This window comes from Pseudomonas sp. GM50, from assembly GCF_000282375.1.
Classification (GTDB): domain Bacteria; phylum Pseudomonadota; class Gammaproteobacteria; order Pseudomonadales; family Pseudomonadaceae; genus Aquipseudomonas.
Map to the genome: position 1 here is coordinate 1 of NZ_AKJK01000053.1, position 55,703 is coordinate 55,703.

Below are 55,703 nucleotides of genomic sequence, written 5' to 3' on the forward strand. Positions count from 1 at the left end.
CGTTGCAGGCCTTGGAAAGGGAGCTACCATTCCCAGCGGCCTGCGCCTTGCCTGGCCCGCTTTAAGGCGACAACGCGGCAGGGAAACTAATTGAGAACGCCCCCTAAGAGGACCGTCGCCATGGCTTATGACTCGATTTACAAACCCGACCTGTTCGCTGGCCAAAACATCATCGTCACCGGTGGCGGCAGCGGTATCGGCCGTTGCACCGCCCACGAGCTCGCAGCCCTCGGAGCGCAGGTGCTGCTGGTGGGGCGTAATGTCGAAAAACTGAAAAAGGTCGCCGCTGAAATCACCGAAGACGGTGGTAAAGCCAGTTGGCAGGTCTGCGATATCCGCGACGAAGACGCCGTCACGCAATTGGTCAGCGAACTGATCCGCAAACACGGGCCGATTCATGGGCTGGTCAACAATGCCGGCGGGCAGTACCCCTCGCCCTTGGCGTCGATCAATCAGAAAGGGTTCGAAACCATTCTGCGCACCAACCTGGTGGGTGGTTTTCTGATGGCCCGCGAGGTGTTCAATCAGTCGATGAGCAAGCACGGCGGCGCCATCGTCAACATGCTCGCCGACATGTGGGGCGGCATGCCCGGCATGGGTCACTCGGGCGCGGCGCGCTCGGGCATGGACAACTTCACCAAGACCGCCGCGTTTGAATGGGGCTATGCCGGCGTGCGGGTCAACGCCGTCGCGCCGGGCTGGGTCGCCTCAAGCGGCATGGACACCTACGAAGGTGCGTTCCGGGCCGTGATCCCGACCCTGTGCGAACACGTGCCGCTCAAGCGCATCGGCACCGAATCGGAAATCAGCGCGGCGATTGTTTTCCTGCTCAGCCCGGCAGCCGCGTTTGTCAGCGGCAGCACGTTGCGCATCGACGGTGCCGCCAGCCTCGGTGGGCGGGCCTGGCCGATGCACAAGGCGCAGAACAGTCATTCGTACAATGGTTTCCATCGCGCCTATTTACCCGAAGTACTCAGACCCGACGCGTCCAAACCAGACGTCTCCAAGCCAGACGAGCTCAAGGACAAGGAATAACCATGCCGGTCATCCAGTCCCAGATAGATCCGTTCAGCGAACCGTTCGCCCGTAACCGCACGGCCATGCTGGCCGGCATCGAGCAGGTCCGCCAGCTTGAACAGAACCTGCTGAGCAAGGCCGCCGAAGCCAAGCCCAGGTTCGACAAGCGCGGGCAACTGCTGCCCCGGGAGCGGCTTAACCTGCTGCTTGACCCCGGCGCGCCGTTCCTCGAACTGGCGAGCCTCGCCGGCTACAAGCTGCACGATGACAAGGACGGCAGCTCGGCCGGCGGCGGTTTGATCGCCGGGATCGGCTACGTGTCCGGCGCGCGGGTATTGGTGGTGGCGAACAACAGCGCGATCAAGGGTGGAACCATTTCCCCCAGTGGTTTGAAAAAATCCCTGCGCCTGCAACAGATCGCCATGGAAAACAAACTGCCGGTGATTACCCTCGCGGAGAGCGGGGGCGCCAACCTCAATTACGCGGCGGAGATTTTCGTCGAAGGCGCGCGCAGCTTTGCCAATCAGGCGCGGATGTCGGCCATGGGCTTGCCGCAAATCACCGTGGTCCATGGCTCGGCCACGGCGGGCGGTGCTTATCAGCCGGGGTTGTCGGATTACGTGGTGGTGGTGCGCGGCAAGGCCAAGCTGTTTCTTGCCGGGCCGCCGCTGCTCAAGGCCGCCACCGGAGAAGTCGCCACCGATGAAGAACTGGGCGGCGCCCAGATGCACGCGCAAACCGCCGGCACCGCCGAATACCTGGCCGAAAACGATGCCGATGGCGTGCGCCAGGTGCGCGAGATCATGAGCCTGTTGCCGTGGAACGATCAGCTGCCATGGTTACCCGAACGTCAGTGGGAAGAACCGCTCTACCCCATCGACGAACTGCTGGGCCTGATCCCGGATGACCCGAAAAAACCCTACGACGTGCGCGAAATCATCGCCCGGATTGCCGACGCGTCGAACTTCCTCGAATTCAAGGGCGAGTTCGACCCGCAAACAATCTGCGGGCACTTGCAGATTCAGGGTCGAGCCTGCGGCTTCATCGGCAACAACGGGCCGATTACGCCCAAAGGTGCGAGCAAGGCCGCGCAGTTCATTCAACTCTGCGACCAGAGCCAGACGCCCCTGCTGTTTTTCCACAACACCACCGGTTTCATGGTCGGCACCGAGTCGGAACAACAAGGGGTGATCAAGCACGGCGCGAAAATGATTCAAGCGGTGGCCAATGCCCGAGTGCCCAAACTGACGATCGTCGTCGGCGGCTCCTACGGCGCTGGCAACTACGCGATGTGCGGCCGTGGCCTAGACCCGCGCTTCATCTTCGCCTGGCCCAACAGCCGCACCGCGGTGATGGGCGGCGCCCAGGCCGGCAAAGTGCTGCGGATCGTCACCGAAGCCAAACAGCTCAAGGACGGGTTGGTGCCCGATCCGAAAATGCTCGACATGCTGGAACAGGCCACCGCGCAGAAACTCGACAGCCAGTCCACCGCGCTGTATGGCAGCGCCAATCTGTGGGACGACGGGCTGATCGATCCACGGGACACCCGCACGTTGCTCGGGTATTTGCTGGATATCTGCCATGAGGCCGAGGTTCGTTCGCTGCAATCCAACAGTTTCGGCGTAGCCCGTTTTTGATGACGCGGAGCGTCTAAGGCTGCATTCCCACGCAGAGCGTGGGAACGATCACAGGAGAACAATAAAAAATGATCTTTACCCAGGAACACGAAGCACTGCGCCGCACCGTCCGCCAATTCGTCGATCACGAGATCAATCCTCATGTCGAGGAATGGGAAAAGGCCGGGCGTTTTCCGATCCATGAGATCTTCCGCAAGGCCGGCGACCTCGGTCTGCTGGGGATTTCCAAACCGGAAAAATTCGGCGGCATGGGGCTCGATTACAGCTATTCGATTGTGGCCGCCGAAGAGTTCGGCACCATTCATTGCGGCGGCATTCCGATGTCCATCGGCGTGCAGACCGACATGTGCACCCCGGCCCTGGCGCGTTTCGGCTCCGATGAACTGCGCGAAGAATTCCTGCGGCCGGCGATCACCGGTGAACAGGTCGGCTGTATCGGCGTCTCCGAAGTCGGCGCCGGCTCCGATGTAGCAGGTTTGAAAACCAGCGCCCGCAAGGACGGCGACGACTACGTGATCAACGGCAGCAAGATGTGGATCACCAACTCGCCGAGCGCCGACTTCATCTGCCTGTTGGCCAACACCTCGGATGACAAGCCGCACATCAACAAGTCACTGATCATGGTGCCGATGAACAGCCCTGGCATAAGCCTCAGCTCGCACCTGGACAAGCTCGGCATGCGCAGCTCGGAAACCGCCCAGGTGTTTTTCGACAACGTGCGTGTGCCGCAACGCAACCGCATCGGCCACGAAGGCGCGGGGTTCATGATGCAGATGCTGCAGTTCCAGGAAGAACGGCTGTTCGGCGCCGCGAACATGATCAAAGGCCTGGAGTACTGCGTCGACAGCACCATCGAGTACTGCAAGGAGCGCAAAACCTTCGGCAATGCGCTGATCGACAACCAAGTCATCCATTTCCGTCTGGCCGAATTGCAAACCGAAATCGAATGCCTGCGGGCGCTGGTCTACCAGGCCACCGAGCAATACATCAAAGGCCAGGACGTCACCCGTCTGGCGTCCATGGCCAAACTCAAGGCCGGGCGCCTCGGTCGGGAAGTCAGCGACAGTTGCCTGCAATATTGGGGCGGCATGGGCTTCATGTGGGACAACCCGGTGGCGCGGGCTTACCGCGACGTGAGGCTCGTGTCGATCGGCGGCGGTGCCGACGAAATCATGCTGGGGATCATCTGCAAACTCATGGGCATCCTGCCGGGAAAAAAGAAATGAGCACCCTCCCCATTTGTCAGACCCTGTTGCTCGAACGGCATAACGGTGTCCTGCACATCACCCTCAATCGCCCCGACAGTCGCAACGCCATGAGCTTGCAAATGGTCGCCGAGCTGCGCGCGGTGCTGGCTGCGGTGCGCGATGACCGGCAGGTTCGCGCGTTGGTGATCGGCGGTGCCGGCGGGCATTTTTGTGCCGGTGCCGACATCAAGGACATGGCCAATGCCCGCGCTCAAGGCGCGACCGCCTACCGCGAATTGAACCGTGCGTTCGGCGCCCTGCTGGAAGAAACCCAGCACGCGCCGCAAGTGGTCATCACGGTGCTGCAAGGCGCGGTGCTTGGCGGCGGCTTCGGCCTGGCCTGCGTCAGCGATATCGCGATGGCCGATCATCAGGCGCAATTCGGCCTGCCGGAAACCAGCCTCGGCCTGTTGCCGGCGCAGATCGCACCGTTCGTGGTGCAGCGCATCGGCCTGACCCAGGCCCGCCGACTGGCCCTGACCGCCGCACGGTTCGATGGCACCCAGGCGCGACGCATGGGGCTGGTGCATTTTGTCGAGCATGACCCCCAAGCCTTGGCCGAGCGCCTCGATGAAGTGCTGGCCCATGTGTTGTGTTGCGCACCGGGGGCGAATGCGGCGACCAAAAAGCTCTTGCTGGCAAGTGCCGGGCAACTCTCGGATGGCCTGCTGGATCAGGCCGCCGAGTGGTTCAGTGAAGCAGTGACCGGGGATGAAGGGGTCGAGGGGACCATGGCTTTTGTGCAGAAGCGAAAACCGGGTTGGGCCATTTAAGAGCTTCGCGGGCAAGCCTCGCTCCTACAGGGGTATCACGCAGTCCGTAGGAGCGAGGCTTGCTCGCGAAGAGGCCCTTACATTCACCGCAAAAACCAAGGGAACAACCCATGCCCGCCTTCAGCAAAATCCTGATCGCCAACCGCGGTGAAATCGCCTGCCGCATCCAGCGCACCGCGCAAGCGCTGGGCTACCGCACCGTCGCCGTGTTCAGCGATGCCGACACCGATGCCTTGCATGTGCAGATCGCCGACGAAGCCGTGAACATCGGCCCGGCCCCGGTGCAGCAGTCTTACCTGAACATCCCGGCAATCATCGACGCCGCCCGGCGCACCGGTGCCGATGCGATCCACCCCGGTTACGGCTTCCTCTCGGAAAACGCAGAATTCGCCCGCGCCTGCCAACAGGCCGGCATCATTTTCATCGGCCCCAGCCCCGAGGCCATTGAACTGATGGGCAGCAAACGTCTGTCGAAACTCGCCATGATCAAAGCGGGCGTGCCCTGCATCAAAGGCTATCAGGGCAGCGAACAGGACGACGCGACCCTGAGTCGCGAAGCCGAACGCATCGGCTACCCGCTGATGATCAAGGCCAGTGCCGGCGGTGGCGGTCGTGGCATGCGCCTGGTGCACAGCGCTGGAGAGTTGCTGGAGCAGATTCGCACCGCACGCTCCGAGGCGCGGCATGGGTTTGGCAGCGACGAACTGATCCTCGAGCAAGCCTTGATCGACCCGCGTCACGTCGAAGTACAGGTGTTCGGCGATCAGCACGGCAACCTGATCTACCTCGGTGAGCGCGATTGTTCGATCCAGCGCCGCCACCAGAAAATCATCGAAGAAGCGCCCTGCCCGGTAATGACCGCCGAGTTACGCCAAGCCATGGGCGAAGCGGCGCTCAAGGCGGGGCGCGCGGTGAATTATGTCGGCGCTGGCACTGTGGAATTCCTGCTGGATACTCGCGGGCAGTTTTACTTTCTGGAGATGAACACCCGGCTGCAAGTGGAACATCCCGTGACAGAGCAGATCACCGGCCTTGACCTGGTGGCCTGGCAGTTACATGTCGCCGAAGGATTGCCACTGCCGTTGCGACAGGAGCAGGTGCAGCTCAACGGCCATGCCATGGAAGTGCGCCTGTACGCCGAAGACCCAGCCCAGGGATTTCTGCCGCAAACCGGGCGAATCGCAGCCTGGGAACCTGTGTTGCAGGGCAGCGTGCGGATCGACCATGGCCTGATCGAAGGCCAGTCTGTCAGTCCGTTTTATGACCCGATGCTGGGCAAGCTCATCGCCCACGGTGCCACCCGCGAAGAAGCCCGGCGCAAGTTGCTGCGGGCGGTGCAGGACAGCGTGCTGCTGGGCGTGCAAAGCAATCAGCGCTTGCTCGTCTGTCTGCTGGAACATCCGCAGTTCATCAGCGGCGAGTTCAGCACCGGGTTCATCCCCACGCACTTCGCCGATCATCCTTGCCTGCATCCCCATTTGCCGAGCGCCGAAGAACTGGCCATCGCTGTTGCGCTGTTTTATCAGGCTTCAGCGCAAGCTCACCGCGCCCCGCTGGCCGGTTGGCGCAACAACGCCAGCGTGCCTTTACACTACCGAATCGGCCTGGAGGATCAGGATTGGCCGGTAGAATTGAACGCTGAACCTGGCAAACCCTACCGTACTCAGATCGGCGCTCGTGCCCTCGAACTGAAGGTCATCCAGTGCGACGGACGCTGGGCCACGCTGGAAATCGACGGCATCCGCCAACGCCATGCCTACCGCCTCGAGGCCGGGCAACTGTGGTTGTTCACGCGCCCCGGCAGCCTGCGGCTGGTCGATCGAACCCAGGCACTGGTCTGCAGCCAGGCCAGTGTCAGTTCCGGCACGCTCAAGGCGCCGATGGACGGGGCGATCGTCGATGTACTGGTCAGTGAGGGCAGCCCGGTCAGCAAAGGTCAGCTACTGGTGGTGCTTGAAGCAATGAAAATGGAGCATCCGCTCAAATCGGGTATCGACGGAGTCCTCACACGGTTGCAGATCAAGGTAGGCGATCAGGTCAAAAATCGTCAGATTTTGTTAGAGGTCGAATAAGCCGCTAGGCGGATCCGCCGGGTTTGGCTACGCTCAAGCCCTATCAGGACGCGGATACCAGGAACCCTGCGATGCCTCACTGGTTGGTCATTGATCTGGAAGCCACCACCGATGAGGGTGGCTGGCCAGTAACGGAAATGGAAATCATCGAAATCGGTGCCACCCTCGTGGACCGCAAAGGCCAGGAACTGGATCACTTCCAGTGCTTCGTGCGCCCGTTGCGCCGGCCCTTGCTGACACCGTTTTGCCGGGAACTGACCCACATCACCCAGGCCAATATCGATGCCTCACAACCGCTCACCGACATCTGGCCGTTGTTCGAACGCTGGCTCGGCCAACATCACGCGAGCCTGGAAGGCTGGGCCAGTTGGGGCGATTACGACCGTAAACAACTGCTGCAGGACTGGCAGCGCCTGCAACTCGACAGCGCCCTGAGCCGGGTGCCGCACATGAACCTCAAGCAACGCTTCGCCAAGGCTCGTCGGCTGGAGCGCCCGCTGGGGCTTAATGGAGCCTTGCAGCTGGCGGGCCTGCAGTTCAACGGTCAGCAGCATCGGGCGTTGGAAGACGCGCGCAATACTGCGCGTTTGTTACCGCTGGTTTTCCCCGCTAATCCTTGAGTGCAGGAGGTGACGCCTATCGACACCTTGTGCATACTGGCCGGCCCTTTTTAGCCCTTTTCGAGGAACCGCCCATGTTTAAAGTCAACGAGTACTTCGACGGCACCGTCAAGTCGATCGCCTTTGGCACCGCTGAAGGTCCAGCGACCATCGGCGTCATGGCACCGGGCGAATACGAATTCGGCACCAGCCAGCGTGAAATCATGCACGTGGTGTCCGGCGCCCTGACCGTCAAACTGCCTGACAGCGATGCTTGGGAAACCTTCGCCGCCGGCAGCCAGTTCAACGTGCCAGCCAACAGCAAGTTCCAGCTGAAAGTGGCTGTCGACACCGCTTACCTGTGCGAATACCGCGGCTAAACCCCGGGTTTTCACAGCGACAAAAAAATGCCCGTGTCCTTGGACGCGGGCATTTTTTATTTGAAGGGCTTTTATTCGAGGATCGTCACGGGCATGCCGACTTCGAGCCGGCCATTACCGTCATTGACCAGGTTCTGGCCGAACATCGCGCCGTCTTCCTCGGCCCGGTACTTTTGTAAAGTCGCCAGCGGTTCACGATCGTCGCTGCGTTCGCCAGTCTGCGGGTCGATGGTGGTCAGAATGCAGCGTGAACAGGACTTGACCACGCGAAACTCGACATCACCAATGCGGATACGCTTCCAGCTATCTTCGGCATATGCCTCGCTGCCCTCGATCACCAGATTGGGCCTGAAACGCAACATCTCCAGCGGCCGCCCGACCTTGCTCGACAAATCTTCCAGCGACGCCTGACCAATCAGCAACAACGGAAAGCCATCGGCAAAAGCCACCTGATCATCATCCTTGCCATAACCGGCCTGGGTGGTCCGCGCGCGATCAAGCGGCACTTGCACCAGACGCGTCGGCTTGCCGATAAACTCACTGACCCAGGCGCCCGCCACATCGCCAGCATCGGGAACGCGCAAAGTGTCGCGCCAGATGGTCACCCCACGCAGATCCGCATTACCATCAGGCAACGCAATATCGATCGGTGAATGGTCCGGGGCACTGAGGGTCAAGCCGCCATCGGCATTCCACAACGCCGACAGCTGACTCATTTTCGCGACCGCGCGCTGGGTCAGAAAGCGCCCACTGGCCTCGTCCACCAGCATCCAGCGTCGATCACCGTTCAGCCCCAGCTTGTCCAGGCTGACCTGATTCAGGGTCTCGCCCTTGCCGGATTTCAACGGATAACGATAAAGCGCGCTCAGACGCAGCATGGCCAGCTCCCTGGTAGGTAAAAACGTCACCCTATACGAGCTTGATTGCCGAATCAAAGGCCTATTGAGAGCGCTTGCCCGCTTTTCGTAGGAGCCAGGCTTGCCGGCGAAAGCGCTCTTAAGGACGCCTTCGCCGGCAAGCCTGGCTCCTACGTTCCGTTTCAGGCAGGCACTGCGTCGAGCATCAGGCGCTGGCGCACCACGTCGACGAGTTTGTCGGGCTGGAACTTGGAGAGGAAGTTGTCGCAGCCGACCTTCTTGACCATCGAGTCGTTGAAGCTGCCCGACAGCGAGGTGTGCAAGACCACATAAAGGCTGCGCAAACGGGGGTCGTTACGTATTTCGGTGGTAAGGCGATAGCCGTCCATTTCCGGCATTTCCGCATCGGTGAAGATCATCAGCAGCTTGTCAGTCATGACTTCGCCCGTATCGGCCCAGGCCTTGAGCATGTTCAGCGCCTTCAAGCCATCGCTGGCGATGTGCATCTTCACGCCCAACTGACCCAAGGTGTCGCGCAATTGCGACAGGGCCACGTTCGAGTCATCCACCAACAGCACTTCACGGCCACGGGCGCGCTCCAGAACCGGGTCGTCGAGTTTTTCGCGCGATACCTTGGCGTTGTACGGAACGATTTCGGCCAGGACTTTTTCAACATCGATGATTTCCACCAACTGATCATCGACCTTGCTGATGGCCGTCAGGTAATGCTGGCGACCGGCGCTGGTCGGCGGCGGCAAAATGGCTTCCCAGTTCATGTTGACGATGCGGTCCACGCCACCGACCAGGAACGCCTGCACCGAACGGTTGTATTCGGTGACGATGATGGTACTGGTGGGGCTTGGCACCAGCGGACGCATGCCGATGGCTTGGGACAGGTCGATCACCGGCAGCGTCTGGCCACGCAGGTTGACCACGCCGCAGACAAAGGGATGACGTTGCGGCATCAGGGTCAGCTTCGGCAGCTGCAGCACTTCCTGGACCTTGAAGACGTTGATCGCAAACAATTGCCGTCCGGCCAGCCGAAACATGAGAATTTCCAGGCGATTCTCACCCACTAGTTGCGTGCGTTGGTCTACCGTGTCGAGAATGCCGGCCATTAATGACTCCTGGGCTTGTTCTGATGAATTCACTAAAGGGAGTTATCGGCTGTTTTTGCCGGACCTTGACCCCCAGACAAAATGCCACGATCAAGCATTGATGTCACATTAACATCATGCTTTACTGGCTCCGTGATTTTCATCTGCTTCATTCCCTGCGGCGCGACCTCGGTTTGCACGTTAGGTTCCCCTGCGTAAGGGATTCCCCTAGTAACAATCAGGCCCAACCTGATATTCGCAATATCCAATAGCCATTAATGTGACGCCATTCTCATTGCATGAACGGAGTCAGGCTTTTGTGTGCGATCGCAGGTCAGTGGCCATCCACCCTCTCGAGTTCCCCAGCCGGCGCTCAAACCTGCCGGAGCACGATCTCACGAAGGCTTGGCAGCGCCGGGACGCGTATGGTTCCCGTCGGCACACACGACATTCCCTCATCTGACATGACGTTGTGGAGATAAGCATGCCGAACGACACCAAAGAGTGGGCTCAACGATTTCCAGAATTTCTCGTCGAGGCCGAAACACTCTTGGCCAAATCCGAGGAATGCCTGAGTCATTTGCAACTGATCAGCAATGACAAGGACGCCATCGATTGCATGCTCAGCACCCTTCTCAAGCTGTCCAGCAAGGCTGATGCCTTGGCCCTGGCGGCGGTGTCGGAGTTCTCGCTGCATATTCATGGATTGCTGAGCCACGCGCAGAACCACATGGACCTGCACGATCAAGCCCTGGACGCGCTCAAGGACTGCTTCACATTAATGGCCTGGCAACTCGAACTCATCGATCAGACTACCGGCCAGCTCGGTCTGGATGACAGTGAACAGACCTCACTGATTGAAGCGTTTGCGTTTCAAGTGGGACATAGTCAGTTTCAACCGCCCAGCCACTCCAGACCGTTCAGGCTCGTTTCGTTCGCGGAACGGCAAGCCTGAAATCGCCTTGCCTCTGGCGTGTTGCGCTTTTTATGGTCATGACGTTGCCATATAACTGGGTGCGCTCATGTCGCAATTGAATATTTCTGACCAATCGACGACAGCTCAAAACAAATAGTTATCCCTGTCTTGACTTCAGATAGTGCCTGTCCAATAAAAACAAAATGCCGGGCAATCGATATCTTCCCACGATAAAACTCGACAGTTTTTCCATTATGGAACCATCGTCCAAAAACTATATTTCCTGACGGATAGAGTTATATACCGAACGCGACCAACGGTATCTTAAGTGTTATTATGCCGACCATTAGTTGACGTCAATTAATGACAGAGTGTCTCCAGACGAGCACATTGAAGTCTGTATTTCCAGCACTGCACCGCAGCCATTGAAGCCGACTTCACACAACGATTTCCACACACAGACCCGCCAGCCCTTACGGCTAGTCTGCCCGCAGCGAACATCCATTGGCTCCATCCGCTATGTACGCCAGCCTCAAGTCAATTACCCTGTGGCCACCTTCCCGAAAAAACGCGCGCCGGTTTACGCTTTTGCTGTGTATCTGCTCGGCGCTTGGCAGCCTGCTGGTCTATAGCTTGTCCATACCTCTGCCGGTGACTCTGCTGGTGCTCAATGGCGCGGCGCTGACCTGTGTCTGGGTGGGACATTGTCTCTCGCGCAAGTCGATAAAGTTTCAACCTCAAGAACTGGCTGACCGCCTGCTGCAAGTGCAGGAAAACGAACGCCACCGGCTCAGTCGGGAGCTGCATGATGACATCGGTCAATTGCTGACCGCCGCAAAACTTCAAAGTGAATGGCTCAAACGTCGATTGCCCGAAGAACTACAGGGTCAGTGTTCGGTACTCAGCGATACGCTAGACGAAACCCTGACCAAGGTTCGTGACGTCTCGGCCATCCTCAATCCGCGGCAACTGGCCAGCCTCGGACTGGAAGCCAGTCTGCGTGCGCATTTACTCAGGACCCTGGCCAATACCTCCGTGCACTGGAGCCTGGAATGCCATCAGCGCTTGACGGGCATACCGGAGGAAATGGCGGTGGCAGCTTTTCGAATCACTCAAGAAGCAATTACCAATATACTGCGTCACGCCGAGGCCAGTAATCTGTTGGTCCGCCTGCAACGCCTGCCTCAGGGCCTGACGCTGTTGATCAGCGACGATGGCCAGGGTTTCGCACCTGCGGCAGATCCCGCTCGCGAGGGGCAACGGGGAATGGCCGGGATGTCGGAACGGATCGATCAGTTAGGTGGCACACTGACCGTGAGCAGCGAACCAGGCAAAGGCACTCAAATAGAAGCACTCTTCCCCTGGGCGCCCCGTGCGCTAGAACGGGCCAGTACGAATAAGGTTATGCATTGACTTGTAACTTACTTCTGGTGGACGACCACTCGCTGATCAGGGCTGGCGTGCGCGCCCTGGTGCTGGATATTCCCGGCTATGCGGTAATCGGGGAGGCCAATGACGGCTCGCAGTTGGTCGAGATGGTCGAGCAGCTATCCCCTGACATCATTCTGCTGGATATTTCCATGAAGGAAACCGGTGGCCTTGAAGCCTTGCAACGACTCAAACGAGTGCGCCCGCAGTGCAAAGTGCTCATCCTGTCGATGCACACCGACCCGGCGCTCATCATGCAGGCACTGGAGTCTGGGGCTCATGGCTACCTGCTCAAGGACACCACGGCCACCGAACTCGAACATGCCCTGGATGCCTTGCGCAATAACGAACGCTACCTGAGTCCGGCCATTGCCCATACCGTCATCAACCAGGCGCTGACCCGAACCCAGAAAAATCAGACGCAAACCCAGGACTCGCACAATCTGACGGCACGTCAGCTGGAAATCCTGCGACTGATTGTTCGCGGCAAATCCACCCGGGAAATCGCCAATGGCCTGGGTCTGAGCATCAAGACTGTCGAAACCCACCGCTCGCAGATCATGAAACGCTTGCAGATCTACGATGTGGCCGGCCTGGTGCTGTTCGCCGTGCGCGAGCAAATTATCAGTCTGGACGATTAGCTGGATTCGAGACGCTCAATAGCGGCGAGCCCTTGGGCAAATGCACCCGCAATGCTGCCGGGCGCACCGAGAAACGCAGACTATCGCCCTCCAGAGGTTCACCATCAAGGTTGATATAAAGGCCCTCCGAGACTTTGATCTCGACCCATGGCAAGCGAGCTCGCACAAACATGTTGTCAATGCCGAAACCATCGGCCAGCAAATCTTTCAAGGTACCGACCACTTCCTGTGGCGCGGGCAAAATGCTGATATCCAGCAGACCATCGTCGGCCAGCGCCTGCGGGCACAACACATGACCACCGCCAGCCTGTCGACCATTGCCAATGCCCAATGCCAGCAATTCGCCGCTCCAGTGAAAATCCGGCCCCTGCAACTCGCCATAGGCCGCATGCAACTCACTGAAGCGCGATAAACCCGTGAAGAGATAAGCGGCGCCTCCAAGGATTTTTTTCAGATCCTCGGAGGTATTGGCCGTGACCTGACTGCCAAAGCCGCCGGTGGCCATGTTCAGGAAAACCTGACCGCCGACTTCTCCCAGATCAATGGTTCGCGGGGCAGCCTCCAGAAGATCCAACGCCTGAGCGGGCTCCAGAGGCACACCGGCAGCGCGAGCAAAATCGTTGGCGGTGCCCAAGGGCAAAAGTACCAGACTGGCCTGCGTCGAATGCGCCGCCATGGCTTCGGCGATATCACGCAAGGTACCGTCGCCGCCGCCGGCAATCAGTTGCGTATAGCCTGCCGTCAGCGCTTCTTCCACCAATCGCTGCGCATCACCGGCCTCCCAGGTCAGCCGAACAGCCAGTTTCCAGCCCTGCTGGCGTTTGCCTTCGACGGCTGCACGGACCTCCTCATTGAGTGCCTGCTTGCCATGCAGAATCAACAGTGCCTTGCGCTCGCTCATTTTTGCCACTCCCATATCCGCAATTCCATGGGATATGTTGACCTCGCGGCGCCTCATAAAAGTCGCAGGAATTTGAATTATTTCCAGGGAAAGGAAAGGTGAGTCCTACAGAGCGGTATTTTTTCTTACAAAACGTGAGGAATCGGCTCAATTGACCCAGCAGGGCAATTGGTACACCGTTGTGTCTCGATTATCAGTCATCACCCGTTAATTTACACAGGGACGTGAAAAACAATGAATGGAACCCCCTTAAGGGCCTCAAAAAGCGCAGGCAATAACGGCATCGGCCACTTGAATGGTTTTAATGCAAGGAGCCAGTTACTCCATGCAAAGCCATGACCTCAGACTACCGGTAACTCCGGTGGCGCCGTTCGCAGAAAATCGCGCCAATCATCAGGCTGAACTCAAAAACAGCGCAAAGCCCGCCGGAGAAGTTGATATGGAACCTCGCGTCATTGAACTGGAGACACACCTCAAATACATCCGAAGAGACATGGATGAAGTCCGGGGTGACGTCAAATCCATCAAACACAGACTTGCCTATTCAGCTGGCGGAACAGCCGTGATCCTGGGACTTCTGACCTGGATCGCCAACAGTCGCTTCGACCAGGTCGTGACACTTCTGGCGCATTAAGGAATGGTCATGCACGCAAGCCCAATGCGATCAACCGGGCTTGCGTGACAAAACCAGCGCCTGTATCAGCTCAAGACTTCACTCAGCGGGATGAAGCTCACACAATCACCCTCGATCAGCGTACGGTCCTCCAGCACTTCAACCAGACCGTCAGCCCAGGCAGCACTGCGCAGTACGCCAGAGCTCTGATTCCTGTAGATGATTGCCCGGCCATTCTCCAGACGTCCGCGCAAGTACTCACGTCGGTTACCAGCCTTTGGCCAGACAAACCCTGCCGGCACCTGAAACTTCAAGGGCTCGACCTCTTTTACGCCTTGGCGGCGCAAGAGGTAGGGCCTTGCCAACAAAGCAAACGTCACCAGGGTCGATGCCGGATTGCCGGGTAAACCAATCACAGGCACGCCGCGAAAATGCCCGAACGTCAGTGGTTTGCCTGGTTTGATGGCAAGCTTCCACAGAGTCAATTCGCCCTCTTCCCGCAAGGCAATGCCCAGAAAGTCAGCCTCTCCCACCGATACGCCACCGGTCGAGAGAATCAGGTCGACATCCTTCAACTCACCGAGGCGGGCACGAGTGGTCGCTAAATCATCGGGAAGAATACCGGCATCGATCACCTCACAACCCAAGCGCTGCAACCAGCTGCAGAGCAATACCCGATTGCTGTTGTAGATCTGTCCCGGCCCAAGGGCCTGACCGGGCTCAATCAACTCATCACCGGTAGACAAGACCGCAACACGAGTTTTGCGAACCACGTCCAGCTCAGCGCATCCCAGCGATGCCGCCAGCCCCTGCTCGATAGGCCCCAGACGTGTTCCGGCGGGCAAGATCAGCTCACCGACGGTGGCTTCCTGACCTTGTGGACGGATGTTCTGTCCCGGAGTCATGGTCTCGGTGAAACGTACCCGCTCATCTGCCTGAACCTCGGCGTTCTCCTGCATCTCGACACAGTCGGCACCTGCGGGCACAGGCGCGCCGGTGAAGATCCGCGCACAGGTACCCGGCTTCAAGGGCTCCGGGGCCTGGCCTGCAAAAATCTTCTGACTGACCACCAACGGCTCTCCCGTCCAGTCGGCCAGATGCAAGGCGTAACCGTCCATGGCACTGTTGGGCCAAGGCGGCAAATCAAGTGTCGAGACCAGGTCAGTGGCCAGTACACGCCCCTGAACCTGCGCCAACGGCAAGCGTTCGTGCTCACGAATCTTCGTGGCGTCGGCCATTTCCAGTAAACGCGCCAGTGCCACTTCGACAGCCATCAGACTGCCAGTCTTGCCTGGCTTACCCGCGCGATTCACAGGGTGCCGCCTGTTTCAGGTGGGCCACGAAATTGCACGGACGGTGGCGCGAATCCAGTTGCTCGGCAAGAATGCCGTCCCAACCGGTGCGCACCGCGTTGGTCGAGCCCGGCAAGCAGCACACCAGCGTGCCATTGGCCAGACCGGCCAAGGCCCGGGACTGCACTGTCGAGGTGCCGATATCCGCTACCGATATCTGCCGGAACAACTCACCAAAACCATCGACCTGTTTATCTAGCAGGCAACTCACGGCTTCGGGCGTGCTGTCGCGACCGGTAAACCCGGTACCGCCGGTGATCAGCACCACTTGCACGACCTCATCGGCAATCCAGTTGGCGACTTGCGCGCGAATTTTGTAGAGGTCATCTTTAAGCAGTACACGGGCCGCCAGGTTATGACCGGCAGCGCTCAAACGGTCGACGAAGACCTGGCCTGAGGTATCGGTTTCCAGGGTACGGGTATCGCTGACAGTCAGCACCGCGATGTTGAGCGGTGCGAAAGGTACATCAGCCTTGGCTTTCATAGGCTCGTCCAGTTGTAGGAGAAACAGCCCGGTGTTATATCACAGCGCCTCATTTTTTCGCCGCCCCCATGGAGAAGTGCGATGACCTCGAATACACCTCTGGCGCCCTGCTCCATTCTGCTCCTGGCCGGCGGTCGCGGCCAACGCATGGGCGGTCAGGACAAGGGTTTGCTGGATTGGCACGGCGAGCCACTGATCGCGCATCTGCACCGTAAGACGCGCCCACTGAGTGATGACCTGATCATCTCCTGCAACAGAAACCTGGAAAAATATGCGCCTTATGCGGATCAGTTGGTCCATGACGACGAAGGCGACTTTCCGGGGCCGTTGGCGGGTATTCGCGCAGGCCTGAAGGCGGCCCGTCATGCCTGCTTGCTTGTGCTGCCTTGCGATGTGCCACGCATCGATGCCGCGCTGCTCCAGAACATGCGTGAAACTGCCGGGCAGCATCCGGACAAACCGCTGATGCTGCGCCATGGCGAACACTGGGAACCCTTGCTGTGCATGATTCCTGTCGCCCTTTCAGCGGCTTTCGAGACTGCCTGGAACGAAGGTGAGCGCAGCCCGGGTCGCCTTATGCGCAAACTGGGCGCCACTGCCCTGCAATGCCCGGATAACGACCCTCGCCTGGCCAATCTCAATACGCCGGAACTGTTAAGCACACATCACACTGTGTCAGACTGACACGCGAAGGAACTTGCGCGCGTTGTATACGTCTCAAGCTCAGCAATCAAAAGAATTTCCATTCGGAGACACACCCATGACCCAACGGACCCTCGCCACTTTCATGCTCGCACTGGGCCTTGCGACCCTCGCCGGTTGCGCATCGCCTACAGTGATCACCTTGAATGACGGTCGAGAAATCCAGGCCGTCGACGCGCCTAAGTACGATGAAGAATCGGGCTTTTACGAGTTCGAACAACTGGATGGAAAACACACCCGCGTCAACAAGGATCAGGTTCGCACCGTTAAAGAGCTGTAATCTTTGCGGCGACACCAGATACAGAAAAGCCCGCTTTAAAAGCGGGCTTTTTCGTGGGTGAAGAAAAGCAGAGTCGTTAGCCCTGTGATCACCACTGCAAGGTGATAGTGCTTTCGAATTCTCTGTCCTGCCCCGTGACCGGATCGACAAATCGCAACCCTTGAGCCAACAGCTTCAAGGGGTTGGCATAGTCATCTTCTACGTCCTTGAGCACCTGCGGATAGAACGGATCATTGCAGATGCTGGCCCCCAGGGCCGTCATGTGAACTCGCAACTGATGTTTCTTACCCGTCACCGGGTACAGCGCATAACGCCAGAGTTCACCGTTTTTTTCCCTGACCTCGACAGCCGTCTCGGTATTGCTGATGCCTGGACCTTCTTGCATGCGAAAAAACGGCTCGCCATCGATAAGTCGACTTTTATGGACCAGCGGGAAGGAGTGTTCAGGCAATGCCCGGGCGATTGCTTCATAGCGCTTTTCGATCTGGCGTTTAGGAAACAATGACTGATACGCCGACCGACTCTGAGGGTTGGCTGAAAACAGCACCAGCCCCGCCGTATGCCGATCGATGCGATGCAACGGTACCAAGTGCGGGTTATCCAGGCGTCGGATCAGCCTCCGTAGCAATGTTTGCTCAACGTATTCACCCGCCGGAGTCACAGGCAGAAAGTGCGGCTTGTCCGCCACCACCAGATGCTCGTCGGCATAGAGGATCGACTCCACTACCGGGATCGGTTTTTCGTCCGGCACCTCACGAAAATAATGAATCCGCAGGCCTTCCTTGTAAGGCAGGTCCAGGGCGATCGGCAGCCCTTGCCCATCGAGGACACGACCGCGAGCAATTCTGTCCAGCCATTGTTCACGACCGATGGCGCTGAAGTGTTCGCACAGGCAATCGAGTACGGTCTGCCACGGCCCCGGCGGCAGATAGAGTGTGCTGGCCTGGTTATGTGCAGCAGAAAAAGATGAAGTGGACATACGAAAAGCTCTGACCCTCAATGCAGGGCGGCATTATCCAACAGTGGCCGGAACGAACCTAGAAGAGAATCCTCAGGCCGGTATCGACTGTGTTCGAGCGGCCGCTTCGGTGAACTCCTTGAGCCAGCGCAGCACATCGACCGCTTCCCAGCGCCCCGGATCATAAAGCGCATACAACAAACCCTGATAGCCCACGACATCCAGCTGCCGGTGATAGCCCGCACGCTGGAACAAGGCTTCGATTTCGGCGAAACAGGTATTGAAATGCAATTTGTTGAAGGGCGTTTTCCCTTCCGTGACCAGGCCATCCAAACGCAATTCGACAACGGCCTCGCGCACCACGTCCGCCGACATCCGGTTCACGCTGTTCTTCAATTGCTCGACATTGACCAAGGTTCATCCCTCTGACGTCCGGGATCGGCTGCCAAACCCAAAACCGGGAAAAGCATGGCAGGCAATCTGAATAACTGTATGCACATACAGTAACCGAATAACCTGCCTTTGGCCAATGGATGAAACGAGGATCGCGACAGGTGGGGCGCATCGCCAGCAGCGTCAGGGTTCGCGCAGGAACGCCACCACTTCATCGGCACCGAATGGCCATCCCAACTCAGCGCCGGTATCGACCCGTCGCAACACCGGAATACGCAGACTGTAAGCTTCGAACCAGGTTTCATCGTCAGCGATATCCACCAGTTCCACCAACAGACCACGCTCGACAAACTCCATCAGCATGGCTTCGGCGACTTCACAAAGATGGCAACCAACGGTGCCGAACAGCTGACATTCAGGAGGCATGACGACAAGACCCATCGAAGTAAGCGCTCATTCTAGGCCCGCTATCAAAAGCAGTCGAGCCGATGCCCCATCTGTCTGAACAATGGCTGATTTCAAGAGATTTCGGCAAACTCCTGACGCACATCATTCGCCTCAATGGTCATTTGCGCGATGCTCGCCTCTTTTTTGCCTCTACGCTTGAGTAGCCAGAACCCTCACCGGAGCTTTTTGTGTTCGCCAATCTGTTGATCATCTTCACCTCCTCTCTGGTGGTGATTGCACTGTTCCAGCGCCTGCGCTTGCCGCCGGTGCTGGGCTACCTGTGCGTAGGGCTGATGATCGGGCCGACAGCGTTCAACTGGGTGAATGAAAGCGAAGAGCTGCCCGACCTTGCCGAGTTGGGCGTGGTGTTCTTGCTGTTCTCCCTCGGGCTTGAGTTTTCCCTGTCGAAAATGCTCGCACTGCGCCAGGTGGTATTTGGCCTGGGCAGCCTGCAAGTACTGGGTTCCGGGATTGTGCTGGGGGGGGTGCTGATGCTGTTCGGCATGCCGACCACGCCGGCACTGTTACTCGGCACCGGTTTGGCGCTGTCGTCCACCGCCATTGTCAGCAAGGAGTTGAGCAGCCTCGGTGAGCTCTTCAGCCGCCACGGCCAGAATGCCATCTCCGTGCTGTTACTCCAGGACGTGGTCGCGGTGTTGCTACTGACCCTGGTGCCGGTGTTCGCCGGCAGCAGCGACCAGGCCTGGTATTGGGCGCTGCCTTTGACGCTGGGCAAGACCATAGTGCTGTTCGTCGGCCTGCTGCTGGTCAGTCGCTGGTTTCTGCCACGGCTGTTCCATGAAGTCGCCGCGTCCAGGTCCGCAGAGTTGTTCGTGCTGTTGGCGCTGGTGATCGTTTTGCTGACGGCCTGGTTGACTCACCTGCTTGGCCTCTCCCCAGCCCTAGGCGCCTTTCTCGCCGGCATGCTACTGGGGGAAAGTCACTACCGACATCAGATCGAGGCGGACATCCGTCCGTTCCGCGACATTCTGCTCGGGGTGTTCTTCGTCAGCATCGGCATGCTGATCGACTTGCGGTTGTTTGCCAGCCACGGCCTGCTGATTCTCGGTCTGACGCTGGGATTGCTGCTGATCAAAGGCACCGTGGTCGCGCTGCTGGTCAAATGGCGCGGCAGCGATGTCGAAACCGCCTGGCGTAGCGGCCTGGCATTGGCTCAAGGGGGCGAATTCTGCTTTGCCCTGATGGCGCAGATGCAGCAGAGCAAACTGATGCCCGCCGACTTCGGTGGCCTGCTGCTGGCCGCCACGTTCTGCTCGATGCTGGTGACGCCTTTACTGCTGCGCGCCGCTCCCCACATCGCCACACGTCTGCATCACAAGCCCAACGAAGAAGCCGAACTCGAAGCAATCAGCGCGCTCAACGCAGGCTTGCACAATCACGTAGTGATTTGTGGCTACGGCCGCGTAGGCCAGTCCATCGGGCGGGTCCTGCGTAATGTAGATCAACCTTACATTGCGCTGGATACCGACCCGGGGCGGGTTCAGGAAGCAGCCGTCAATGAAAGCTGTGTTCATTACGGCGACTCACGTCGCGGCGAGCTGCTGGTCGCGATAGGGCTGGAACGCGCTCGACTGCTGGTGGTCGCCGTGGACAAGACAGACATCGCACTGCTGATACTCAAGGAGGCACGCCGGCTCAACCCGAGCGTGTCGATCCTGGTGCGCACACGGGACGACAGTCAGTTGGCCGAGTTAAAGGCGGCTGGCGCCAGCGAAGTCGTACCCGAATTGCTGGAGTCCAGCCTGATGCTCGCCTCCCACGCGCTGATCATGCTGGGCATACCCGGCCAGCAGGTGCGAGACCGGGTCGACCAGGTACGGCGTGACCGCTATCGCCTGCTGCACGGTTTTTACCCCGGCGCAGACGATGAGGAACGGTGATTCAATCCTGACTCACGGCGCCGATCTTGTGCACCGACAAGTCCGCGCCGTAATACTCCTCTTCCTGGCTCAGGCGCAGGCCATGGAACGTCTTGATCGTGCCATAAACCGCAAAACCGCCGGCCAGCGCCACGATCACCCCCACAGAAGTACCGATCAACTGGCTGACCAGGCTCACGCCCCCCAAGCCACCCAAGGTGGTTTGACCAAAGATGCCGCAAGCGATCCCGCCCCAGACACCACACAGCCCATGCAAAGGCCAGACGCCCAGCACATCATCGATACGCCATTTGCCTTGAGCCGCGGTAAAGCACCAGACAAACAGTGCCCCGGCGATGGCACCGGTCACCAATGCGCCCACCGGGTGCATCAGATCCGATCCGGCGCAGATCGCCACCAACCCGGCCAATGGGCCGTTATGCAGGAAGCCCGGGTCATTGCGCCCCACGATCAACGCCGCCACAGTGCCGCCGACCATGGCCATCAGCGAATTCACCGCCACCAGCCCGCTGACCCCTTGCAAGGTCTGGGCGCTCATCACGTTGAAGCCGAACCAGCCGACGATCAAAATCCACGAACCCAACGCCAGAAAGGGAATGCTCGACGGTGCGAATGCCACAAGTCGCCCATCGCGATAACGACCTTGCCTTGGGCCGAGCAACAACACCGCCGCGAGTGCCAGCCAGCCGCCCATGGCGTGAACCACTACAGAGCCTGCGAAGTCATGGAAGCTGGCGCCAAAGCGCTCCAGCAACCAGGCCTGCAGACCAAAGTTGCCATTCCAGATCATGCCTTCGAAGAAGGGATAGATGAACGCCACGATCAGCGCCGTCGCACACAACTGCGGCACGAACCGGGCGCGTTCGGCGATGCCTCCGGAAATGATTGCCGGGATTGCCGCAGCAAAGGTCAACAGAAAGAAAAACTTCACCAGCCCATAGCCATGGTCGGCAGTAATCACCGCCGCCGGTTGCATGAAAGTGACCCCGTAAGAAATCCAATAGCCTATAAAGAAGTAGGCCAGGGTCGAAATGGCGAAGTCGCTGAGGATCTTCGACAAGGCGTTGACCTGGTTCTTTTGTCGAACCGTACCCACCTCGAGAAAGGCGAAACCGGCGTGCATGGCAAGGACCATGACCGCACCGATAAGGATGAACAACGTGTTGGAGCTATGGACCAGACTGTCCACAGCACTTTGCAGATTTTCCATGGATTGGCAGACCTGAAGGCTGAAAAAAGCACCAAAGCAGTTCGCGCGGACGACTGACGCACCAAGTTGCAGCTCATCCAGACCGCAGCGCTAATCTGGATGAACCGCTTTGGCGCACAAGACTGCAGCCTTTGCGCGAGTTTTGATTATTTGAGTTAAGGTTTTCCTGAAATCATGCCCAGCAACAGCGCAATGGCGCAGGCTGACGCACCACGACACAGCAAAAGTTGTACCAGTCATTTGTACTGAACCTTCACGCAAGGCTCATACTCGAACGCTTCAGAAGCCACTTACGGAGATCACCAATGGCACGCACCACGGCAAAGACTGCTCAAGAAGTTCTGATGGAAGATTTTCAGACGCTGGTCACCGACACTGAAAGGTTGCTGGAACACACCAAATCCCTGGCTGGCGATCAAGCCGATGAGTTGCGCCAGCAGATCCATGACAGTCTGCTGCGCGCGCGGGAAACCCTGAGATTGACCGAAGACTCTGTGCGCGAGCGCGGCAAGGCCGCTGTCACCGCCACGGAAGATTACGTCCAGGCCAACCCATGGCAATCGGTCGGAATTGCGGCTGGCGTGGGTTTCCTGATTGGCCTGCTAGCCACTCGGCGCTGATATGGCGATCGGCGAATCCGGCTCGTCCGAGACGGGCACCGGCTCATCACCGCGGCGCCTCGGTGCCGCGTTTCTTGGCCTGCTGCACAGTCATGTCGAACTGTTCGGCATTGAATTGCAGGAACAAAAAGCACGCACCGTAAGCCTGTTGCTGTTTGCAGGCCTGACGCTGGTCTTTGCCTTGTTATTGCTGGTGGGCTTGTCGACGCTGGTGTTGATCCTGTTTTGGGACACCTATCGCCTGGCAGCGATCATCGGGCTCTGTGTGTTCTATACCCTCGCAGCGTTGTTCTGTGCGATGCGCTTGAGAGCAGCGATCTTCGATGAATCCTCGCCCTTCCATGGCACCCTGGAAGAGTTGGCCAATGATCGGGAGCGTCTGTTGCCATGAGCATGCCTGAACTTCCCCGCAACAGCTCGCGCACGGAAATGCGCAAGGCACTGATCCGCCTGCGCATGGAAATGCATCGCCAGGAAATTCGCCACGAATCCCGACACCTGTTGCATCCCCTGCAACGCGTGCGTGACATGACGCAAAACCTGCAAGACGGTCTCGGCATCAAACACGCCCCGCTCTGGGGCATCGCGGCCGTGATCGGGTTGGGCTTTCTGACCGGCAAGGGTGCCAAGGGTGGCGGTATCGGCAGCCTGACTCGGCTGGCTCGCCTGGGTGTCACCCTGGGGCCACTGATCAAGCTGATCATGCAGAACTCGCGCAAACACTAATCAGTCCTGTTTGGCTGCATTCTTGCAATACCACCGGGATCAACCTCTTCATCGAGAGGTTGATCCTGCGTGCCTGCCTGATGTCCAGGTTTACCCAGAACAACCCCTCACTAAGGAGGCCTCGTGATCGACGGGCAACCGCTCGCCTGCTTTCAGCCGTTCATCGATACCGCGACGGGCCGCATCGCTGGCGTCGAAGCGCTGGGTCGACTGCGTCAGGCCGACGGTCAACTGACCTCGGTAGGACCGCTGTTCGCCGACCCGCGAACCCCCGCCATCGCCCTGCGTCGTCTCGATCGCCAGATTCGCGATGATGCGCTGAGCCGTCTGCATGAAGCGCCCCCGGACTGGTTTCTCAGCCTGAACATATCGCCCCGCTGGATCAGTCGCTTGCGCCGGGACCAGGCACTGCCAAGCCTCAAGCAGCTGAGCAGGCATGGCGTCGACGCGCAGCGAATCGTATTCGAAATCACCGAACTGGGCGGCGACAGCCAGCGCCTGGCCGAAGTCGTGGCCCGCTACCGACAAGCCGGGGCGCGGATCGCCATCGATGATTTCGGTGCCGGTTACTCTCAGCTCGATCGCGTGCTGGCTCTGCAACCGGACATTCTCAAGCTCGACATGCGATTGTTCCAGGCCGCCGCGTTGGGAGGCCCCAGCAGCGACGTGGTGAAGGCACTGGCGCAAATGGCGGAGAAAACCGGTTGCTGGATTATCGCCGAGGGCGTGGAAACCGAAGCTCAACTGAATTTTGCCCTGGAGTGTGGTTCACGCTACGTACAGGGCTTTCTGTTCGCCCGTGCGCAAGCTGATTTCTTCGCCACTGATGCCTTTGTCGAGCGCTTCGCGCAACTGCGCCAGCGCTATGTTCAGCAAAAACTGGCTGAACGTGCTCGTCTGATGATCATGCGCCAGCAACTCAGCGAATTGATGACCATCCTGCAAGCCTGGGCTCAAGCCAGCGCGCCCCTCAGTACCTTGCCACAACTGGAAGCGTTTCCCTGGTTGTTGCGCTTTTATCAATGCGACCGCCACGGCACGCAGCTGACCCCCAACCTGGAATGGCGCAACAACGGCTGGGAAGCCGATAACCGCTACCTGGGCCATAACTGGTCATGGCGCCCCTACTTTTATCACTTGCTGGCCGAGGGTTGGGATGAGCGCCGGCTGACGCTTTCCAACACCTACCGCGATGCCACCAGCAATCAGTACTGCCTCACCGCCGGGCAATTCTTCGATAACGGCGAGCGACTGCTGCTCATCGATATCGATGCCGCAGGGCTCTAGTTCTCCTTGCAGGGACCGGCGCGAACCGGGAAGCTAGGGGATCAGTCACCTGACGGAGAAACCAGCCTTGGATTGGCAAACCCTGCTCACCCGCGAACGCCTCGGAAAGCCTGTGCACAGCCCGGAAGAACTCGGCCGCAGCCCTTTCCATAAAGACCACGACCGCATCATTTTCTCGGGCGCGTTTCGCCGTCTCGGGCGCAAGACTCAGGTCCATCCGGTCTCCAGCAACGACCACATCCACACGCGCCTGACCCACTCGCTGGAGGTCAGCTGTGTCGGCCGTTCGCTGGGCATGCGTGTCGGTGAAACCATCCGTAGCGCCCTGCCCGACTGGTGCGAACCGAGCGACCTGGGAATGGTGGTGCAATCGGCTTGCCTGGCCCATGACATCGGTAATCCGCCCTTCGGCCACTCCGGCGAAGACGCGATCCGCCACTGGTTCCAGCAGGCCGCAGGCCGTGGCTGGCTGGATGCGATGAGCGAAGCCGAACGCAATGACTTCCTCAATTTCGAAGGCAATGCCCAAGGTTTCCGGGTACTTACCCAGCTTGAATACCACCAGTTCGAAGGGGGTACCCGCCTGACCTACGCCACGCTGGGCACCTACCTGAAATACCCGTGGACGGCTCGGCACGCCGACTCACTGGGCTACAAGAAGCACAAGTTCGGCTGCTATCAGAGCGAACTGCCGCTGCTGGAACAGATCGCTCATAAACTCGGCCTGCCCCAATTGGACGAACAGCGCTGGGCGCGCCATCCGCTGGTGTACCTGATGGAGGCCGCCGACGACATCTGCTACGCGCTGATCGATCTGGAAGATGGCCTGGAGATGGAGTTGTTGGAGTACGCCGAAGTCGAGTCCCTGCTGCTGGACCTGGTGGGCGACGACCTCCCTGAAACCTATCGCCAGCTCGGCCCACAGGATTCGCGTCGGCGTAAACTGGCGATCCTGCGGGGCAAAGCCATCGAACACCTGACCAACGCAGCAGCCCGAGCATTCGTCGAGCAACAGGACGCGCTGTTGGCCGGCACGCTGCCTGGCGACCTGGTGGAACACATGCATGGCCCCGCCAAACGCTGCGTCTTGAATGCCAAGGACATGGCGCGCAAAAAAATCTTCCAGGACAAGCGCAAGACACTCCACGAAATCGGCGCCTACACCACCCTGGAAATCCTGCTCAACGCCTTTTGCGGCGCGGCACTGGAGCAGCACAACGGCCGTACGCCATCCTTCAAGAACCGGCGCATACTCGACCTGTTGGGCAATAATGCGCCCGATCCTCATGGCCCTTTACACACCTCCTTCTTGCGCATGATTGATTTCATCGCCGGCATGACCGACAGCTATGCCAGTGAAATGGCGCTGGAAATGACCGGTCGTTCAAGCCACGGATAGAAGCGTATCGGTCAGCCGGGCCAGAGCACTCTGAACGGCTGATCGAATGTCTCGACATTCATCTGTATTTCAACGTCGACAGAATCGCCCTACACCTTGTGCAGAGCGGACTGATCGATTGTTCGACCATCTCGCGAAATAATCACACTCCCCTGCTCGACAGATGACGCATGAAAACTCCTACGTTCAAACATGATTGGCGCATCTTGCTGGTGGAAGATCATCCCTTTCAGCTACGGGCGACTCAGTACCTGCTCGAGAGTTATGGCTTCACCCAACTGACCGCCACTGACAGTGCCGAAGGCGCCTTGCAGCAAATGCTCAAGGCTGCGCAACCGTTCGATATCCTTCTGTGCGACCAATGCCTGCCCGACCTTCCAGGCCTTGATTTGATCGAATACGCCAGTCACCGGGGGATGATCAGGCAGGCAATACTTCTGAGCAGCCTGACAACTGTCGAACTGGACAAACTTAAAGTAATGGCCTACGAACATGGACTGCCCTTGCTCGGCTACTTGATAAAGCCATTGAAACAATCAGACTTCAGAAACTTATTGACCTTGGCCTCAGCATAAAAACGCAAAAACCCAAACACACTACAAACATGACCAAACCATAGATCCATACCTCTAACTCAATACTTTCAATCTCTCGACCAGCCCTACCAAATTTTTGCTCTTCCTCATGCAAAACCTAGTTGATACGTAGTCCTATTCTTCTTCGGTTGTAGGACTTTTCCTATATTGCTGCTACAGCCCCCTCAGTTCATGCGGCCCCTCAACTATCTGAGCTAAGGTGCGCGCTTTATTTGTGCACGTATGGGATTTGATTATGAACTCCGTTTTTATTGTCGACGATCACCCTGTTATCCGCCTTGCCGTTCGAATGCTGCTGGAACATGAAGGTTACAAAGTCGTCGGCGAAACTGACAATGGGGTCGATGCAATGCAGATGGTTCGCGAATGCATGCCTGACCTGATCATCCTCGATATCAGCATTCCCAAACTGGATGGGCTGGAAGTTCTCTCCCGTTTCAACGCCATGAGCACCCCCCTCAAAACACTGGTATTAACTGCACAGTGCCCGACACTTTTCGGTATTCGCTGCATGCAGTCCGGTGCATCGGGCTATGTATGCAAACAAGAAGATCTCAGTGAACTGATGAGTGCGATCAAAGCGGTCTTATCAGGTTACAACTACTTCCCCAGTCAAGCCTTGAACCCTGTTCGTCGTGACGACGCACGCTGGGCCGACCTGGAACTATTTAAATCCGTTAACGATCGAGAGCTGATGGTATTACAGCTTTTCGCTCAAGGCCGTACCAATAAAGAAATCGCCAAGGGCATGTTTCTCAGCAACAAGACGGTCAGCACTTATAAAAAACGACTCATGCAGAAACTCAAGGCCAAGTCCCTGGTTGAACTCATCGATATGGCAAAACGTAACGCGTTAGTGTGAGAAACAGGATGCCCAGCCGTTTCAAGGATTATCTAATACTCATGGCCGCGGGTTTATGCCTGAGCACCTCAGTACTCGCGGCTCAGACGGCCAGCGAGCACTACACCCTGCTCAGTCGCTCGACGGCCGGGCACATGGAAGTCCAGCTGGATACCTCACAACGACAATGGGTTAAAGACAAACGTGAATTGATCCTCGGTACATCGGCCCCGGATTATCCTCCTTTCGACCTGACCCTCAGCGGCCATGACTATGAAGGTTTCACCGCCGATTACGCAGGTATCCTCGGCAAGGCCATAGGGTTGCCGGTCAAGGTTCAGCGCTTCGCATCCCGGGGGGCCGCGATCGAGGCGCTGGAAAAAGGCCAGGTCGACATGCTCGGCACTGCCAATGGGTTCGAGGCCGACAATGCCGACATTGCCCTGTCCACGCCTTATGCGGTGGATCAACCCGTACTGGTGACACGAGAAGGAGAAACCAGATCGCTGACCGATGGACTTGCCGGCATGCGGCTCAGCATGGTGTATCACTATCTGCCTCTGGATGAGGTCAGGGCGCTGTATCCGAAAGCAATCATCACCTCCTATCCGTCCTACCAGAATGCAATCAATGCGGTTGCCTTCGACCAGGCCGACGTTTTTCTCGGCGATACCATTTCAACCCACTACATGATCAACAAGGGGTATCTGAACAACATCCGCATGGCCAACTTCGGTAAACACGAAGCCCATGGTTTCAGTTTTGCCGTGCAAAAGGACAACCCGGATCTGCTCGGGATTATCAACGCGGTACTCAAGGCCATCCCCACCAGCGAGCGAGAAAACATCGCCAAACGCTGGAGTGCCGGCAGCGACATTCTTCTCACCGATCACAAACTGCAACTCAGCCACCGTGAAGAACGCTGGCTGGCACAACATCCGGTCGTGCGCGTCGTGGTCAATGAAGCGTTTGCGCCGCTGACGTTTTTTGACAGCGACGGCAACTTTCGAGGTGTCACGGCTGATCTGCTCGAGCTGATCAGATTGCGCACCGGTTTGCGTTTCGAAATCCAGCGCAGCCGAAGCGATGACGCGATGATCGAGCAGATCGCCAACCATCAGGCTGACCTGATCGCCGCCCTGCTTCCCAGCGTCCAACGTGAAACCACACTGAACTTCAGCCGCCCCTATCTGGAAAACTCCTTTGTGCTGCTGACGCGCAAAGCGGCCGACAGCCCGACAAACCTTACGCAATTGCAAGACAAACGCCTGGCCATCGCCCAAGGCAATCCACTGGTGGATTACCTGCGCAGCGAGTTTCCGCGGATCAACCTGGTTGAAACCCCGGACACGTTCAGTGCCGTGGAGTTGCTTGCCGAGGGCCAGGCAGAAGGTGCGGTAAACTCACTGGTGATCGCCAACTACTTCATCTCATCGAGGATCTTCGAACAGACACTTCAGATCAGCACCACCATCGGCACCCGACAGGCAGCGTTTTCCCTGGCAACCGGGCGCGACGCCAAGGAACTGAATGCCATCCTCGACAAGGCACTGTTGAGCATTGCACCGGAAGAGCTGGGCATCATCAATAACCGCTGGCGCGGCTATTCAGCGGCCTCGCAAAGTACCTGGCGCAACTATCACCGTGTGTTCTATCAGATCGTTATCACTGCCGGCGTGTTACTGCTGATATCCATTGCCTGGAACGCCTATATGAGGCGCCAGATAAAACAGCGGCAAGCGGCCGAGCGCGCCTTGAACGATCAACTGGAGTTCATGCGATCACTGGTCAATGGCACGCCTCATCCCATTTATGTACGTGATCGCCAGGGATTGCTGCAAAGCTGCAACGACAGCTACCTGGAAGCCTTCCGTGCAAAACGCGAAGACATCATCGGTAAAGGCGTCATACCGGGCACCCTTGGCAATGCCTTCGAAGCACGGGAATATCAGGCGGATTACCAGCGCGTCATGGCCGAGGGGACGCCGCTGATTCTCGACCGTCCGTTGCACATCGACGACCGCAAGCTGACGATCTATCACTGGATTCTTCCCTATCGCGACTCGAGCGGCGACGTGCAAGGCATCATTGGCGGCTGGATCGACATCAGCGAACGGCGGCAACTGTTCGATGAACTGCGGGCCGCGAAAGAGCAAGCCGATGCTGCCAACCGAGCTAAAAGCACCTTTCTGGCGACCATGAGCCATGAGATCCGCACGCCCATGAATGCAATCATCGGCATGCTCGAACTGACGCTCAAACGTATCGATCACAGTCATCCGGATCGACCAGCCATCGACGTCGCGTACCACTCGGCGAAAGACCTGCTGGAATTGATCGGGGACATTCTCGATATTGCGCGCATCGAATCCGGACGCCTGAGCCTGAGCCCGGAGCGCGTCAACCTGGCTGAAACCGTAGCCTCGGTGGTGCGAATTTTCGACGGGTTGGCCCGACAGAAAAATCTCGGACTGCAACTGGAGTTCAGCCCTGCCAAACCTGCGACCGATGTCGTCCTGGACCCGATGCGCTTCAAGCAGGTGCTGTCCAATCTGATCAGCAATGCCATCAAGTTTACGCAACAGGGCCAAGTCAGGATCAGCGTCGAGTTGCAGCCAACCGACGAGCCCGACCGGGTCCAGTTGCAGTTGCGGGTTGAAGACAGTGGCGCAGGGATCAGCGAACAGGATCAACGGCGATTGTTCGAGCCTTTCGTCCAGGCCGATAACTGCGGCCAGTCAGCCAGAGGCGGTGCGGGTCTGGGCCTGGTGATCAGTCGCAATCTGTGTGAAATGATGGGCGGCAACCTGCAATTGAACAGTCAGCCGGGAGTCGGCACACAGGTCCGGGTTTCGCTGAACCTGGCCACCCTGCCGACAGAACGGATGCCGGAACCTGCCGAGCTGCAAATCCACCCGAGCACCGCCCCCTTGAACGTGCTGGTGGTCGATGATCACCCGGCCAATCGCTTGCTCATGTGCCAGCAGCTGGAGTTTCTGGGGCATCGGTTCAACGTCGCAGCGGATGGCGAGGCGGGGTTCGAGGTCTGGAAGAATCAGCCATTCGATCTGGTGATTGCCGATTGCAACATGCCAATCATGAATGGATATGAGCTGGTCCGTGCCATTCGCCAACATGAACAGCACCTGCAGTGCCCTCCCTGTACCGTTCTGGGTTTCACCGCCAACGCGCAGCCGGAGGAAAGGCAACGCTGCAAACTGGCCGGGATGGACGATTGCCTGTTCAAACCCCTCAGCCTGACAGCCTTGAGCCAATGGGTCGAAGGCATCACGCCGACGGTCCGCGAGCCGGCCTTCAGTCTGGAGGGGCTGCACCTGTTGACCGGTGGCAACCCGACACTGAACCAGCGATTGTTGACCGAACTGCTTAACAGCAACCGCCTGGACCGCACAGCGCTGCTGGCGTTATCCGAGTCAAAGGACCGGCAGTCACTCCTCGACATTGCCCACAAAATCAAGGGCGCGGCCCGAATCGTCCAGGCATCCCGACTGATCGACAGCTGCGAGGCACTCGAACAGGCCTGCAATAACAGGCTCCACCACGATGAAGTGGCCGATTGCAGCAAATCCATGGAGCGCGCCATGCTCGAACTGGAGCAGGCATTGCAACAACAGATGGCACGCCATGACAAAAGCAGAATGAAGGAGCATTAACTATGCTTGGGGGCTGAGCAGTGTGTTAATCATCATGGAGAAAGCTGCAATGCCCAGCCCACTGCGCCCGGATCAACGCCGGTTCCCTCTGCACATCCATATCAGCGTGATGTTCACCTTCCTGTTGTTGCTGACCGGGGTGGTACTGGGCATTTTCAACTATCGGCAAACCACCCAGATCATTCTTTCCAGCAGCGAAAAGCTCTTCAACCGCATCGAGCAGGATGTCCGTCTGGACCTGCATCGCACCTATCAGCCGATCCGTCATTTGCTGAACCTGCTGGCGGACAATCCAGCGACCCAGGCGCCCGACCTTGAGCAACGCGTGGCGTTGCTCAAGCCCTTCAGCCAATCGCTCAAGGACAACCCCGATCTGGCCTCGCTGTACCTGGGCTATGGCAATGGCGACTTCTTCATGGTTCGTCCTTTGCGCACCGACGCCCTGAAAACGCTGGTCAAGGCGCCGCAGACGGCGGCGTTTCAGGTATGGAGCATCGAGCACCCAGGCAGCGGTCAGACCCGCTCCCAATCATTGTTCTTCGATCAGAACCTGGCCCTTATCAGCCGTCAGGACAACCCCGACGAAACCTACGATCCCCGTACCCGCACCTGGTTCTCCAGCGCCCGCAGCGACCGTGATCAGATCACCACCGAACCCTACCTTTTTTTCTCCACCCACAACGTCGGCACCACACTGGCCCGGCGCAGTGGCGAGCATGCAGTGATGGGGGCCGACCTCACGCTGGCTGAACTGTCGGCGACCCTGGCCAAACATGTGGTGACCCCCAATACCGAAATTGTGCTGTTCGATGCCGAGGGCAATGCCATCGCCTACCCCGACAGCAGCAAACTGATCGTCGACGACCAGACTGCCCGGCTGGTCAAAGCCGCCGACCTGAGCCCCAGCCTCGCGGCCCTGCTCACAAGTCCCGCCGAGGTCAATCGCCTGAACACCGCGGGCCGCCAATGGATCGTGGCGCGTAGCAGCATCCAGGAGGGTGGCCCGCAGGGACTGCAACTGGCGCTACTGGTGCCGGAGGATGAATTGCTCGTCGATGCCTACCGTATGCGCTGGCAAGGCGCATTGATTACCCTGGCGACGCTGTTGTTGTGCCTGCCGATGGGTTGGCTGACCTCGAGAGTCCTGGTCAAACCCTTGCGCGCCCTGGTGCAGGAAGCCGATGCGATTCGCAGTTTCGATTTCAATTTTCCGGCCTCCCGTCGCTCGCCGGTGCTTGAAGTCGACCAACTGAGCGTGTCGATGGCGCGCATGAAAGACACCCTGGCGAGTTTTTTCCAGATTACCGACAGCCTGAGCGCCGAGACCCGTTTCGCCCCGCTGCTGCAACGGGTGTTGTTTGAAACCGTGAAAATCGGCCAGGCCCAGGCCGGTCTGCTCTACCTGCGGGAAAGTGATGACGATCGCGTGGAGCCTCATGCGCTGGTCATTAACGGCAGCTCACAGGCATTGTCATCATTCGATATTCAAGGACACACGCCTCAGGATCCGCTGAGCCCTCAATGGATGCAGGAGCTGTCGAATACCAACAATGTTGTCAGCCACCTCGGCTTCGAACAGGCAGGGGACCTGCAGAAGGTTTTGCTCGCGCTGGAGTGCCCTCGGGTTCATCTGATCGGTATCCGGCTGCACAATCGTCATAACGAAACCGTCGGGCTACTGGTCCTGCTGCTGGCCGACAGCGGCACGCAAGACGACCTGGAAAAACTTCGCCCGGACCGCATCGCGTTTCTCCAGGCCGTTTCCGGTGCAGCCGCCGTGAGTATCGAAAGTCAGCGCCTGCAAGCCAAACAGAAACAGCTGCTGGACTCTTTTATTCAACTGCTGGCTGGCGCGATCGATGCCAAAAGCCCCTATACCGGCGGGCACTGCCAGCGGGTGCCAGCACTGACGCTGATGCTGGCGCGGGCTGCCGCGGCCAGTCAGGACCCGGCCTTCAGCAGCTATCGGCCCACCGAAGATGAGTGGGAAGCCCTGCACATCGCTGCCTGGCTGCATGATTGCGGCAAGATCACCACGCCTGAATACGTGGTCGACAAAGCCACGAAGCTTGAGACCCTGAACGACCGCATCCACGAAATCCGCACCCGTTTCGAAGTGCTCAAGCGTGATGCCTGGATCAACTATTGGCAGGCTATCGCGCGAGGAGGTGACGAGCAGCCTCTGGCGCAATTGCGCGATACGAGCCTGGCGGCGCTGGATGATGATTTCGCATTTGTGGCCCACTGCAACTTGGGCAGCGAGGCCATGGCCGAGGCCGATCTGCAACGCCTGAACACTATCGCCAAACGCACCTGGACCCGAACCCTGGACGATCGACTTGGGGTTTCATGGGAAGAGAATCGTCGCCAGGCCCGGACCCCAATGCCGCCCCTGCCGGTCAGCGAGCCGCTGCTGGCCGATAAACCCGAACACTTGCTCGAACGCGCCGACAGTGAACTGATCCCGGCCGACAATCCGTGGGGGTTCAAGCTCGACGTACCGCGCTACAAGTACAACCGGGGCGAGCTTTACAACCTGAGCATCACCCGAGGCACCCTGACCCGTGAGGAGCGTTACATCATCAATCACCACATGGTGCAGACGATTCTGATGCTCAGTCACCTGCCCTTCCCCGGCCACCTCAATAACATCGCGGAGATCGCCGGCGGCCATCACGAAAAAATGGACGGCACCGGTTATCCCAAACGCTTGAAGCGCGAAGACATGAGCCTGCCGGCGCGGATGATGGCGATTGCCGATATTTTCGAAGCGCTGACCGCCGCCGATCGCCCCTACAAGAAAGCCAAGTCCTTGAGCGAAGCGCTGGGCATCATGGCCACCATGTGCCGTGACGCCCACATTGACGCTGAATTGTTCGGGCTATTCATCAACGACGAAGTCTACTTGCAGTACGCCAACTGTTTTCTCGACCCACGACAGATTGATGCGGTCGACCCGTCAAGCCTGCTGATCAAGGCGGGCTTGATGGCCTGATCAGCAGTCGGTCAGACGCAGGAAAATCGCCGCCAGTTGCTCGATACCGGCCTGATCGTCAGCGGTAAAACGCGCGAGTTTCGGGCTATCGAGGTCCAGTACACCGATCAGTCGACCGTCCTTGACCAGCGGCACCACCAGTTCACTGTTCGAGGCACTGTCGCACGCGATGTGCCCAGGGAATGCATGTACGTCTTCGACCCGCTGGGTCTGCAAGGTGGCCGCCGCCGCCCCGCACACACCGCGACCAAACGGAATCCGTACACAGGCGATCTGCCCCTGAAACGGGCCAAGCACCAGTTCTTCGTTGCGATTAAGGTAGAAACCGGCCCAGTTCAGGTCATCGAGCTGGTTGAACAGAAACGCCGAAAATTGTGCGGCGTTAGCGATAAAATCACGCTCGTCCGCCAGCAGCGACTCAAGCTGTGCCCACAGCATGCCGTAGCCCTCCAGGCCCTGGCCGCTCTTTTGTAAATCGATCATGCCTTGTGCTCCAACAGCTTCAGCCCGACCCAATAACGGGCAAATTGATACGCGCAACGTCCGTTGCGATTGCCCCGGCCCGTGGCCCAGCGCACTGCGAGGATGTCCAACTCTTCGTCACGCTGCCACTCAAGGCCGGCCTTGTCGGCCAATTGGCCGATCCAATGCTCGACGACGTTAAGGAAATGCTCCTGAGTAAACGGATAGAACGACAGCCACAGACCAAAACGGTCCGACAGCGCGATCTTGTCTTCCACCGCCTCACTGGGATGGAGTTCGCCATCGACCCTTTTCCAGTTCTCGTTATCGCTTTCCTTTTCCGGCACCAGATGGCGACGGTTGGAGGTGGCGTACAGCAGAACGTTGTCTGGCGCCTGTTCGAGCGAACCATCGAGCACGCTCTTGAGCACGCGGTAATCGCCCTCGCCCGACTCGAACGACAGGTCATCGCAAAACAGCACAAAGCGCTGAGGCAACTTGGCGATCTGCTCGACCACGCGCGGCAAGTCCGCCAGGTGATCGCGTTCGATCTCGATCAGCCGCAGGCCGCTCTTGGCGTGTTCCGACAGCAAGGCGCGCACCAGCGACGATTTACCGGTGCCACGCGAGCCCCAGAGCAAAGCGTGGTTGGCCGGCATGCCGTCGAGAAACTGGCGGGTGTTGCGGCCCAGTTGCTCCAGTTGTCGGTCAACGCCGATCAAGTCGGACAAACGCGTGTCCAGGCTGACTTGCAGCGGCAACAGAAAACCGCTGCGCCCCTCGCGCTGCCAGCGTGCGGCCAGGCAGTGCGTCCAGTCGATGGTTTGCCGAGGCGCGGGCAGCAGCGGCTCGATACGGGCCAGAACGGCATCGGCGCGTTCAAGAAAAGCATTCAATCGGGAATCCACGTCTTCTCCTCGGGCACGTTCACGGTAATGATGGCGGTACAACGACGAAACACAGCACCTACACCCCCTACAGGTGTTTTGCGAGAACATCGGTATCCATTGATGATCGACTATGCTTGAGCAGCGAAGGGAAACGGAAGTGGTTCAACATCCCATGGATATCAAGTTCAGCCACCGGCTGTCGTACAAACAAGCCAGGATTACGGTGCTGGCCGGTTTCATTCTGGGCACGCTGCTCAGCCTGCTGCAAATAGGCATCGATTATGCCAGCGAAGACGCCTCCATCAACCGCGAAATACTGTCCTTGCTGGAAATCAGCCATAACCCGGCATCCCGCATCGCCTACAACATCGATGCCGAACTCGCTCAGGAACTGGCCCTGGGTCTGTTGCGCTCCCCGGCAATCATCGGCGCGCAATTGATCGACAACAACAATACCGTGCTGGCCGCCGTCAAACGTCCGGGCCTGGAAAACAATGACCGGATGATCAGCGACTTCCTGTTCGGCGCCAACCGGCAGTTCGAAGACCGCCTTTATCTCGACCACTTGCCGGAAGAATCCCTCGGGACCTTGCGCCTGGAAGTCGATACCTACACCTTCGGCAGTCGTTTCCTGCGCCGGGCCGAAGTGACCCTGCTCAACGGCTTCGCGCGCAGCCTGATTCTCACAGGCATTCTGCTGGCGCTGTTTTACGTGATGCTGACCAAACCGCTGGTGCGGGTTATCCGCGAACTCAGTGGCCGTGATCCGCGCAGTGCGGAACCGACGTTGCTGGAGTGTCCGACGGGGCATGAAAACGATGAAATCGGGGTCTTGGTCGAAGTCGCCAATCAGCAGTTCGAAAATATCGCCACCGAAATCCAGCAACGACGCAACGCCGAAAACCGCCTGACCGACTACCTCTCGCAACTGGAAAACATCGTCTCGGCCCGCACCGCGGAACTCAAGGCGATCAATACCCGCCTCAGCCAATCCAACGAGGAATTGGAAGTCGCCCGCAGCACTGCCCTGGACATGGCCGAAGCGCGTTCGGTGTTCCTGGCCAACATGAGTCATGAAATCCGCACGCCCCTCAACGGTCTGCTGGGGATGATCGCGCTCTCGCTGGACGGCCCGCTCAATGCCGAGCAGCAGCAACAGCTGTCCATCGCTCATGACTCGGGCAAAGTGCTGGTGGAACTGCTCAACGATATTCTCGACCTGTCGAAGTTCGATGCCGGCCAGCTCGAACTCGAACACATTCCATTCGACCTTGGTTCGCTGATCGAAGATACCGCCAACCTGCTGTCCCAGAACGCCGCGCCGAGTGTCGAGCTGGCATGCCTGATCGACCCGCAATTTCCCGCACTGGTGCTCGGTGATCCGACCCGGGTCCGGCAGATCGTCAGCAATTTGTTGTCCAACGCCCTCAAGTTCACCCGTTTCGGGCGGGTCGATGTGCGTCTTTCAACGTTCGAAGACGGTGTACGAATCGAAGTCTGCGACACTGGCATCGGCATCGCCCAGGATGCGCAGGTCAAGATCTTCCAGCCGTTCACCCAAGCCGGTGCCGGCATTACCCGGCAATTCGGCGGGACCGGGCTGGGCCTGGCGCTGACTTATAGCCTATGCGAAGCCATGCAGGGGCGTCTGACGATCAGCTCGGAAGCGGGCTTCGGCAGTCAGTTCTGCGCCGACCTGCCCCTGCCCTGCCATACCCGGGCCATTTCCCCGGCAGCACTGCGGGGCAACATCGTCGCGATTACCGCCGCCAGCAGCGGTCTGGCGGAACTGTTGAGCAGTCTGCTGCCCGGCTGGGGGCTCGACTATCAGCAGCGCTCCATCGATGACCGGCTAATCGGCCTGGAGCCGGATGTACTGATCACCGATTGTCCCGAATGCCTGTTTGGCCTGCGTCCTACCTTCACCGCGCCGATTCTGTTGGTGACCGCTTACGGCAGTTTCCTGCCTGGTGAGCAAGCCAACGCCCTGGCGCCTTTGCAGCAGCAGGCGCGGCCTTTGGCGCGCAACGCGCTTTATCAGGCATTGCGGCGGATCTTGCAGCCGGAACTCACCACGATCAACGGTGCCCGGATCGAAGCCATCTCACCCCAGCGACGCGGACGCATCCTGCTGGTGGAGGACAATCCGGTCAATCAGTTGGTGGCCAAGGGCATGCTCGGAAAACTCGGTTGCGAGGTGAGCGTCGCAGCCCACGGCGGCGAAGCGCTGGATCAGCTTGAGCAGAGCGAATTCGATCTGGTGCTGATGGACTGCAACATGCCGGTGATGGATGGCTATGAAGCCAGTCGGCAGATTCGTCGCAGCGGGCGCTGGCCACAGTTGCCCATCGTCGCCCTGACCGCCAACGCCATGTCCGAAGAACGCGAACGCTGCCGCGCGGCGGGCATGAGTGACTACCTGGCCAAACCTTTCCGCCGGGAAGAACTGGCCGCCCTGCTCGACTTGTGGATACCCACTACGACAGCGCTTTGATTTGTCCCAGCAGGTGATCGAGGCCATCGCGCAGATCATTCAGGCGATCAAGATCGACGCCGCTATCGCACAACAACCGGGCCTTGAGGGGCCCGACCTGATCGCGCAAAGCCTTGCCGGAGGGCGACAGGCTCAAGTGCACCTCACGCTCATCGCGCGCCGAACGCTGACGCTGCACCAGCTGCAGTTGCTCAAGGCGCTTGAGCAGCGGCGTCAGGGTCCCGGAATCCAGCGCCAGGCGCTCACCCAAGGCCTTGACCGTCGGCTGCTCCGGCGCCGTCTCCTGCCATTCCCACAACACCAGCATCGCCAGGTATTGCGGGTAAGTCAGGCCCAACTGATCGAGCATCGGCTTGTAGGCACGGATCACCGCCCGAGAAGCGGCGTACAGCTTGAAGCAGAGCTGACTGTCGAGTTTCAGCGAATCAACTGACAACGTGTTCATTTGAGCAGGGCTTCGATCTCGCGGCTCAGGTCCTGCGGCTTGGTCGCCGGAGCGAAACGCTTGACCAACTGGCCGTCCTTGCCGATCAGGAATTTGGTGAAGTTCCACTTGATGCCTTGGGAACCCAGCACGCCCGGTGCGCGCTTTTTCAGCTGAACGAACAGTGGATGGGCGTCGGCACCGTTCACTTCAATCTTCTTGAACAGCGGGAAACTCACCCCGTAATTCAACTCGCAGAACTCGGAAATCGCCCCCTCGTTGCCCGGCTCTTGTTTGCCGAACTGATTGCAGGGAAAACCGAGCACCACCAGGCCTTGATCCTTGTAGGTCTGCCACAACTCTTCGAGGCCTTTGTACTGCGGGGTGAACCCGCACTTGCTCGCGGTGTTGACCACCAGCACCGCTTTGCCGGCGAAATCGGCCAGGGTCTTTTGCTCGCCCTTGATGGTGGTGCAAGGGATGCTCAGCAGGTTGTCGCTCATGGCACGAACTCCGAGTGAAGGAAGAAAGACCAAACATAGCGAGCAATTGAATTGTGTGCAATTTAAATTGTGAGACGCTGATCCTCTGTAGGAGCGAAGCTTGCTCGCGAAGGCGTCTTAACATTCAACACTGATGTTGACTGACCCGACGCCTTCGCGAGCAAGCTTCGCTCCTACGGGGCTCGCATTACGAGCGGGGAACCAGGTCCAGGCACACCGAATTGATGCAATAACGCAGGCCAGTGGGCGGCGGACCGTCCGGGAACACATGCCCAAGGTGCGCATCGCACTTGGCGCAGACCACTTCGGTGCGGATCATGCCGTGGCTCACATCACGGATCTCGACCATGGCGCTGTCGCCGATCGGCGCGTAGAAGCTCGGCCAGCCGCAACCGGAATCGAATTTGGTCTTGGAGTCGAACAGCGGCGCGTTGCAGCAGATGCAGTGGTAGACACCGTCGGTTTTGGTGCCGTTGTATTTGCCGGAGAATGGCCGTTCGGTGCCCTTGAGGCGGCAAACGTTGTACTGCTCCGGATCGAGCATTTCACGCCATTCTTCCAGGGTTTTCTGCAACTTTTCCATTGTTACACCTCAGCAGCTGAAAAAGCCCGATCTGTACCTTTTCCACGGATCGGGCGGCACGTATGATTGCGCCTCGTCAAACGCCAGTCTGGCAGCCAGACCACGCGCATTCAAACGGATTATGAGTGCCGCCACTCAAGGCGTCAGGCCTGTGTGAATACGCAGGATTCCCAGTACGGTCGTTCATACGCCGCCTGGATCGTTCATTTTCGGGAACACATCGCCATGCAGGTCAGCAAATCGAACAAGCTCGCCAACGTCTGCTACGACATTCGCGGCCCAGTGCTCAAGCACGCCAAACGCCTGGAAGAGGAAGGCCATCGCATCCTCAAGCTGAACATCGGCAACCCGGCGCCCTTTGGTTTCGAAGCGCCGGATGAAATCCTTCAGGACGTGATCCGCAACCTGCCGACCGCCCAGGGCTACAGCGACTCCAAGGGCCTGTTCAGCGCCCGCAAGGCCGTGATGCAGTACTACCAGCAAAAGCAGGTGGAAGGCGTCGGCATCGAAGACATCTACCTGGGCAACGGCGTTTCCGAACTGATCGTGATGTCGATGCAGGCCCTGCTCAACAACGGCGACGAAGTGCTGGTGCCGGCTCCCGACTATCCGCTGTGGACTGCTGCCGTCAGCCTGGCGGGCGGCAACCCGGTGCATTACCTGTGCGACGAGCAGGCCAACTGGTGGCCGGACCTGGCCGACATCAAGGCCAAGATCACTCCGAACACCAAAGCGCTGGTGATCATCAACCCGAATAACCCGACCGGTGCGGTGTACTCGAAGGAAGTGCTGCTGGGCATGCTGGAACTGGCCCGTCAGCACAATCTGGTGGTGTTCTCCGACGAAATCTACGACAAGATCCTGTACGACGACGCCGTGCACATCTGCACCGCCTCGCTGGCACCGGACCTGCTGTGCCTGACCTTCAACGGTCTGTCCAAGTCCTATCGCGTGGCCGGTTTCCGTTCCGGCTGGATCGCCATTTCCGGTCCGAAACACCACGCACAGAGCTACATCGAAGGCATCGACATGCTGGCCAACATGCGCCTGTGTGCCAACGTGCCGAGCCAGCACGCCATCCAGACCGCGCTGGGCGGCTATCAGAGCATCAACGATCTGGTGCTGCCGCAAGGGCGTCTGCTGGAACAGCGCAATCGTACCTGGGAGCTGCTGAACGACATTCCGGGCGTGAGCTGCGTCAAGCCGATGGGCGCGCTGTATGCGTTCCCGCGGATCGATCCGAAAGTCTGCCCGATCCACAACGACGAGAAATTCGTGCTCGACCTGTTGCTCTCGGAGAAGCTGCTGGTGGTGCAAGGCACGGCCTTCAACTGGCCATGGCCGGACCACTTCCGCGTGGTCACCCTGCCACGACTCGACGACCTGGATCAGGCGATTGGCCGGATCGGTAACTTCCTCAAATCCTATCGCCAGTAAGTGGCCTGTCACCGTGCGACGCTGGTTAATGTCGCACGGTGATTAATTCAGCAACATATCTTTGCACCCTGCCCTGCATCGTTGTTTCAAGCGCTGACTGACGACACGTTTCATGCCCGCGCCTAACAACGGCGGGGGCCTGCGACGCTAATTGCCTGACAACCGTTTCCCATGCCGACGTCGGAAATGCCCTTCAAGCCGCTAGACTGTTGTTGTAGGACACAGTTTGAAATAGTCACTCGGTTGAATACCCCGGTGCAGCACCTTATATACCCCGCAGTACGCTACATATTTAGCACGAGGAGATTTCTACAACCATGATGCGCATCTTGCTGTTTTTGGCCACTAACCTGGCGGTCGTGCTGATTGCCAGCATCACCCTGAGCCTTTTCGGCTTCAACGGGTTCATGGCGGCCAATGGGGTTGATCTCAACCTCAATCAGCTGCTGATTTTCTGTGCGGTCTTTGGTTTCGCCGGTTCCCTGTTCTCGCTGTTCATCTCCAAGTGGATGGCGAAAATGAGCACCAGCACCCAGATCATCAGCCAGCCGCGTACCCGGCACGAGCAATGGCTGCTGCAAACTGTCGAGCAATTGTCCCGCGAAGCCGGGATCAAGATGCCCGAAGTCGGGATTTTCCCGGCCTATGAAGCCAACGCCTTCGCCACTGGCTGGAACAAGAACGACGCACTGGTCGCGGTCAGCCAGGGCTTGCTCGAGCGTTTCTCGCCGGATGAAGTGAAAGCCGTCCTGGCCCACGAAATCGGCCACGTGGCCAATGGCGACATGGTTACCCTGGCGTTGATCCAGGGCGTGGTGAACACCTTCGTGATGTTCTTCGCCCGGATCATCGGTAACTTTGTCGACAAGGTGATCTTCAAGAACGAAGAAGGCCAAGGCATTGCCTACTACGTGGCGACCATCTTCGCCGAACTGGTCCTGGGCATTCTGGCCAGCTCCATTGTCATGTGGTTCTCGCGCAAACGTGAGTTCCGTGCGGACGAAGCCGGCGCGCGCCTGGCCGGTACCAGCGCAATGATCGGTGCCCTGCAGCGTCTGCGTGCAGAACAAGGGCTGCCGGTGCACATGCCGGACACGCTGAATGCCTTTGGCATCAACGGTGGTCTCAAACAAGGGTTTGCCCGTATGTTCATGAGCCACCCGCCGCTGGAAGAACGCATCGACGCATTGCGTCGTCGGGGCTGACAGGCTCCGCACCAAAAAGAAAAGGCCCGCAGCGATGCGGGCCTTTTTTTGACTTCTGGTTGGTGTGGTGTTCATCAGGGCCTCTTCGCGGGCAAGCCTCGCTCCTACAGTTGACCGCGTGATCTGAATGGACGCGGTCCACTGTAGGAGCGAGGCTTGCCCGCGAAGAGGCCAGCAAACTCAACACACCTTAATGGCTGGAAACCCGATAAACCCGCTCTTCAAGCCGCGTGACACCGGCCTCAAGAAACTTCCAGCTCTCACCCAGGACGTCCTGGTCTTCCAGAATCTTCAGCGCCCACACATCGCCGAACAACCGCTGCACTTCATCATCCAGCACCGCAAACGGCGGCCCGTCCATCTGCGCCTGGTCGTAATCCAGGGTAATCAACAGCCCCAGAGAATCCTTCGGCAGAATCCGAATCAAATGAGCCGCGTATTGCTCACGCATCGCCGGCGGCAGGGCAATCAACGCCGCGCGGTCGTACAGCCCGCTGCAGTCGGCGACATCGCCTGCCGTCAACTCAAAGAAATCGCCACACCACAACTCGATTGAACCGGCACGGTAGACCTTGAAGGGCCCCTGCTCACTGACGTCCGGGTCAAATTGATGCTCACTGAAGAAGTCCTCCACGGCCTTTTCCGACAGCTCAATCCCCAAGACCTCATGACCTTGGTGCGCCAACCACAACAGATCCAGACTTTTCCCACACAGCGGCACCAGCACGCGAGCGCCCTCTTCCAGGCTCAACGCTGGCCAGAACCGTTGCAGATAAGGATTCACTTCCGGCAGATGAAAGCCGATCTGATTCGACGCCCATCGTTTGTGCCAAAACTCCGGCTGCATAATTAACCCCGAAAAATTCGATCAAAAGACCCTAAAACTTATATTAGATTTAGATCAATGATCTGACTGAAGATGGTGCCATCTTACTCTCAGGAGCTCATTCATGTTCCCCAGCCTGTATATCTCTCATGGCTCCCCGATGCTAGCCCTGGAACCCGGTGCCAGCGGACCGGCTCTCGCGCGTCTGGCCGCCGCATTGCCGAAACCCAAGGCCATCGTGATGGTTTCCGCGCATTGGGAAAGCAGCGAACTGCTGGTCAGCGGCAACCCCCAACCTGAAACCTGGCACGACTTCGGCGGCTTTCCGCAGGCCTTGTTCGAAGTGCAATACCCGGCCCCGGGCAATCCGCAACTGGCGATGGAGGTGGTCGAGCTGCTGAAGGCCGACGGCCTGCCTGCGCGCGTCGACAGCCAGCGACCGTTTGACCATGGTGTTTGGGTGCCCTTGTCGTTGATGTACCCGCAAGCTGATATCCCGGTGGTGCAGGTTTCGCTGCCCACGCGTGGCGGCCCCGCCCTGCAAACCCGTGTCGGCCATGCCCTGGCCAGCCTGCGCGAACACGGCGTGCTATTGATCGGCTCCGGCAGCATCACCCACAACCTGCGCGAACTGGACTGGCATGCCGGCCCGGAAAGCGTCGAACCCTGGGCCAGGGCGTTCCGCGACTGGATGATCGAGAAGCTTGAAGCGAATGACGAAGCCGCATTGCACGACTATCGTCAGCAAGCTCCGAATGCTGTGCGCAGCCATCCGAGTGACGAGCATCTGCTGCCGCTGTACTTTGCCCGCGCGGCTGGAGGTGAGTTCAGCGTGGCGCATCAGGGTTTCACCATGGGGGCGTTGGGGATGGATATTTATCGTTTTGGCTGACAGGTAGACCGAGTCGCCCCCATCGCGAGCAGGCTCGCTCCCACATTGATCTGCGGCACCTGTGGGAGCGAGCCTGCTCGCGATGGGGACGACTCCGCTCAAAAGCCGGGCAGAAACAGCAGGCAAAAAAAATCCCCGAACCAGTCGGGGATTTTTTATGTGCGATCAATCAGCTCGAGAGCGGATCAATCTTCGCGGTAGCGACGCAGCTTCAACTGCTTACCGGCAACGCGAGTGTCCTTCAGTTTGGTCAGCAGCTTCTCCAGACCATCTTCCGGCAGCTCGACGAGGCTGAAGCTGTCACGCACCTGGATGCGGCCGATGGCTTCACGCGCCAAACCGCCTTCATTCAGGATGGCGCCCAGCAGGTTCTTGGCAGCGATACCATCACGCGCACCCAGCGCGGTACGGCAACGAGCACGACCTTCAGCCAATGGAACCGGAGCACGACGCTCACGATCACCACGGTCCGGACGATCACCGGTACGCTCAGGACGATCGCCACGCGGTGCATTGTTCGGCACCAGTGGACGTTCTTTCTCGATTGCGGCCAGGGTCAGCGCCTGAGCGTTGGTTGCCTTGCGCAGCAGAGCAGCGGCCAGTGCACGCGGGGTGCAACCGATGTCGGCGGTCAGGCGATCCAGCAGATCACCGTGAGTCGATTCGGCATCAGCGACCAGCGGCGACAGGCTGTTGGTCAGTTTCTTGATGCGGGCATCAAGAACAGCCTGGGCGTCCGGCAGACGAACTTCGGCAACCTTCTGACCGGTAACACGCTCGATCACTTGCAGCATGCGGCGCTCACGAGGAGTCACCAGCAGCAGTGCACGACCTTCGCGACCGGCACGGCCGGTACGGCCGATACGGTGAACGTAGGACTCAGGATCGTACGGCATGTCAACGTTGAACACGTGAGTGATGCGCGGAACGTCCAGGCCACGAGCGGCAACGTCAGTCGCCACAACGATGTCCAGACGGCCATCCTTGAGGGACTCGATCACGCGCTCACGCTGGTTCTGAGCAATGTCACCGTTCAGCGCAGCGGCTTTGTAGCCTTTGGCTTCCAGGGCACTGGCCAGGTCCAGGGTCGCTTGCTTGGTGCGCACGAACATGATCAGGGCGTCGAAATCTTCCACTTCCAGCAGGCTCAATACAGCCGAGGTCTTCTGGTCAGCGTGAACCAACAGGTGAGCCTGTTCGATCGCGGTAACGGTCTGAGTCTTGGTCTGGATCTTCACGTGTTGCGGATCGCGCAGATGGCGTTCGGCAATGGCACGGATCGACTGCGGCAGGGTGGCCGAGAACAATACGGTCTGACGGGTTGCAGGCAGTGCCTTGAAGATAACTTCGAGGTCGTCCATGAAACCCAGTTTGAGCATTTCGTCCGCTTCGTCGAGAACCAGGTGGTTCACGGTAGCCAGGACTTTTTCGTCACGACGCAGGTGGTCGCACAGACGGCCCGGCGTGGCGACAACGATCTGTGCGCCATTACGGATTGCTTTCAGTTGTGGACCCATAGGGGCGCCGCCGTAAACGGCCACAACGGTAACGCCCGGCATTTGCTTGGCGTAGGTTTCGAAAGCGGTTGCTACTTGCAGCGCCAACTCACGGGTTGGCGCCAGGATCAGGGCTTGCGGCTCGCGCTTTGCAGGATCGATGCGGTGCAGGATCGGCAGGGCGAACGCGGCGGTTTTACCGGTACCGGTTTGCGCCTGACCAATCATGTCGTGACCGGCCATGATGATCGGGATCGATTGCTGCTGAATAGCCGAAGGCTCTTCGTAGCCGGTCGCAATGACGGCTGCAAGAATATTCGGATTAAGATTAAAAGCGGCGAAGCCGCCGGTTTCCTGGGTCATGGGTCTGCCTCTAAGTGCATCCGCAAAGACCCATGCTCCAAAGCTGCGCATGCCGTGTAAGACTCAAGAGTCGCCCTGGCTGCTTTGTCGGCGGGGATTTGCGAAAACGAATGAATGAAAAAGATTCGTCAAGGAAGAGTCCGCTGTGCGGACGTGCAGCCGAAGCTGACTTCGGGGAATTGCGCTACCTAAACGCGGCCCGGTTAAAGGCCGGCGCGCACTATACCGGAATTAGCCAAAAAAGGGAGCTTTTTTTATCGGAAAAAACCGGCGTACGCCGTTGTGTCATGGGCTTTGCGGATAATCGTGCGACGGTCTATTTTGCAAAGGCCCGGCCCTGCTGACGATGGCGCTAAAACGGTTCACTCTTGTGACGCAGACCTTCGGTCTCACATATCTCTTCCCGCCCCTTCCCGCCCGAGGAAATGTTCCATGAATCAGCCCAGCCCCAGTCGTGTAACCCGTGAACGACATGGTCATGTCCTGATGATCGGCCTGGATCGGGTGGCCAAACGCAATGCCTTCGACCTCGACCTGCTCAACGAACTCAGCCTGGCCTATGGAGAGTTCGAGGCCGACAGCGAGGCACGGGTGGCGGTGGTGTTTGGCCATGGTGAGCATTTCACTGCCGGGCTCGATCTGGTCAGCGCCGCAGCGGCCCTGGCCGAAGGCTGGCAGGCACCGCCCGGTGGCTGCGACCCGTGGGGCGTGCTCGCCGGCCCCAGGGTCAGCAAACCGGTGATTGTCGCGGCTCAAGGCTACTGCCTGACCGTTGGCATCGAGTTGATGCTGGCTGCCGACATCAACCTGTGCGCCAGCAATACCCGTTTTGCCCAGAAGGAGGTGCAGCGCGGGATCTTCCCGTTTGGCGGCGCCACTTTGCGCCTGCATCAGGTCGCCGGCTGGGGCAATGCCATGCGCTGGCTGCTCACCGGCGATGAATTCGACGCCCATGACGCCTTGCACCTGGGGTTGGTACAGGAGGTCATGGCCAGTGAGGACTTGTTGCCGCGGGCAATTGAACTGGCTGAGCGGATTGCCCGGCAGGCACCGCTGGGGGTTCAGGCAACGCTGATGTCTGCCCGGCAGGCCCGCTATGAGGGTGAAATGGCGGCTGCTCAGGCCTTGCCGGCGCAGGTGAAAAAATTGCTGAATAGCGAGGATGCCAAGGAGGGTGTGCGGTCGATGATCGAGAAGCGGCCGGGCGTTTTCAAAGGCTGCTGACATTTAACCTGTGGCGAGGGGGCTTGCCCCCGTTGGGTTGCGCAGCAACCCCAAAACCATTCAATTCGGGTGTATCAGGCACACCGCAATTGCTGATTTTACGACGGCTTCGCCGCCGAACGGGGGCAAGCCCCCTCGCCACAATGAATTCATGCATCCATTCAAGTCGCCGGCCGAATCGCCTTGATCAACGACTGCAGCGAATACCCCAATCGCGGCGCCAGGCCTTCAGCGCGTGCGATCAGCCCCTCCATGTCCAGTTCCTGATCCAGCTCCGATGGCACGATCAGAATCACGTTGCCCTCCTTCACTGGCAGTTCCCAGTAATGCCGGTGATAGAGGCCGCGCAACAACGCCGCCCCCAACGGTCGACCATCGTCGGTGGCCCACTGGTTGATCACCAGCCAGCCACCCGGATTCAAACGCTTCTGACAGTTTTCCAGAAAACCCCAGGCCAGATGCCCGACACCCGGCCCGACATCGGTATAAAGGTCGACGAAAATCAGATCGGCCGGTTCAGCCGTATCGAGCAATTCCAGGGCATCGCCGACGCGGATGTACAGCCGCGGATCGTCATCCAGCCCGAGGTATTCGATGGCCAGGCGCGGCACATCGGGGCGCAGCTCGATGGCTTCGACGTCTTCCAGCGGCAGGAACTTGAGGCAAGCCTGGGTCAGTGTGCCGGCACCGAGCCCAAGGAACAGCGCGCTTTCCGGCAGTTCGTGGCACAGCGCGCCAATCAGCATCGCCCGGGTGTAATCGTACTCGAGCCAGCTCGGGTCAGCGGTGAACACGCAGCTCTGTTCGATGGCATCACCGAACTCCAGAAAACGGTAATCGGCCACTTCCAGCACGCGAATCACGCCGAACTCGTCCTGTACCTCGGCGAGCAGATGCTCGACGCGCTCCTCAGTCATTTCGTCTCCTGATCGTCACCGGCCCCGGCAACGCGATAAACCGCAACATAAAGCGGCAAAGGCGCGATTGTCCGCGAAGCGACGGGAACAGGTCACGCACTAATTGCTGATAACATAACCGTCCGAGCGTAAAACACTAGAGACTGCAATGAGCCAACCCTGGAGCCCTGACAGCTGGCGCGCCCTGCCGATCCAGCAACAACCTCAATACCCCGACGCGGCGCATTTGCTGCACGTCGAGCAAACCCTGGCGAGCTATCCACCGCTGGTGTTTGCCGGTGAAGCCCGGGAGTTGCGCCGTCAGTTCGCCGAAGTCACCCAGGGCCGGGCGTTTCTGTTGCAGGGCGGCGACTGCGCCGAAAGCTTCGCCGAATTCTCCGCCGCGAAAATTCGTGACACTTTTAAAGTGTTGCTGCAAATGGCGATCGTCATGACCTTCGCCGCCGGTTGCCCGGTGGTCAAAGTCGGGCGCATGGCCGGCCAGTTCGCCAAACCCCGTTCGGCCAACGATGAAACCATCAACGGCGTGACACTGCCGGCCTACCGTGGCGACATCGTCAACGGCATCGGCTTCGACGAAAAAAGCCGCGTGCCGGACCCGGAACGCTTGCTGCAGTCTTACCATCAGTCCACCGCGACCCTGAACCTGCTGCGTGCCTTTGCCCAAGGCGGCTTTGCCGACCTGCATCAGGTGCACAAGTGGAACCTGGACTTCATCGCCAACTCGGCGCTGGCCGAGAAGTACAGCCACCTGGCCGACCGCATCGATGAAACGCTGGCCTTCATGCGCGCCTGCGGCATGGACAGCTCGCCGCAACTGCGCGAAACCAGTTTCTTCACCGCCCACGAAGCGCTGCTGCTGAACTACGAAGAAGCCTTCGTGCGTCGCGACAGCCTGACCAACGACTACTACGATTGCTCGGCCCACATGCTGTGGATCGGCGACCGTACCCGTCAACTGGACGGCGCGCATGTCGAATTCCTGCGCGGGGTGCACAACCCGATCGGCGTGAAGGTCGGCCCGAGCATGAACCCCGAAGACCTGATTCGCCTGATCGATGTGCTCAACCCGGACAACGACCCGGGTCGTCTGAACCTGATTGCGCGGATGGGCGCGAACAAGGTCGGCGATCACCTGCCGCAGCTGATCCGCGCAGTGCAGCGCGAGGGCAAGCAGGTGCTTTGGAGTTCCGACCCGATGCACGGCAACACCATCAAGGCCAGCAGCGGCTACAAGACCCGCGACTTCGCGCAGATCCTTGGCGAGGTGAAACAGTTCTTCCAGGTTCACGAGGCGGAAGGCAGTTATGCCGGCGGCATCCACATCGAAATGACCGGGCAGAACGTCACCGAATGCATCGGCGGCGCGCGGCCGATTACCGAGGATGGGTTGTCGGACCGTTACCACACCCACTGCGACCCGCGGATGAATGCCGATCAGTCGCTGGAATTGGCGTTTTTGATTGCTGAAACCCTGAAGCAGGTTCGGCGTTAAATTGTGTCGAGCCCTTCGCGGGCAAGCCTCGCTCCTACAGGAATTCACGATCCCTTGTAGGAGCGAGGCTTGCCCGCGATGGCGTCGGTTCAACCACCCTCAATCTGTGCCAATGCCACCCGCAACCGCGCCGCACTCGCCCGCGGGCAATTCAATTGAATCTGCGCCAGCCCCAACCAATCCGCCATCTGCCGCAGATTGACCGCCAACGCCAACATCCCCGCCTCATCCAGCCCCGGTTCTTCCTCATGCACCGCATGCACCGCCAACCGGCTCAACGCTCGCTCGGCGCGCAAGTCGACCCGCGCGGCAATCCGCTCATGGTGCAAAAACGGCAATACGTAATAGCCGTAGATGCGCTTGTGCTGCGGCGTATAAATCTCCAGCCGATAACGGAAATCGAACAATCGCTCGGTACGGCTGCGTTCCCAAATCAGCGAATCGAACGGTGAAAGCAGCGCACTGGCCTCAACCTTGCGCGGTACTTTCGGCTCTGCCACGCAATAGGCCGGTTGCCGCCAGCCTTCAACCTCACACACCAGCAGATCACCCTCCTCTGCCAACTCCGCCAGACGCGGCCGGCTGTCTGCCGGGCTCAGGCGAAAATAATCCCGCAGGTCCTTTTCCGTCGCCACGCCCAACGCATTGGCGGCATGTAGCAACAGCCCGCGCTGAGCCTCGGCCTCGTTGAGCAAGGGCTGCTGGAGAATCACTGAAGGAATCACCCGCTCCGGCAAATCATAAAGCCGTTCGAACCCGCGCCGGCCGGCCACGGTTACTTCACCGGCAGCGAACAACCATTCCAGCGCATGCTTTTCCGCGCTCCAGTCCCACCACGGCCCTGCCCGCTCCTGACGGGTCGACAAGCTGCCCGCCCCCAGCGCACCGAGTTCCTGAACCGACGCCAACACGCGGCGAATCGTGCCTTGCTGCTCACGACCGAAGCGCGCCAGTTGCTGATAGATGTCTTCGCCGCGAGTCGCGCGCCGCATGCGCCAGCGCATCAAGGGGTACATCGACAAGGGCAGCAACGACGCTTCGTGGCCCCAATATTCGAACAACGTGCGGCGACGACCCTGACTCCAGGCAGCCTGATCGAGCAAGTCGGATGAGTAATTGCCAAGACGGGAAAACAAGGGAAGGTAGTGCGAACGCACCAACGCATTGGCCGAATCGATCTGCAGAATGCCCAGGCGTTCTATCAGCCGGTTGAGCTGAACCGCTTTGATCGCCGCTGGCGGCTGGCGCCCGTTGAACCCTTGGGCAGCCAGCGCCAGACGCCGAGCCTGTTTGAGGGAAAAAGACAGTGTGGCGGGCATGAGCATCTCCTTGTCTGCTCGCAACCTACCTCACCCGCAAGTGGTTTGTGTAGCGATGGCATCATCATTTATGCATCGGATCATCCCAGAACGGTCTTACCGTCTCATGCTCCACATCCGCACGGCTCACGCCGATATCCTTCAGTGCTTCGTCGCTCAAGCTCGCCAACATTTCACGTTCACGGTGAAGTTCGTACCAGCGACTAAACTTGTGCAGCAGATCGGATACCGCGTGGATTGAGAATTTTTGTTCCGTTACATGCTCGTTGTGACCTTTCATCGTGCAGCCCTCCTTTAGGGATGGCCCAAGTCTCGCGCCAGCGCTAAGATCAATCCAACGAATGTTTCTGATGTCATACATCTCGGAGATTGATGAATGTCCGCCTACCCCAGTATCGACACCGATGTACTGCGCACCTTCGTCGCGATCGCCGATCAGGGCGGTTTTACCCGCGCCGGTGAAATGGTCAACCGCACCCAGTCGGCGGTGAGCATGCAGATGAAACGCCTGGAAGAAGACGTGCTGCAGCGCCAGCTGTTCGAACGCGACGGGCGCCAAGTCAAGCTGACCGCCGAAGGCCAGGTATTGCTGGGCTATGCGCGGCGCATCCTCAAACTCCACAGCGAAGTCTTCAATACCCTGCGCGAGCCGCACATGGTCGGCACGGTGCGCATCGGCACGCCCGACGATTACGTCATGCGCTTTCTGCCGGGCATCCTGTCGCGCTTTGCGCAGTTCTACCCGCTGATCCAGATCGAGGTTCATTGCGAATCGACCCGGCAACTGTTGCAGCGCCAGGACCTGGACCTGTCCATCGTCACCCGCGAGCCGGGTAACGAGATTGGCCAACTGCTGCGCAAGGAGCGTTTTGTCTGGGCCGAAGCCCAATGCTTCAGCGCCCATGAGCAAACACCGTTGCCGCTGGCGATGTTCAACAGTGATTGCTTCTGCCGCCTCTGGGCATGCAATGCCCTGGATGCCATGGGCCGCGACTACCGCATTGCCTACAACAGCTCCAGCCTGTCGGCGTTGATGGCCGTGGTCAGCGCGGGCCTGGCGATCACCGCGCAGCTGGAAAGCCTGATCACACCGGACATGCGCATCCTTGGCGCCAACGAAGACCTGCCGCTGTTGCCGGAAGCCAGCATCATGCTGATCCGCAACCTGAACAACCCTTCGCCGATCACCGAATGCCTGGCCGAGCACATCGTCGAAGGTTTCAAACTTTAAACGCGAGCATCACCGCACAGACCACCAGAAAACCACAGAACAGCCCGCGCAGGAGCCGCTCCGGCAATGCGTGGGCAATTCTCACGCCCCAACTGATGCTCATCAATCCACCGACCGCCAACGGCACACCGATCGCCCAATGCACCTGATGATGCACCGCATAAGTCGCCAGTGTGACGCCTGTACTCGGCAACGCCAGCGCCAGCGCCAACCCTTGGGCAACCACTTGAGTGGTACCGAACAGGCTGGTCAACACCGGCGTTGCCACCACCGCCCCGCCCACTCCAAATAGTCCGCCCATCGTCCCGGAAGCCGCGCCGAGCACACCCAGCCACGGCCAGGAATAGCGCATCTGCGAAGAGGCCGGTGCGTTGGTGGTGAACATTCGCATCAGGTTGTAGGCCGACAGCGCGATCAGGAAAGCGACGAAGCCCAAGCGCATGGTTTGCGCATCGATACCCACCGCCCAGATCGAACCGATCCAGGCAAAGCAGAACCCCATCGAGGCCAGTGGCAGCGCATGCCGCAATTCGATGCGATTGCGCTGGTGATAACGCCACAGCGCCAGCATCACGTTCGGCACCACCATCACCAGCGCCGTGCCTTGGGCAATCTGCTGATCGAGACCGAACCACACGCCCAGCAGCGGGATCGCGACCAACCCGCCGCCAATGCCGAACAGGCCGCCGAGGGTTCCCAAGACCGCGCCAAAAACCAGATACAACATGAACTCAATCACAGGCGATTTCCTTTTGTCAGGCTGTTCATCCTACGCAGTCGGCTCTGGCGGGGAAACGCACAGCAACGCACAATGGCTGTGCCAATTTCGCACAAGCGCCGACGAACCATGAACCCCAATCAATTGACCGAACAACTTGGCCTGTTTCTCGATGTGCTGGAAAGCGGCAGTTTTTCCGCCGCATCCCGCCGCCATCCCTTGACGCCTTCGGCAGTAGCGCGACGCATCGACAGCCTTGAAAGCGCGGTTGGCAGCCAGTTGTTCATTCGCAGCACCCATGCGGTGCGCGCTACCCCGGCCGGCCTGGCTTTTGCTGAGCGTGCGCGGCGGATCGTCGCTGAACTACGCCTGGCCCGGGCGGAAGCGGTGTCTCTTAGCAGTGCGCCGGAAGGCTTGATTCGGGTGGATGCGCCGGCAGCGTTCGGAAGACGACACCTGGCGCCGGTAATTGCCGATTTCCTGACGCTTTACCCTGGCCTCGACGTGCAATTGCACCTGATTGACAGCTTTGTCGACATGCAGGGCTCGAATCTGGGCAAGGTCGATCTGGTGTTGCGTGCCGGGCAGATGGCCGATACCCGACTGGTGGCGACGCCACTGGCGAGCATGGTGCGCATCGCCTGCGCCAGCCCCGATTACTTGCAACGCCGTGGCGTGCCGACCGCCCCAGCGCAGTTGGTCGACCATGATGGCCTCGACTGGGAGGGCTTGGCTCCGCCCTTCGCCTGGCGCTTCGAGCAGAATGGGCAGATGCACTTGCACCGGCCAGCGCGAATCCGCATGAGTGCCAACAATGCCGAGGCACTGGTCTGCGGCGCACTGGCCGGGTTGGGCATCGCGCATTTACCGACCTGGCTGGCCAGCGAATATTTGTTACGCGGCGAACTGCTGCCGCTGTTTTGCGAAAACGGTCTGCCAAAACCGGAAAGCACCGGCATTTATGCGTTGCGCCTGGAGCAGCAACCCAGTTCGCGCAGCCGCTTGTTGCTGGAATACCTGAAGACCCGTTTCAGCCCCATTCCGCCGTGGGATCTGGCGTTGCGAACCAATCTGGACCGCCACTAGTCCAGAATTATCTGGCGCATTAAAGATTCGCCCGCTAGATTTATGACGATCACTGATCAAGGCTTTGAAATGAACACCGAGCGCAACAACCCGGATAACTGCGACGACCTGCTGCTGGACAATCAGGTCTGCTTCGCCCTGCATTCCACCTCGCTACTGATGACCAAAGTCTACAAGCCGCTGCTGCAAGCGCTGGGCCTGACCTATCCGCAGTACCTGGCGATGATGGTGTTGTGGGAAAAGGATGGGTTGACGGTCGGCGAAATCAGCACCCGACTGCTGACCGATCCCGGTTCCCTCACCCCTCTACTCAAGCGCCTGGAAGCCGAAGGCCTGCTGAGCCGCACCCGCAGCCGTGAAGACGAGCGAGTAGTGATTGTCGAACTGACCGAGCAAGGCCGTGCGCTACGAGACAAGGCGCGGGGCATTCCCCAGTGCATCCTCGGCGCCAGCGGACAAACGCTGGAACAGTTGAAGAAGCTGCAAGCGGATCTTCAAGCGCTGCGTAGCCATCTGCAAGATAGCCTTTAGACCGCGTTATCGTTCTTCGCGGGCAAGCCTCGCTCCTACGGGTTTTGTGTCGTTTTATTGACCGAAAATCCGTAGGAGCGAGGCTTGCCCGCGAAGGCGTCCTCCCCGTCGCAAAAAATTTCACTTCGCAAAAATCCCGAACAAAAGCCTCTATCTCAAGCTTCTCCTCCCCAATCGAATTGCTGGGCTACGACTCAAAACAATTTTTTTCAAAAATTTATCTTGTGCGCTAAATACTTGCGAGCTACATTCATCTCGCACTTACTTAGCGCGCAAACATTTAGCGCGAAACATCCAACCCGAACGAGGCTCTCACCATGCAAACTCTCTACACCGCAATCGCAACCTCCACCGGCGGCCGTGACGGTCGTGCGATCTCCAGCGACAACGTCCTCGACGTCAAACTCGCGACCCCGAAAGAACTCGGTGGTGCCGGCGGTGCGGCAACCAACCCTGAACAATTGTTCGCAGCTGGCTACTCCGCCTGCTTCATCGGCGCGCTGAAATTCGTCGCCAGCCAGACCAAACGCAAAATCCCGGACGACGCATCGATCACCGCCCATGTCGGCATCGGCCAGATCCCTGGCGGTTTCGGTCTGGACATCGACCTGCACATCAGCCTGCCGGGCCTTGAACAAGCCGACGCACAAAGCCTGGTTGAAGCTGCCCACCAGGTTTGCCCGTACTCCAACGCCACCCGTGGCAACGTCGATGTGCGCCTGCACGTTACCGTCTAACCGCTGACTCCAAGGCCTGACAGGAAATGAACATGAACACTTTCAGCAAAGTCTTGACCGGTACTCTTCTCGCCCTGTCCATCAACAGTGCATTCGCAGGCAACGGGGTTGAACACAACACCCAGGCGTTCCTCGATGTACTGAATGCCGGCACCGGCAAACCGATGGAACAGCTCACGCCTGCCGATGCCCGCGCGGTGTTGGTGGGTGCGCAGGCGGGGGTGAAACTGACGCTGCCAAAAGCCGATGTCAGCGAGAAGACCATTCAGGTCGACGGCCAACCGATCAGCCTGACCATCGTTCGGCCGGCCGGGGTCAAAGGCGAGCTGCCGGTGTTCATGTTCTTCCACGGTGGTGGTTGGGTGCTGGGGGACTTCCCGACCCACGAACGACTGGTTCGAGACTTGGTAACGGGTTCGGGCGCGGCGGCGGTGTTCGTCAATTACACCCCGTCGCCGGAAGCGCATTACCCGGTGGCCATCAACCAGGCCTACGCCGCGACGAAGTGGGTGGCCGAACACGGTAAAGAGATCAACGTTGACGGCAAACGTCTGGCCGTGGCCGGCAACAGTGTCGGTGGCAACATGGCAGCCGTGGTTGCGCTGATGGCCAAGGATAAAGGCACGCCGGCGATCAGGTTCCAGGTGTTGTTGTGGCCGGTGACTGATGCCAGCTTCGAGACGGCGTCCTATAACCAGTTCGCCGAGGGGCACTTCCTCACCAAAAACATGATGAAGTGGTTCTGGGACAACTACACCACCGACGCCAAGCAACGGAACGAGATCTACGCCTCACCGCTACGGGCGACCACTGCGCAACTCAAGGGC

Annotated in this window: 55 protein-coding genes (1 of these 55 running past the window's edge); 35 read left to right on the forward strand and 20 right to left on the reverse strand. The window is 59.1% G+C overall.

Annotated elements, in window-relative coordinates:
- Positions 1-120 precede the first annotated feature (120 nt).
- From PMI30_RS16590 to ppnP, 7 genes are all read left to right on the forward strand, one after another.
- Positions 121-1,035, forward strand: a complete 915-nt coding sequence (locus tag PMI30_RS16590) for an SDR family oxidoreductase (protein WP_008009338.1) — start codon at positions 121-123, stop codon at positions 1,033-1,035.
- 2 nt (positions 1,036-1,037) lie between these two features.
- Positions 1,038-2,654 (forward strand): geranyl-CoA carboxylase subunit beta, encoded by a 1,617-nt coding sequence (gene atuC, locus PMI30_RS16585; RefSeq protein ID WP_008009340.1) that lies wholly within the window; start codon positions 1,038-1,040, stop codon positions 2,652-2,654.
- A gap of 68 nt (positions 2,655-2,722) precedes the next feature.
- Positions 2,723-3,880, forward strand: a complete 1,158-nt coding sequence (atuD, locus tag PMI30_RS16580; protein WP_007895080.1) for a citronellyl-CoA dehydrogenase — start codon at positions 2,723-2,725, stop codon at positions 3,878-3,880.
- On the forward strand, positions 3,877-4,674 hold the full coding sequence (locus PMI30_RS16575; protein WP_008009342.1) for an enoyl-CoA hydratase/isomerase family protein: 798 nt from the start codon (positions 3,877-3,879) through the stop codon (positions 4,672-4,674). The genes atuD and PMI30_RS16575 overlap by 4 nt, the downstream gene beginning before the upstream one ends.
- Before the next feature lie 110 nt (positions 4,675-4,784).
- On the forward strand, positions 4,785-6,746 hold the full coding sequence (locus PMI30_RS16570) for an acetyl/propionyl/methylcrotonyl-CoA carboxylase subunit alpha (RefSeq protein WP_008009344.1): 1,962 nt from the start codon (positions 4,785-4,787) through the stop codon (positions 6,744-6,746).
- Between the two features lie 71 nt (positions 6,747-6,817).
- Entirely contained in the window at positions 6,818-7,366 is a 549-nt protein-coding gene (locus tag PMI30_RS16565) for an exonuclease domain-containing protein (RefSeq protein ID WP_008009345.1), read from the forward strand.
- A gap of 74 nt (positions 7,367-7,440) precedes the next feature.
- On the forward strand, positions 7,441-7,725 hold the full coding sequence (gene ppnP, locus PMI30_RS16560) for a pyrimidine/purine nucleoside phosphorylase (RefSeq protein ID WP_008009347.1): 285 nt from the start codon (positions 7,441-7,443) through the stop codon (positions 7,723-7,725).
- A 71-nt stretch (positions 7,726-7,796) separates the two neighbouring features.
- Here the strand turns inward: ppnP and PMI30_RS16555 are convergent, their stop codons facing one another.
- Both PMI30_RS16555 and PMI30_RS16550 read right to left on the reverse strand, forming a co-directional pair.
- Entirely contained in the window at positions 7,797-8,603 is an 807-nt protein-coding gene (locus PMI30_RS16555) for an MOSC domain-containing protein (RefSeq protein WP_008009350.1), read from the reverse strand.
- 161 nt (positions 8,604-8,764) lie between these two features.
- Positions 8,765-9,700, reverse strand: coding sequence for a chemotaxis protein CheV (locus PMI30_RS16550; protein WP_008009352.1), 936 nt, complete (start codon positions 9,698-9,700; stop codon positions 8,765-8,767).
- A 463-nt stretch (positions 9,701-10,163) separates the two neighbouring features.
- Between PMI30_RS16550 and PMI30_RS16545 the strand changes: the two genes are divergently transcribed.
- The 3 genes from PMI30_RS16545 (at position 10,164) to PMI30_RS16535 (ending at position 12,664) form a co-directional block, all read left to right on the forward strand.
- The gene (locus PMI30_RS16545) at positions 10,164-10,634 is read left to right on the forward strand and encodes a hypothetical protein (RefSeq protein WP_007895067.1); all 471 of its coding nucleotides are present in this window, start codon (positions 10,164-10,166) and stop codon (positions 10,632-10,634) included.
- A 480-nt stretch (positions 10,635-11,114) separates the two neighbouring features.
- Positions 11,115-12,008: a sensor histidine kinase gene (locus PMI30_RS16540; RefSeq protein ID WP_008009354.1), complete on the forward strand. Its 894-nt coding sequence runs from the start codon at positions 11,115-11,117 to the stop codon at positions 12,006-12,008.
- Positions 12,005-12,664 (forward strand): response regulator, encoded by a 660-nt coding sequence (locus tag PMI30_RS16535; RefSeq protein ID WP_007895065.1) that lies wholly within the window; start codon positions 12,005-12,007, stop codon positions 12,662-12,664. Before PMI30_RS16540 ends, PMI30_RS16535 begins: the two co-directional genes overlap by 4 nt.
- On the opposite strand, the gene yegS is transcribed toward PMI30_RS16535, so the two are convergent.
- Positions 12,648-13,565: a lipid kinase YegS gene (gene yegS, locus PMI30_RS16530; protein ID WP_008009356.1), complete on the reverse strand. Its 918-nt coding sequence runs from the start codon at positions 13,563-13,565 to the stop codon at positions 12,648-12,650. The two genes, PMI30_RS16535 and yegS, sit on opposite strands and share 17 nt — an antisense overlap.
- A 325-nt stretch (positions 13,566-13,890) precedes the next feature.
- On the opposite strand from yegS, the gene PMI30_RS16525 reads away from it, so the two are divergent.
- Positions 13,891-14,199, forward strand: coding sequence for a hypothetical protein (locus PMI30_RS16525; RefSeq protein WP_007895062.1), 309 nt, complete (start codon positions 13,891-13,893; stop codon positions 14,197-14,199).
- A gap of 65 nt (positions 14,200-14,264) precedes the next feature.
- Here PMI30_RS16525 and PMI30_RS16520 read toward each other — a convergent pair whose 3' ends face one another.
- Together PMI30_RS16520 and moaB are read right to left on the reverse strand one after the other, a co-directional pair.
- Complete coding sequence (locus tag PMI30_RS16520) at positions 14,265-15,491, reverse strand: molybdopterin molybdotransferase MoeA (RefSeq protein ID WP_008009358.1); 1,227 nt, start codon at positions 15,489-15,491, stop codon at positions 14,265-14,267.
- Positions 15,475-16,014, reverse strand: a complete 540-nt coding sequence (moaB, locus tag PMI30_RS16515; RefSeq protein WP_007895059.1) for a molybdenum cofactor biosynthesis protein B — start codon at positions 16,012-16,014, stop codon at positions 15,475-15,477. The genes PMI30_RS16520 and moaB overlap by 17 nt, the downstream gene beginning before the upstream one ends.
- A gap of 81 nt (positions 16,015-16,095) precedes the next feature.
- Here moaB and mobA point away from each other — a divergent pair, with 81 nt between their 5' ends.
- On the forward strand, positions 16,096-16,698 hold the full coding sequence (gene mobA, locus PMI30_RS16510; RefSeq protein ID WP_008009359.1) for a molybdenum cofactor guanylyltransferase MobA: 603 nt from the start codon (positions 16,096-16,098) through the stop codon (positions 16,696-16,698).
- Between the two features lie 76 nt (positions 16,699-16,774).
- Positions 16,775-16,996: a YgdI/YgdR family lipoprotein gene (locus PMI30_RS16505; RefSeq protein ID WP_008009361.1), complete on the forward strand. Its 222-nt coding sequence runs from the start codon at positions 16,775-16,777 to the stop codon at positions 16,994-16,996.
- Positions 16,997-17,084: 88 nt separating this feature from the next.
- Here PMI30_RS16505 and PMI30_RS16500 read toward each other — a convergent pair whose 3' ends face one another.
- The 3 genes from PMI30_RS16500 to PMI30_RS16490 all read right to left on the reverse strand — a co-directional run bounded on the left by PMI30_RS16500 (position 17,085) and on the right by PMI30_RS16490 (position 18,773).
- On the reverse strand, positions 17,085-17,975 hold the full coding sequence (locus PMI30_RS16500; RefSeq protein WP_008009362.1) for a pseudouridine synthase: 891 nt from the start codon (positions 17,973-17,975) through the stop codon (positions 17,085-17,087).
- A 72-nt stretch (positions 17,976-18,047) separates the two neighbouring features.
- Entirely contained in the window at positions 18,048-18,368 is a 321-nt protein-coding gene (locus PMI30_RS16495) for a hypothetical protein (protein WP_008009365.1), read from the reverse strand.
- A gap of 162 nt (positions 18,369-18,530) precedes the next feature.
- Entirely contained in the window at positions 18,531-18,773 is a 243-nt protein-coding gene (locus tag PMI30_RS16490; RefSeq protein ID WP_032835369.1) for a glutaredoxin family protein, read from the reverse strand.
- Positions 18,774-18,982: 209 nt separating this feature from the next.
- On the opposite strand from PMI30_RS16490, the gene PMI30_RS16485 reads away from it, so the two are divergent.
- Positions 18,983-20,695, forward strand: coding sequence for a cation:proton antiporter (locus PMI30_RS16485; RefSeq protein WP_008009367.1), 1,713 nt, complete (start codon positions 18,983-18,985; stop codon positions 20,693-20,695).
- A gap of 1 nt (position 20,696) precedes the next feature.
- Here the strand turns inward: PMI30_RS16485 and PMI30_RS16480 are convergent, their stop codons facing one another.
- Positions 20,697-21,905 carry an ammonium transporter gene (locus PMI30_RS16480; RefSeq protein ID WP_008009369.1) on the reverse strand — a complete coding sequence of 403 codons (1,209 nt, stop codon included), beginning with the start codon at positions 21,903-21,905 and terminating at the stop codon, positions 20,697-20,699.
- Positions 21,906-22,210: 305 nt separating this feature from the next.
- On the opposite strand from PMI30_RS16480, the gene PMI30_RS16475 reads away from it, so the two are divergent.
- The 9 genes from PMI30_RS16475 (at position 22,211) to PMI30_RS16435 (ending at position 34,043) form a co-directional block, all read left to right on the forward strand.
- Positions 22,211-22,525, forward strand: coding sequence for a DUF883 family protein (locus tag PMI30_RS16475; RefSeq protein WP_008009371.1), 315 nt, complete (start codon positions 22,211-22,213; stop codon positions 22,523-22,525).
- 1 nt (position 22,526) lies between these two features.
- A complete protein-coding gene (locus PMI30_RS16470) occupies positions 22,527-22,916 on the forward strand; it encodes a phage holin family protein (RefSeq protein WP_008009373.1) in 390 nt (129 codons plus the stop codon).
- The gene (locus PMI30_RS16465) at positions 22,913-23,251 is read left to right on the forward strand and encodes a hypothetical protein (protein ID WP_008009374.1); all 339 of its coding nucleotides are present in this window, start codon (positions 22,913-22,915) and stop codon (positions 23,249-23,251) included. The genes PMI30_RS16470 and PMI30_RS16465 overlap by 4 nt, the downstream gene beginning before the upstream one ends.
- Positions 23,252-23,374: 123 nt before the next feature.
- Positions 23,375-24,538 (forward strand): EAL domain-containing protein, encoded by a 1,164-nt coding sequence (locus PMI30_RS16460; RefSeq protein WP_007895047.1) that lies wholly within the window; start codon positions 23,375-23,377, stop codon positions 24,536-24,538.
- A 67-nt stretch (positions 24,539-24,605) separates the two neighbouring features.
- A complete protein-coding gene (locus PMI30_RS16455) occupies positions 24,606-25,937 on the forward strand; it encodes a deoxyguanosinetriphosphate triphosphohydrolase (protein WP_008009376.1) in 1,332 nt (443 codons plus the stop codon).
- 170 nt (positions 25,938-26,107) lie between these two features.
- Positions 26,108-26,512: a response regulator gene (locus tag PMI30_RS16450; protein ID WP_008009379.1), complete on the forward strand. Its 405-nt coding sequence runs from the start codon at positions 26,108-26,110 to the stop codon at positions 26,510-26,512.
- A 256-nt stretch (positions 26,513-26,768) separates the two neighbouring features.
- Positions 26,769-27,395 (forward strand): response regulator, encoded by a 627-nt coding sequence (locus PMI30_RS16445; protein ID WP_007895044.1) that lies wholly within the window; start codon positions 26,769-26,771, stop codon positions 27,393-27,395.
- A gap of 8 nt (positions 27,396-27,403) precedes the next feature.
- Positions 27,404-31,048 carry a transporter substrate-binding domain-containing protein gene (locus tag PMI30_RS16440; protein WP_008009382.1) on the forward strand — a complete coding sequence of 1,215 codons (3,645 nt, stop codon included), beginning with the start codon at positions 27,404-27,406 and terminating at the stop codon, positions 31,046-31,048.
- Between the two features lie 49 nt (positions 31,049-31,097).
- Positions 31,098-34,043, forward strand: a complete 2,946-nt coding sequence (locus tag PMI30_RS16435) for an HD domain-containing phosphohydrolase (protein WP_008009384.1) — start codon at positions 31,098-31,100, stop codon at positions 34,041-34,043.
- On the opposite strand, the gene PMI30_RS16430 is transcribed toward PMI30_RS16435, so the two are convergent.
- On the reverse strand, positions 34,044-34,526 hold the full coding sequence (locus PMI30_RS16430) for a GAF domain-containing protein (RefSeq protein ID WP_007940023.1): 483 nt from the start codon (positions 34,524-34,526) through the stop codon (positions 34,044-34,046). It lies immediately after the preceding gene.
- Positions 34,523-35,413 carry an ATP-binding protein gene (locus tag PMI30_RS16425; protein ID WP_007895040.1) on the reverse strand — a complete coding sequence of 297 codons (891 nt, stop codon included), beginning with the start codon at positions 35,411-35,413 and terminating at the stop codon, positions 34,523-34,525. Before PMI30_RS16425 ends, PMI30_RS16430 begins: the two co-directional genes overlap by 4 nt.
- A 154-nt stretch (positions 35,414-35,567) precedes the next feature.
- Between PMI30_RS16425 and PMI30_RS16420 the strand changes: the two genes are divergently transcribed.
- Positions 35,568-37,889 (forward strand): hybrid sensor histidine kinase/response regulator, encoded by a 2,322-nt coding sequence (locus PMI30_RS16420; protein WP_008009387.1) that lies wholly within the window; start codon positions 35,568-35,570, stop codon positions 37,887-37,889.
- On the opposite strand, the gene PMI30_RS16415 is transcribed toward PMI30_RS16420, so the two are convergent.
- From PMI30_RS16415 to msrB, 3 genes are all read right to left on the reverse strand, one after another.
- Positions 37,873-38,334, reverse strand: a complete 462-nt coding sequence (locus PMI30_RS16415; RefSeq protein ID WP_008009390.1) for a MarR family winged helix-turn-helix transcriptional regulator — start codon at positions 38,332-38,334, stop codon at positions 37,873-37,875. The genes PMI30_RS16420 and PMI30_RS16415 overlap by 17 nt on opposite strands.
- A complete protein-coding gene (locus tag PMI30_RS16410; protein WP_008009392.1) occupies positions 38,331-38,816 on the reverse strand; it encodes a glutathione peroxidase in 486 nt (161 codons plus the stop codon). The genes PMI30_RS16415 and PMI30_RS16410 overlap by 4 nt, the downstream gene beginning before the upstream one ends.
- A 187-nt stretch (positions 38,817-39,003) precedes the next feature.
- A complete protein-coding gene (gene msrB / locus PMI30_RS16405; RefSeq protein ID WP_008009393.1) occupies positions 39,004-39,399 on the reverse strand; it encodes a peptide-methionine (R)-S-oxide reductase MsrB in 396 nt (131 codons plus the stop codon).
- A 225-nt stretch (positions 39,400-39,624) separates the two neighbouring features.
- On the opposite strand from msrB, the gene PMI30_RS16400 reads away from it, so the two are divergent.
- Positions 39,625-40,836: a pyridoxal phosphate-dependent aminotransferase gene (locus tag PMI30_RS16400; RefSeq protein WP_008009397.1), complete on the forward strand. Its 1,212-nt coding sequence runs from the start codon at positions 39,625-39,627 to the stop codon at positions 40,834-40,836.
- A 317-nt stretch (positions 40,837-41,153) separates the two neighbouring features.
- Positions 41,154-42,041 (forward strand): protease HtpX, encoded by an 888-nt coding sequence (htpX, locus tag PMI30_RS16395; protein WP_008009399.1) that lies wholly within the window; start codon positions 41,154-41,156, stop codon positions 42,039-42,041.
- Positions 42,042-42,231: 190 nt separating this feature from the next.
- On the opposite strand, the gene PMI30_RS16390 is transcribed toward htpX, so the two are convergent.
- On the reverse strand, positions 42,232-42,888 hold the full coding sequence (locus PMI30_RS16390; protein ID WP_008009400.1) for a thiopurine S-methyltransferase: 657 nt from the start codon (positions 42,886-42,888) through the stop codon (positions 42,232-42,234).
- Positions 42,889-42,991: 103 nt separating this feature from the next.
- Between PMI30_RS16390 and PMI30_RS16385 the strand changes: the two genes are divergently transcribed.
- Positions 42,992-43,759, forward strand: coding sequence for a DODA-type extradiol aromatic ring-opening family dioxygenase (locus PMI30_RS16385; RefSeq protein ID WP_008009402.1), 768 nt, complete (start codon positions 42,992-42,994; stop codon positions 43,757-43,759).
- A gap of 185 nt (positions 43,760-43,944) precedes the next feature.
- Here the strand turns inward: PMI30_RS16385 and PMI30_RS16380 are convergent, their stop codons facing one another.
- Complete coding sequence (locus tag PMI30_RS16380; protein ID WP_007943712.1) at positions 43,945-45,618, reverse strand: DEAD/DEAH box helicase; 1,674 nt, start codon at positions 45,616-45,618, stop codon at positions 43,945-43,947.
- 110 nt (positions 45,619-45,728) lie between these two features.
- Between PMI30_RS16380 and PMI30_RS31690 the strand changes: the two genes are divergently transcribed.
- Positions 45,729-45,962, forward strand: a complete 234-nt coding sequence (locus tag PMI30_RS31690) for a hypothetical protein (RefSeq protein ID WP_238541988.1) — start codon at positions 45,729-45,731, stop codon at positions 45,960-45,962.
- Between the two features lie 88 nt (positions 45,963-46,050).
- Positions 46,051-46,842, forward strand: coding sequence for a crotonase/enoyl-CoA hydratase family protein (locus tag PMI30_RS16375; RefSeq protein WP_008009404.1), 792 nt, complete (start codon positions 46,051-46,053; stop codon positions 46,840-46,842).
- Positions 46,843-47,003: 161 nt separating this feature from the next.
- Here PMI30_RS16375 and PMI30_RS16370 read toward each other — a convergent pair whose 3' ends face one another.
- Positions 47,004-47,759 carry a spermidine synthase gene (locus tag PMI30_RS16370; protein WP_008009406.1) on the reverse strand — a complete coding sequence of 252 codons (756 nt, stop codon included), beginning with the start codon at positions 47,757-47,759 and terminating at the stop codon, positions 47,004-47,006.
- 148 nt (positions 47,760-47,907) lie between these two features.
- Between PMI30_RS16370 and PMI30_RS16365 the strand changes: the two genes are divergently transcribed.
- Positions 47,908-49,254, forward strand: a complete 1,347-nt coding sequence (locus tag PMI30_RS16365) for a class II 3-deoxy-7-phosphoheptulonate synthase (RefSeq protein ID WP_008009408.1) — start codon at positions 47,908-47,910, stop codon at positions 49,252-49,254.
- Positions 49,255-49,343: 89 nt separating this feature from the next.
- Here the strand turns inward: PMI30_RS16365 and PMI30_RS16360 are convergent, their stop codons facing one another.
- Positions 49,344-50,573 carry a winged helix-turn-helix domain-containing protein gene (locus PMI30_RS16360; protein WP_008009411.1) on the reverse strand — a complete coding sequence of 410 codons (1,230 nt, stop codon included), beginning with the start codon at positions 50,571-50,573 and terminating at the stop codon, positions 49,344-49,346.
- 64 nt (positions 50,574-50,637) lie between these two features.
- On the reverse strand, positions 50,638-50,853 hold the full coding sequence (locus PMI30_RS0129675; protein WP_032835366.1) for a DUF1127 domain-containing protein: 216 nt from the start codon (positions 50,851-50,853) through the stop codon (positions 50,638-50,640).
- A gap of 96 nt (positions 50,854-50,949) precedes the next feature.
- Here PMI30_RS0129675 and PMI30_RS16355 point away from each other — a divergent pair, with 96 nt between their 5' ends.
- The gene (locus tag PMI30_RS16355) at positions 50,950-51,804 is read left to right on the forward strand and encodes a LysR substrate-binding domain-containing protein (RefSeq protein WP_007899911.1); all 855 of its coding nucleotides are present in this window, start codon (positions 50,950-50,952) and stop codon (positions 51,802-51,804) included.
- Here PMI30_RS16355 and PMI30_RS16350 read toward each other — a convergent pair.
- The gene (locus tag PMI30_RS16350; protein WP_008009412.1) at positions 51,794-52,543 is read right to left on the reverse strand and encodes a sulfite exporter TauE/SafE family protein; all 750 of its coding nucleotides are present in this window, start codon (positions 52,541-52,543) and stop codon (positions 51,794-51,796) included. The two genes, PMI30_RS16355 and PMI30_RS16350, sit on opposite strands and share 11 nt — an antisense overlap.
- A gap of 108 nt (positions 52,544-52,651) precedes the next feature.
- On the opposite strand from PMI30_RS16350, the gene PMI30_RS16345 reads away from it, so the two are divergent.
- The 4 genes from PMI30_RS16345 to PMI30_RS16330 all read left to right on the forward strand — a co-directional run.
- Positions 52,652-53,608 carry a LysR family transcriptional regulator gene (locus PMI30_RS16345; protein ID WP_008009414.1) on the forward strand — a complete coding sequence of 319 codons (957 nt, stop codon included), beginning with the start codon at positions 52,652-52,654 and terminating at the stop codon, positions 53,606-53,608.
- 69 nt (positions 53,609-53,677) lie between these two features.
- Entirely contained in the window at positions 53,678-54,139 is a 462-nt protein-coding gene (locus tag PMI30_RS16340; protein WP_007899914.1) for a MarR family winged helix-turn-helix transcriptional regulator, read from the forward strand.
- Between the two features lie 317 nt (positions 54,140-54,456).
- Positions 54,457-54,876 carry an organic hydroperoxide resistance protein gene (locus PMI30_RS16335; RefSeq protein ID WP_008009416.1) on the forward strand — a complete coding sequence of 140 codons (420 nt, stop codon included), beginning with the start codon at positions 54,457-54,459 and terminating at the stop codon, positions 54,874-54,876.
- 32 nt (positions 54,877-54,908) lie between these two features.
- Positions 54,909-55,703, forward strand: the 5' portion of a protein-coding gene (locus PMI30_RS16330) for an alpha/beta hydrolase (protein WP_008009418.1). 222 nt of this gene lie beyond the right edge of the window; 795 of the gene's 1,017 nt are visible here — the first part of the coding sequence; the start codon lies at positions 54,909-54,911; the stop codon falls past the right edge of the window.

What these genes read in the sequence shown, in the direction of transcription:
- PMI30_RS16590 (WP_008009338.1), top strand. Translation starts at nt 121, where the DNA reads ATGGCTTATGACTCGATTTACAAACCCGACCTGTTCGCTGGCCAAAAC.
- atuC (WP_008009340.1), top strand. Translation starts at nt 1,038, where the DNA reads ATGCCGGTCATCCAGTCCCAGATAGATCCGTTCAGCGAACCGTTCGCC.
- atuD (WP_007895080.1), top strand. Translation starts at nt 2,723, where the DNA reads ATGATCTTTACCCAGGAACACGAAGCACTGCGCCGCACCGTCCGCCAA.
- PMI30_RS16575 (WP_008009342.1), top strand. Translation starts at nt 3,877, where the DNA reads ATGAGCACCCTCCCCATTTGTCAGACCCTGTTGCTCGAACGGCATAAC.
- PMI30_RS16570 (WP_008009344.1), top strand. Translation starts at nt 4,785, where the DNA reads ATGCCCGCCTTCAGCAAAATCCTGATCGCCAACCGCGGTGAAATCGCC.
- PMI30_RS16565 (WP_008009345.1), top strand. Translation starts at nt 6,818, where the DNA reads ATGCCTCACTGGTTGGTCATTGATCTGGAAGCCACCACCGATGAGGGT.
- ppnP (WP_008009347.1), top strand. Translation starts at nt 7,441, where the DNA reads ATGTTTAAAGTCAACGAGTACTTCGACGGCACCGTCAAGTCGATCGCC.
- PMI30_RS16555 (WP_008009350.1), bottom strand. Translation starts at nt 8,603, where the DNA reads ATGCTGCGTCTGAGCGCGCTTTATCGTTATCCGTTGAAATCCGGCAAG.
- PMI30_RS16550 (WP_008009352.1), bottom strand. Translation starts at nt 9,700, where the DNA reads ATGGCCGGCATTCTCGACACGGTAGACCAACGCACGCAACTAGTGGGT.
- PMI30_RS16545 (WP_007895067.1), top strand. Translation starts at nt 10,164, where the DNA reads ATGCCGAACGACACCAAAGAGTGGGCTCAACGATTTCCAGAATTTCTC.
- PMI30_RS16540 (WP_008009354.1), top strand. Translation starts at nt 11,115, where the DNA reads ATGTACGCCAGCCTCAAGTCAATTACCCTGTGGCCACCTTCCCGAAAA.
- yegS (WP_008009356.1), bottom strand. Translation starts at nt 13,565, where the DNA reads ATGAGCGAGCGCAAGGCACTGTTGATTCTGCATGGCAAGCAGGCACTC.
- PMI30_RS16525 (WP_007895062.1), top strand. Translation starts at nt 13,891, where the DNA reads ATGCAAAGCCATGACCTCAGACTACCGGTAACTCCGGTGGCGCCGTTC.
- moaB (WP_007895059.1), bottom strand. Translation starts at nt 16,014, where the DNA reads ATGAAAGCCAAGGCTGATGTACCTTTCGCACCGCTCAACATCGCGGTG.
- mobA (WP_008009359.1), top strand. Translation starts at nt 16,096, where the DNA reads ATGACCTCGAATACACCTCTGGCGCCCTGCTCCATTCTGCTCCTGGCC.
- PMI30_RS16505 (WP_008009361.1), top strand. Translation starts at nt 16,775, where the DNA reads ATGACCCAACGGACCCTCGCCACTTTCATGCTCGCACTGGGCCTTGCG.
- PMI30_RS16500 (WP_008009362.1), bottom strand. Translation starts at nt 17,975, where the DNA reads ATGTCCACTTCATCTTTTTCTGCTGCACATAACCAGGCCAGCACACTC.
- PMI30_RS16490 (WP_032835369.1), bottom strand. Translation starts at nt 18,773, where the DNA reads ATGCCTCCTGAATGTCAGCTGTTCGGCACCGTTGGTTGCCATCTTTGT.
- PMI30_RS16480 (WP_008009369.1), bottom strand. Translation starts at nt 21,905, where the DNA reads ATGGAAAATCTGCAAAGTGCTGTGGACAGTCTGGTCCATAGCTCCAAC.
- PMI30_RS16475 (WP_008009371.1), top strand. Translation starts at nt 22,211, where the DNA reads ATGGCACGCACCACGGCAAAGACTGCTCAAGAAGTTCTGATGGAAGAT.
- PMI30_RS16470 (WP_008009373.1), top strand. Translation starts at nt 22,527, where the DNA reads ATGGCGATCGGCGAATCCGGCTCGTCCGAGACGGGCACCGGCTCATCA.
- PMI30_RS16465 (WP_008009374.1), top strand. Translation starts at nt 22,913, where the DNA reads ATGAGCATGCCTGAACTTCCCCGCAACAGCTCGCGCACGGAAATGCGC.
- PMI30_RS16450 (WP_008009379.1), top strand. Translation starts at nt 26,108, where the DNA reads ATGAAAACTCCTACGTTCAAACATGATTGGCGCATCTTGCTGGTGGAA.
- PMI30_RS16445 (WP_007895044.1), top strand. Translation starts at nt 26,769, where the DNA reads ATGAACTCCGTTTTTATTGTCGACGATCACCCTGTTATCCGCCTTGCC.
- PMI30_RS16440 (WP_008009382.1), top strand. Translation starts at nt 27,404, where the DNA reads ATGCCCAGCCGTTTCAAGGATTATCTAATACTCATGGCCGCGGGTTTA.
- PMI30_RS16435 (WP_008009384.1), top strand. Translation starts at nt 31,098, where the DNA reads ATGCCCAGCCCACTGCGCCCGGATCAACGCCGGTTCCCTCTGCACATC.
- PMI30_RS16430 (WP_007940023.1), bottom strand. Translation starts at nt 34,526, where the DNA reads ATGATCGATTTACAAAAGAGCGGCCAGGGCCTGGAGGGCTACGGCATG.
- PMI30_RS16420 (WP_008009387.1), top strand. Translation starts at nt 35,568, where the DNA reads ATGGATATCAAGTTCAGCCACCGGCTGTCGTACAAACAAGCCAGGATT.
- PMI30_RS16415 (WP_008009390.1), bottom strand. Translation starts at nt 38,334, where the DNA reads ATGAACACGTTGTCAGTTGATTCGCTGAAACTCGACAGTCAGCTCTGC.
- PMI30_RS16410 (WP_008009392.1), bottom strand. Translation starts at nt 38,816, where the DNA reads ATGAGCGACAACCTGCTGAGCATCCCTTGCACCACCATCAAGGGCGAG.
- msrB (WP_008009393.1), bottom strand. Translation starts at nt 39,399, where the DNA reads ATGGAAAAGTTGCAGAAAACCCTGGAAGAATGGCGTGAAATGCTCGAT.
- PMI30_RS16400 (WP_008009397.1), top strand. Translation starts at nt 39,625, where the DNA reads ATGCAGGTCAGCAAATCGAACAAGCTCGCCAACGTCTGCTACGACATT.
- htpX (WP_008009399.1), top strand. Translation starts at nt 41,154, where the DNA reads ATGATGCGCATCTTGCTGTTTTTGGCCACTAACCTGGCGGTCGTGCTG.
- PMI30_RS16390 (WP_008009400.1), bottom strand. Translation starts at nt 42,888, where the DNA reads ATGCAGCCGGAGTTTTGGCACAAACGATGGGCGTCGAATCAGATCGGC.
- PMI30_RS16385 (WP_008009402.1), top strand. Translation starts at nt 42,992, where the DNA reads ATGTTCCCCAGCCTGTATATCTCTCATGGCTCCCCGATGCTAGCCCTG.
- PMI30_RS16380 (WP_007943712.1), bottom strand. Translation starts at nt 45,618, where the DNA reads ATGACCCAGGAAACCGGCGGCTTCGCCGCTTTTAATCTTAATCCGAAT.
- PMI30_RS31690 (WP_238541988.1), top strand. Translation starts at nt 45,729, where the DNA reads ATGAATGAAAAAGATTCGTCAAGGAAGAGTCCGCTGTGCGGACGTGCA.
- PMI30_RS16375 (WP_008009404.1), top strand. Translation starts at nt 46,051, where the DNA reads ATGAATCAGCCCAGCCCCAGTCGTGTAACCCGTGAACGACATGGTCAT.
- PMI30_RS16370 (WP_008009406.1), bottom strand. Translation starts at nt 47,759, where the DNA reads ATGACTGAGGAGCGCGTCGAGCATCTGCTCGCCGAGGTACAGGACGAG.
- PMI30_RS16365 (WP_008009408.1), top strand. Translation starts at nt 47,908, where the DNA reads ATGAGCCAACCCTGGAGCCCTGACAGCTGGCGCGCCCTGCCGATCCAG.
- PMI30_RS16360 (WP_008009411.1), bottom strand. Translation starts at nt 50,573, where the DNA reads ATGCCCGCCACACTGTCTTTTTCCCTCAAACAGGCTCGGCGTCTGGCG.
- PMI30_RS0129675 (WP_032835366.1), bottom strand. Translation starts at nt 50,853, where the DNA reads ATGAAAGGTCACAACGAGCATGTAACGGAACAAAAATTCTCAATCCAC.
- PMI30_RS16355 (WP_007899911.1), top strand. Translation starts at nt 50,950, where the DNA reads ATGTCCGCCTACCCCAGTATCGACACCGATGTACTGCGCACCTTCGTC.
- PMI30_RS16345 (WP_008009414.1), top strand. Translation starts at nt 52,652, where the DNA reads ATGAACCCCAATCAATTGACCGAACAACTTGGCCTGTTTCTCGATGTG.
- PMI30_RS16340 (WP_007899914.1), top strand. Translation starts at nt 53,678, where the DNA reads ATGAACACCGAGCGCAACAACCCGGATAACTGCGACGACCTGCTGCTG.
- PMI30_RS16335 (WP_008009416.1), top strand. Translation starts at nt 54,457, where the DNA reads ATGCAAACTCTCTACACCGCAATCGCAACCTCCACCGGCGGCCGTGAC.